The sequence below is a fragment of the Novosphingobium sp. Chol11 genome (assembly GCF_900218065.1).
GTDB classification, from domain to species: Bacteria; Pseudomonadota; Alphaproteobacteria; order Sphingomonadales; family Sphingomonadaceae; genus Sphingobium; species Sphingobium agri.
On the sequence record NZ_OBMU01000001.1, the window covers coordinates 1,994,882 to 2,052,552 of the forward strand.

Below are 57,671 nucleotides of genomic sequence, written 5' to 3' on the forward strand. Positions count from 1 at the left end.
CTTTCGCTGGGATGACAATAAGATATCAAAACGGCAGAAAAATCCGCCGTCCTAAACCTCCCGCTAACCATTCCGCATTAACCATCTGACGCAAGCGCATCTTGCGTCGCCGGACGACAGCCCGGCGGGCAGAATTTTCAGGGGTACTCATGTTCGCAATCATTGGCCTGGTCGTGCTGCTCGCCATGGTGTTCGGCGGCTTCATCTTCACGGGTGGCGACATCGGCCCGGTTCTGCATGCCCTGCCGCACGAAATGCTGATCATCGGCGGTGCCGCTGTCGGCGCGCTCATCATCGGCAACTCCGGCGCGGACCTGAAGGCGCTGGGCGGCGGCCTTGGCAAGGTGTTCAAGGGGCCCAAATACAAGAAGCAGGATTTCCTCGATTGCATCTTCCTCGTCTCGCGCCTGATGAAGACGCTGCGCGTCGAAGGCCCGGTGGCGCTGGAACCGCATATCGAAGATCCGGCGAGTTCCACCATCTTCTCCGAATATCCGCGCCTGATGGCGGACAAGACACTGATCCACCTGATCAGCGACACGCTGCGCCTGGTCGTCGTCTCCTCCGGCACGCTTGATCCCCACGCGGTCGAAGAGGTCATGGATAATGCCCTCAAGACCCATCATCATGAAGCGTTGAAGCCCGCCGATAACCTTCAGGGCCTTGCAGACGCCCTCCCCGCGCTCGGCATCGTCGCGGCGGTACTCGGCGTCGTGAAGACCATGGGCTCGATCGACCAGCCCCCCGCGATCCTCGGCGGCATGATCGGTTCAGCGCTGGTCGGCACCTTCCTCGGCGTTCTGCTCGCCTATGGCATGGTCGGCCCCTTCGCCAACCGCTGCCGCTCGGTGATCGAAGCGGACGGCTCGATGTATCATGTGGTGAAGCAGATCATCATCGCATCGCTGCACGGCCACCCGCAGCCCTTGGTGATCGAGGCCGCACGCTCCAGCCTGACGCACGCCAACCAACCGGCCTTTGCTGAAGTCTTCGACGGCATGCGGGGCAAATAAGCCATGGCGGACAAGAAGCGCGGCGCGAACGAGCCCGAACCAAGGCCGATCATCGTCAAGAAGATCATCGTCGATGGCCATGGCGGCCATCATGGCGGCGCGTGGAAAGTCGCCTATGCGGACTTTGTGACGGCGATGATGGCCTTCTTCCTGCTCATGTGGCTGCTCGGCGCGACCACCGAAAAGCAGCGCAAGGGCCTGGCCGACTATTTCACGCCGACGCTGGTCGAACTCAAAATGGCCTCGGCCGGGTCAAGCGGACTGTTCGGCGGCGATTCCATGGTCAGCAAGGAAAATTACCCGACGACCGGCGGCCAGGGCAATCTCGCCATCACCATCCCCCGCGACGCAAGCGGCACCAAGGATCAGGGCGGTAAGGCCACTCGCGCCGCCGACCGCATGAAGTTCGAAGCGGTGAAGAAGGAACTGGAAGCGCGCATGGCCCGCAAGAAGGGGCTCGACAAGCTGCGCCGCAACGTCCGCTTCACCGAAACGCGCGAGGGGCTGCGCATCGACCTGATAGACGAAGCCAATTTCGCGATGTTCGCCATGGGCACCGACCGGTTGCTGCCACAGGCGCGCGATCTGGTGAGCGAAGTGGCGGGCGTCGTGCGCGGCATGCCCAACCCGCTGATTGTGCGCGGCCATACCGACGGCCTGCCCTACAGCTCAGGGCAGAGCATGAACAACTGGATGCTTTCTTCCGCCCGTGCCGAAGCCACGCGCAAGACGCTGGCGGCGAGCGGCATCGGCAACGACCGCTTCGCCCGCATCGAAGGCGTCGCTGACCGCGAACCTTTCGCCAAGGGCAATGTCTACGACCCGCGCAATCGCCGCATGTCGATCATCCTCGGCTGGAGCCAGGGCGGCGGCGGCAGCGGCAGCGACGATCAGGGGCAGGACGAGGAAACCAAGGCCGCGATCAAGGAACGCGACGACCCCGCCCGCGTCGCTCGCGAGGAAGCGACGAAGATCGACATGGGCGGCACGGGATTGCCCGCAGGGGTGCAGGTGATGAACCCAACCGCGCCGGGCACGTCGAGCAAGCCGGGGAAACATTGATCATTTTGGGGAGTGAGCACACTGTATCCCTCTCCCCTTCAGGGGTCGACCAGAGGCACGCGACTCTGGCCGAGGTGCCGAGCGTAGCGCAGGCGGGAGAGGGGATATAGAGGCGGTCTCGGTGCCCCCCCTCTCCCCAGCCCTCTCCCCTGAAGGGGAGAGGGAGCAGGTCATTCAAAATCCCTTGAGCATTCCCACCCTCAAACCGGCAGCACCAAGCTCGCCTCCAGCCCGCCGCCTGCCCGGTTCGCAAGCTTCAGCGCCCCGCCATGCTCCGCCATGATCGCGCGCACCAGCGCAAGGCCTAGCCCAGCACCCCCGGTCTCCCGGTTCCGCGATCCCTCAAGCCGGGTGAAGGGCTCCATCATCTCATCCATCCGGTCCTCGGCAATGCCTGGCCCATCGTCCGCCACGACCAGCCGGATCGTTCCTTCCTCCCGCACCACGGACACATGGGCACGCTCGCCATAGACGATCGCATTTTCGATGAGGTTGCGCAGCGCCCGCCTGATCTGCTGCGGCCGCACGGAAGCCACCGCGCGCTCGCTCTCCGCCATCTCCGCCGGCGCGCCCAATTCTACGAAATCCTCCACCACCGCGTCGGCCAGCGCGGCGATGTCGACCTTCTGCGCCGCCTCGCTGCTCCGGCCCGCCCGCGCGAGTGAGAGAATATCCTCAAGCATCCGGTTCATCTCGTCGATCGTCTGCGACATGCGCACGCGCTCGCCTTCATCCTCCACCGACTCCGCCCGCACCCGCAGCGACGCGAGCGGCGTGCGCAGGTCATGGCCGATCGCGCCCAGCATCCGGTCCTTCTCGTCCAGCATCGCGAAGATGCGGCTGCGCATCGCGTTGAAAGCCATGGTCAACTCGCGCACGTCACCGGGCCCACGCTCCTCCACGGGATCGGCCGACCCCGTCCGCGCAAATTGCTGCGCCGACCGGGTCAATTGTCCCAAAGGCCGCGCCAGCCTGCGCCCGACCCACAGCAGCGGCGCCAGCACGATCACGTAAAGGATTAGCGTCTGCCAGGCGAGCCAGCCGCCAAAGCGCGGCGCCCGATTTCCAGCCCGCGTCTGCGTCACCACCCATTTCCCCGGCGCATATTCGGCTGCCATCGTCAGCCGGCCGCCACGCGGCTCGCCCCGCATGTCGCCCATGACGCGCATCCTGATGCTGTCCGTGCGGCGCATCGGCGGCGGGCGATCTTCTTCAAACACTTGCACCGAACGCATGGGGAAGCCGACCTCGGCGAACATGGCCAGCGCGCGCCGCTCAATCTCTGGCCGCGCCTCGCCCATCGGTATGGGAGGCGCGCGAAAGAAGCGCGCGCGGCCCGGACGAAGACGCGCAGGGGGCTCACCCCGGCTGTCGAGTGCATCGACGATGCGATAGACGCCGGGCGCCGTCTGCGCCGTCAACGTCATCCGGTTCCGTTCTCGCAGCAGCAGCCCGAAATTGATCGCCTGCGCTACGAACAACGCAATCGCGACCAGGACGATGATCTGGCCCACCAGGCTCTGCGGCCACAGGCGAAGGCGCTTCACAGCTTCCTCACATCGGCCGACAGCGTATAGCCCCCGCCCCACACGGTCTTGATCAGCGTCGGGTTTTTCGGATCAGGCTCGATTTTCTTGCGGAGCCGACTGATCTGATTGTCGATCGCCCGGTCGAAGGCATTGGCTTCACGCCCCTGGGTGATGTCGAGCAACTGGTCCCGGCTCAGCACCTGATTGGGCCGGGTGGCAAAGGCCAGCATCAGATTATATTCCGCCGTGGACAGCGGTAACGAAACGCCCTCCTGATCCACCAGCACCCGTTCCTGCGTCTTCAAAAGCCAGCCGGCAAAGGCATAGGTTGCGCCATCGGGAGCCGTAACCCGCTGGCCGCCCGTCGCCACGCGGCGAAAAATCACCTTGATCCGCGCCACCAGTTCGCGCGGGGAAAAGGGCTTCAGCACATAATCGTCCGCGCCCATCTCCAGCCCGACGATCCGGTCCGTCTCCTCCGACTTCGCCGTCAGCAGAATGACCGGGATTTCGCTCGTCTCGCGTATGTGGCGGCAAAGCGACAGCCCGTCCTCGCCCGGCATCATGATGTCCAGGATCACCAGGTCGATCGCGTTCGCGTTCAGCCGCAGCCGCGCCTCCGCCGCGTTTTCGACGGCGGTCACGCGAAATCCGTTGCGGGAAAGATATTGCGCCAGCGGCTCGCGGATCGAACGCTCGTCATCGACGAGCAGCAGATGGGGTTTTTCGTTCATGGAGGATATCTGTCACGACTATCTGCAGCTTGGAAGGGTGAAGGACACGCGCCTTCACCCTTCCTGAAGATCAGTTGCGGGGAGCGGCGTCCGCCCCGCGCTTCGCCTGCCATGCCTGTCGCATGGCCTGACGCGCTTCCTTCATCTCGTCCGCGGTCACGAAGCCGTCCTTGTTGACGTCGGCCTTGTCGAACATCGCGAGCGGCTTGGCCATGAACTCGGCGCGCGTGATGACCCCGTCCTTCATCGCCTCGCCACGGGCGCCGCCGCCATGGAACATCCTGCCGCCGCCAAAGCCATGATGGCCGCGCTTGCCCCAATGGCCCTCCCGGCCCTTGCCGTCTTCACCGCGTCCAAAACGGGCCTGATGCCCGGCCGCGAACTCCGCCCTGCTGATCTGGCCGTTGCGGTCGGTGTCCAGAGCGGCAAAACGCTGGTCGAGCCGCGCCTGACGGCGGATTTCGCGATCTTCCTTAGTCAGCTTGCCATCGCGGTTGGCGTCCATCTTCGCAAAGCGCGCGTCGAGCGCTGCGGTCAGTTCAGCCTTGCTGATCTTGCCGTCCTTGTTCGCATCGGCCTTCGCCATCATGCCGCCATGGCGGCCACCGGGCCCGCCATCGCCCGGCTGCGCGAGCGCCATCTGCGTGCCCGCGAGCCCGCCAACGAACAAGGCGCCGACAGCAGCAGTGCCCAGAAATTTGCGGATCATCTCTTCTCTTCCTTCCAAAGGGGTGCCGAACGGCCATCGCCGTCCTTGAAACCCCTTATGAGGAAGACTTGTCCCGCAAACTTGTCACGTCACGGGCTAAATTGTCGCAATATGTATCGCAGCGCCGCGCGCCGCGCCTCTAGCCCGCGATGATCGCTCGCGCGCGCCCGGTCGCTTCCTGCGTATCGATCGCCAGCTTCTTGACCTCTGCCGCGACCACGGAAAATCCCCTGCCCGCTTCCCCCGCGCGCGCGGCTTCGATGGATGCGTTCAGGGCCAGCAAATTGGTCTGGCGCGCTATGCCAGCGATCGATCCGACGATGCTGTTAACTTCGCTAAGGACCCGCTCGACATCGGCGCGGCGTTCGCTTTCCTGCAGGCGCAGCCGATGCTCGGCGTCTTCACGCGCGGCGACGGCGCGATATTGATCGCTGATGTCATGCGCGAACTTGATGACGCCGGTCTGCATGCCGTCAGGCCCGAATGTCGGGTTGTAGCTGCCCCGGATCCATACCTGCTGCCTTTGCTTGTCCAGACGGCGATAGGACCCGGTATCGAACTGCCCGGACTGGAGCCGGTCCCAGAATTCGGCATAGTCGCGCGACGCGGCATAGTCCGCTTCGCAGAACATGCGGTGATGACGACCTTCGACATCAGCAAAGCGATAGCCGAACAGGTCCAGAAAATTATCGTTGGCCCCGGTCACGCGGCACTCGCGATCGAAGGTGACGATAGCCGTCGACCGCTCGATCGCCCGCCAGATCGACGCAGGCTCGATTTCAATACCTTGCACGGCAAATCTCCATCATGGGGATATGCCGTGCAGATGGTTAATTCGACGCTAAATTATATAGCGAAGCTAAATTATATAGCGAAAGTGATATCATCAGCCGTCGCGGCGACCCAAAAGACGAAGCCGCAGCGCATTGAGCTTGATGAAGCCCGCCGCATCGCGCTGGTCATAAGCGCCCGCATCATCCTCGAACGTCACGACCTTTTCGCTGTAGAGCGAATAGGGCGACTTGCGCCCGACGACATAGACGCCGCCCTTGTACAGCTTCAGGCGAACCGTGCCCGTCACCTTTTCCTGGCTGTAGTCGATCGCGGCCTGCAACATCTCGCGCTCTGGCGAGAACCAGAAGCCGTTGTAGATGAGTTCAGCATATTTGGGCGCCAGCTCATCCTTCAGATGTGCCGCGCCGCGATCGAGCGTCAACTGTTCGATACCTCGGTGGGCGAGATAATAAATGGCGCCGCCCGGCGTTTCATACATGCCGCGCGACTTCATGCCCACGAAGCGGTTTTCGACCAGGTCGAGGCGGCCGATGCCATGCTTGCGGCCATATTCGTTCAGCGTTTCGAGCAGCGTCGCGGGGCTCATGCCCACGCCGTTGATCGCCACGCCATCGCCGCGTTCGAAATCGATGGTGATATATTCCGGCGCGTCGGGCGCATCTTCCGGGTTCACCGTGCGCGAATAGACATAGTCGGGCACTTCTTCCCACGGATCTTCCAGCACCTTGCCCTCGGACGAGGTGTGCAGCATGTTCGCGTCGGTCGAAAACGGGCTTTCGCCGCGCTTGTCCCGAGGAATCGGGATCTGGTGCTGCTCGGCGAATTCGATCAGGCGCGTGCGGCTGGTCAGGTCCCATTCCCGCCACGGCGCGATCACCTTGATATCGGGTGACAGCGCATAATAGCCCAGTTCGAAGCGGACCTGGTCATTACCCTTGCCAGTCGCGCCGTGCGAAACCGCGTCCGCGCCGACCTGCCGCGCAATCTCGATCTGCCGCTTGGCGATCAGCGGGCGGGCAATCGACGTGCCCAGCAGATAGAGTCCCTCATAAAGCGCATTGCCGCGCATCATCGGGAACACATAATCCTTCACAAATTCTTCGCGCAGGTCATCGATAAAGATATGCTCGTCGCGCACCCCCATCAGCTTGGCCTTCTGGCGCGCGGGCTCCAACTCCTCGCCCTGCCCCAGATCGGCCGTGAAGGTCACGACTTCGCATTGGTAGGTCTGCTGCAACCATTTCAGGATCACGCTTGTGTCGAGCCCTCCTGAGAAGGCAAGGACAATGCGGTTGATCTTATCGGACATGGGTGGAGCGACCTTCCTTAAAAACTTGGCCTGGTGCTGGCGCGAAATTACCGGCGCGCCGGTATCAGGGGTCGGCCCCAAGTGCAACCGAATCGACATGGATCAAGCAAGCAAAGGGGGCGGCACCTTGCGATGCCGCGCCCGTATGCTGATCGTCCGGTGGCTTTAGCGCGTTTGCGGCTTGAAGCTCATCCGGCGATTGCGATCCGCGCCCATCCGATAGACGGTCTGCATCTGCGGTTCGGCATGGATCGTCTGCGGCGGCACGGCGGCTGGCGCATTACCATAAGGCGCCTGCTCCAGCTTCTCCTGCTGGGCGAGCAGGAACCGCGCCCGCGCGAGGCGCTTGCGCTGCGTCCGGAAGGGATTGTCCGCGCTCGGCGGTGCGGCGACCATCGCCTCCAGACTGGAGCCATAAGCAGCCCCGGCAGCAAGCGGCGGGGCGGCGGGCGCGCGCGCGACAGCGGCTTCAGCTATCGGCGCGGCAGCAGCAGGCTCCTCGACGATCGGGGCCGCCGACGTGGCGAAGACCTCGTCCTCCGCTTCCACACGACTGCGGCGGCGACGAACGGCTGCCGCCCCGCCGATTCCGGCGAGCAGCAATGCGCCACCGCCCAGAGCCCAGAGCAGCGATTCGCTTGGACCAGCATCGGCAGCACTCGCTTCCCGCACCTCAGCCGTTGCAGCGGCAGCAGGTGCAGCTTCGCTCGGCGCAGGCACCGGAGCAACGGCAGCCTCACGCTGCGGAGCCGCCGCTACTGGTTGCGCCTCCGTCCGCTCCACCGATCGCGCAGATTCAGCGCGGGGAGCGGACCTTACCGGCGCAGTCGCCGTGCGCGCACGCGGCCGGTCAGCGACAGGAGCCGCCGCCGTTTCGGCTTCCGAAGCAGCCACCGCAGCATTCAGCCGCTCTTCAACCGAGCTTGTCGGCTGGACCATCGCTTGAGGAGCCGGTGCGGAAGGCGTCACAACCGGTGGCGGCACGACGACAGTTGGCGAAGCCGCGTCCGGAGCAACAGCTTCCTGCGCGAAAGAATAGGTTGAACCAAGGGCCAGAACAGCGGCAATCGCGGCGCCAGCCGGGCGAGCAGAATGAATATATCCTCTCATAGCCCAAACTAAACCAACGAGCTTTTCAATTGACCGCAGACGTGGTCACGGATTCACGACGAGTTGATTTTCACGAAGGACGAGTTGTTTTATCTCACCCTAAGATGAATATCCATTCATCTTGTGTGACCTACACCGCTCCCTCTGACTGCTTACCATCCCGACCGCTATTCAACCGGATCGACGTCGCCATCACGTCTGCTACCATCCAGCAGCCGCTCCACCCGCGCCTCTTCGGCCCGCCGCACCTCGCGCTCGGCCTTCGTCTGGCCGAACTTCGCCCGATTGGCAGAAGCCACCCGCTCCTTGTCCCTCCGCGCCTTGACCTTGCGCGCCTGCCGCAGATTGATGATGTCGGCCATTCTTCACCTCCGATCAGCCACAGCGTTCAGGTCAGAGCCCGTCCAGCGCGCGATTCCCGCTTTCTGAACGGTTTCCCGTTGAACAGGAAGGACATGAGCGGCCATGGCGCGATCAGATAGCGGTGCGCCAGATAGGGAATGACGAAACCAGCGGCGACGATAATCCCATATTCCGCGAATATGTTCATGTTGATGCCAAGGAATGCGATGCCCGCCACCATCACGATCGGATGATGCAGCAGATAAAGCGAGTAGCTGGGCTCCGACAGATGCTTCGTCAGCATATTCGGCCCCCGCAGGAACTTGTAAGCCAAGGCGATCAAGGTCTGGGAAATGCAGATGGCCGCGATCGGCAGGGAGATGTCGCGGATGGGCTTGCCCGGAAACCCGTCGGAATGCTGGAAAATCGTGACCAGAGCGTAGGTGACGAGTGCCGTGCCCATCGACCATTTGCTAAGGCGCAGAAAGGCGTCGCGAAATCCCCGGTCCCAGAACAGCTTGGCCCCCAGAAGAAACGGCACCAGGTAGAAGATGTTCTTTTGCAGATCGATCAGGCCCCACATCAGGAACAGGTCGGTCTTGAGCAGTTTGGGCAGGTTCCGGGCCAGCACGAAGAGCAGCAGGTTGGCCGCCACCAGCAACAGGATCGATCGGCGATAGGTGCCGTTCCACACAAATGGCCTGGTGCCAAACCGTGCCACGACCAATCCCAGCACCAACGACTGAAAGATCAGGCATGGAATGAACCACAGGTGGAATATGTTGATCCTGCCTCTTTCCGCCAGATAGCTTTCCCAGAACGGCCAAAAGGCGCCATTCCCTTCCAGATTGGCGGCGATGACCATCTGCCAGATCTGGACAGTCAGCAAGGATACCACGAGCGGCACCAGCAGGCGCGATATCCGGCTGCTGCTCCAGTCCCGCAGACCCCGATTTTCTATGACCAGCGCTGAAAAAAAGCCCGCCACGATGAAGAAGGCGCTCATGCAAAAGCTTCGTTGCAGCGTGATGATTAGGTCGAACAGCCAGCTATTCTGGGCTGAGTGAACCCACCAATCCTTTTCCGTCTCATAAATATGGGCGGCGTGGTACGGGATGATGAGCAACATGCACAATGTGCGGACGCTATCGAGGAAGTAGAGCCTCATAGGCTCAGGTGCGGCGGGTACATCAGCAGCTTGCATGCATTTGGTCCAACTGCTCCGGGACCAGCAGCATAGGGACGATCGCGGTCTCGCACCGTCATCCCGCTTGCTTGCCCGAGGCGTCGTGCTGCTATTGGCAAGCGCGCCGCCGATCAAGACACCATGTCATCGCTTCGTCGGAGCGATCCAACAGCTACGCCCATCTTTGACGCAGGGCTGCTTGCCCGATACTGGCGTCTTCATGCGAGCGTCACCGCCAGAGAATCGGATACCGCCCGGATCCCTGCTGTTCCTGTTCAACCATGACGCGACCCACCAGCTTGCGCATACCGCTGGCATATTGAAGGTGCTGGCGCTGAGGGACGTGGATCGGCCCATCGTCTGCGCCTACGGCACCAGCGCGATCGCGCAACGCCTACGATCGATGCTGGGGGAAGAGGCTGCGGAGCGCATCGGCTGGTTCGACCTCAGCCTGCCCCGCCCAGGCCTGTTGACCCGGTTGATCAACCGGATCGCGCCTGCCGAAAGGCTGAAGCGGCTTACCCATCATGCAGGCGAACTGCGAAACGCCGCTCTGATCGTCAGCCCGGAACGTACCTGCCTTCATCTCAAGCGCCAATGGAAAGAGGACGGCCCACAATTCATCTTCGTACCGCACGGCGCGGGCGACCGCTCCGTCACCTATCATCCCGACATGAGCGGCTTCGACGCCATGCTCGTTTCGGGGCGCAAGGTCGCGGACGAAATGATTCGCCACGGCCTGGCTTCACCTGAAACGGTCGCCATCATCGGCTACCCTAAATTCGACCTCATCGACCGCCAGGCCACCCGAAAATTCTTTGAGAACGACCGCCCGACCTTCCTCTACAACCCGCATTTCGATCCACATCTGTCCAGCTGGTATGATCATGGCCCGGCGCTGATCGACTGGTTCGCCTTTGGCCCCGGGCAGGCCTATAATCTCGTCTTCGCGCCCCACATCATGCTGTTTCGGAAGAAACTGCATATCTCGCCGGAATATCGCGTGGCGCGGCGGCGGCCAGACCTTAACCCGCAGTGGCGGCAATCGGCCAACATCCGCATCGACATCGACAGCGAAGCGCTGACCGACATGAGCTACACGCTGTCGGCGGACGCATATATCGGGGATGTCAGCAGCCAGATTTACGAATTTCTCATCCGGCCCCGCCCTGCCTTCTTCATCGACACGCATAGCCGGGCAGATGACGAAGCGCTGCCTTACCTCTCGTGGAGCGCGGGCGATGTGGTTCGCTCGGCAGCGTCCCTTTTCCCCCTGCTCCCCCATTTTGAAGAGCGGGGCCGTCTTTACGAGGCGCGGCAGGAGGAAATCTTCGACTACACCATGTCGCGCAGCACCCGCCCCTCATCAGCGCGAGGCGCAGACGCGATCCTGTCATGGTTGGCGAACGGCTATTTCGCCCCGGATGAAGCGGCCTGAGCCAGCTGTCGGAAGCAGCCTGTGAAGATCAGGACGGAATATCTGGTCTCCACAATGCGGCAGGACGCTGCACGAAGCGCGGCGAGCTGATCTGCCGACGGACGAATCCTATGCGGCGGTGCCATGGTCCGAAGATACCGGCCTGGGACCACGCCGGTCTCCAGGAACTCGCGGTCGAACACCAGCAGGTCGATCCTGTAGCGCCGGATCGCCGCAATCGCCGCAGGACTGGTCAGTTCGCCCATCTGCAATGACGCGCGCAGCCCGTCGCTGTTCTTCCAATCATATTGCCGGTGATAGGGAATGTCATGTTCCGTCGTGGCAAGCACGCCGCGCCCGGTCGCTGCCGGTACGAAGTCGAGATCGCTTTCTATTCCTGCGATGCGTGTAGATGGTGGCGTGCGGCCGATGAGGCCGATCAAGGCGGCGTTACGCGGCCGGGCCAAGGTCGTCTTTGGGGTCACATAGGCCACAAGCGCCAACATCAGGCACAATGCAGCGACCAGCTTGGGAATGATCCCGCCTGATTTTCTCAAATGCTCCCAACCCTTGCCTGCCATGATGCCGAAGGCGAGGCTACCCATGATCAGCAGCACAGGTTGGCTATACCGGGCCGGAAGGTGGACCTTGAAGGCGATGACGGCCGCAATCAGGTAGCAGATGATGGCAGACACAAGGCTGTAGGGAAAGAGGCGCCACAGCGCCGCATTCTTGCCAGTACCCATCTCCGACACACCCTTGGCCCGCGCCTGCCAGAACCATAGCAGCAGCATCGGCACGATCGTCAGGCAGAGATTGATCAACAGGCGGGGATCAGTGTTGCCTCGGCAATTCACGACACTCGGCAAGAAGCCGATACGGCGGGAACATAGCCAGGCGATGTTGCCATTGGGTCCGGTTATGCTGCTCCGGCCGTCATAGAGCATCATGCTGAAGACGCCGCGTGCTTCGCTCATCGTCAGCGTCGGACCCCATTGATCCAAACCCGATTTGAATATGAGAGCAGGCAGCACGACACAGGCCGCCGCCAAAGCAAGCAAGGCGATCTTGCCGCCAGTCACGCTGAACCGGAGCGGCGGGTTCCATTGCAATAGGTGCAGCGTGAACAGGCCCAGGCAGGTTACGGCAGGCGCGGGATAGACGACGCCGAGCATCAGCAGGCCAAGGACCGCGATGCCGTTCCTGCCCGCCGCCATGCCATGGATGGCGACCAGCATCAGCGGCAGTGCAAAGGCGCGAGGCGTGCCTGAAAAGATGGAGTCTGTGTGCAACGCCGTTGCGATGATGCACAATGCGCCGGCGAATTGGACGACCCGCTCGCGCGCGAACACGCCGCTGACCTTCCATGCCAGTACCGCGCTGATCGGCAGCAGCAGGAGCGGCAGCAGCTTGGACAGCAGGATGGGCGGCATGCCGACCGCGACGGCAGCGTAGAGCAACGCCCGATAGAAAGGCGGCGCCGTCTGCTGCCAATAATCGGCCATGAAGTTGCCGGGCATGGCTTGCGGATCGGCGATACGCGACGTCCAGGCCAGGAACTGGCGCGCGTCGTCGGCGATGACCCACTGCGCATCGGTCAGGAACGCAGCCCGGGCGTAGATCAGCATGGCCAGCGTGACCAGCAGCGCGAATATCGCTGCCAGAGGATTGATCCTGTTCGTCATTTGGTGGCCAATGATCCTTGTCGTGCCCAATAGTCGCGCACGAATGGCGCACCGGCGATAGCGGGCAGAAGGTAGCGTGACGTCGCGAGGACCCCTACCGCCGCCCCTGCCGCCGGTGAAAGCCATTGCGCATAGAAATGAATGATCGCCGCGTCCCGGCTACCGATGCCCGCCATGGTGAGCGGCAACAGCCCCGCGAGGATCGACAAGGTCGCGAACGCCAGATTGTCGAGCAACGGAACATCCGCATGCACCGCTTTCGTGAACAGCCAGAACTGACCCAGATGCCCGGCCCAGATCGCGACCGAAAACAGGACGGTGCTCCAGGCACGCGTGCGACGGGACCAGAACCAGTCCGCCATCACCGACCATTCCTGCATGAAGCCATCCAGCCGCGCCCCGATCTTGCCGGGCATGAAGCCGATCGCCCACAAGAGCGGCCGACGCGCTGTGCTGAACGGCGCCATCAGCAGCGCGAGGAGGAGAAACAGCCCCGCGACGGCCAGCGTGAACAGCCAGAGCAGCCAGTCCGAACCCGCCGTCCAGATGAGCGCGAACGTTCCCCACAGGAGCAACGCGGCCATGTCCATCATCTTCTCGAACACGACGAGCGACACCGCCCGCTCGGCCGGAAAGCCATATTTCTGCGCCAGCACCCATCCCTTCGCAATGTCGCCCATCTTGGACGGCAGCACCGCGTTCAATGTGGATGCCGACAATATCAACCGTAGGCATGCGCCGAAGGGGATCGGCGACCGGCTCAGCATCGCGAAGCGCAGCGCTGTCGCCAGGGTGAGCGGCACTGCGGCCAACAGGCTCGTTGCCAGCCAGAAGCGATCCGAATGGCGAAACACGTCGATCACCCGGCCCGCATCGACGCTGGCCCAGATCACCGCCAGGATGATGAGGCTGACGGCAACGCTCAACAGCTTGCGCATCAGCCAGTGGTCCCCTCGCGCGGGACCTGGCGCTCGATCACCAGCGGCTCGCCCGCGCCAAGGCGTCGGACCAAATGCGTCAGGTCGTGCCACGGCTGCAGATGATTCGCCTGCCAGACCCGCGCCATGATCGTGGTCGATGAGGTCTGGAAGCCGCCGATGCCGATCGAAGCGACATCCTGCCACCCCTCATCCGCCACGATCTCGTCGCGGATGACGACCCCCTCGCCGTCCCAGCGCAGGCTCCGCCGGAAGCGGAAGGGCGCGTCTTTTCGCCCGGTCACCAGGATCTTCTGGAGCAAGCGCCGCACAAGATCGGGGAAGAAGCGGCCAAGGCTCACCATCATGCAGCGCAGGATCACCGACTTGACCGGCGTCAGCAGCGTCGACTTGGCCCACGCCATCCTGCCCGCGACCTCGAACCCGTCTGCATCCCGGCGCACGTCATAATCGCCCGGCAGATGCTGCACCGCCGCCCGGCCAGCCCGGGTCGCGATCGCAATCCCGCTGTCGGCGAGGCTCAGGCGATCGCCCGCGAACAACTGAAAAGCGCCCCCCTGCCGCAACCCGGCATAAAGCGCCTGCTGCCCACGCTGCTCCACGACCAACCCTGCCCCCGGAAACCAGGCCGATGCGCGCGCATCGGGCAAAGCCTCGACCCGGTCCTCCCGCCATTCGGACCAGCAGAGCAGCCAACTCCACACATGATGCCCGATGATATGGTCGTCGGAATAGCAAGGCGGTCCGTCCCGCTCGAACAGCGCCAACGCCCGATCGGTGACCAGCGTCGCCTCCGGCATCCACGCGCCCGCGATCTCGAACCCATGCGGGAAGAAATTCTGCGTGCCCCGGCTCGTATAAGCGCCGCCCACGGTGCCGTCCGGATGCACGAAATGCGCAAAGAAGCTGATCGCCCGGCGGCAAGCCTCGCGCAGTCCAAGCTCAGGCCTGCGCCGGTCACTGTCGGCCAGCAGCCCGATGGTCAGGCTCAGATAGCCCGGATCGGCCCCGCCATATTCGTCGAACCAGCCCTCCTCATGCTGCCATGACAAAAGCCGCGCCACCCGCGCGCGCAGCGGCTCTTCCCATTCGGGCCCGTCCAGCGCCGACATGCGGATCAGGTTGGCGACGATCAGCGCCTCATGGTTGGACAGCCGACCCGATTCCTGATGGGTCGCCAGCCACCCCGCCCGCTTGCGGAAGAAAGCCATGATCTCGGCATCGCCATCGACGCCGATGATCCGGGCCGCCTCGATGCAGGCGAGAAGCGAAAAAGCCGCAGCCCCCGCCGCCCTCTCGAACGGGTAATAGTCATCGCACGACCCATCGGCATGGGCGGATCGCGCCGCGAACCTGATCCCCGCTTCCACAAAGTCGCGGATCGCAGGCGCCTGGAAATAGGCGTTGCCCGGCGCATCGAGCGACCAGGCCAGCGCCAGCGGATAGACGAATTCCTGGCTCATCCCGCACGGGAAATCGATCATCCGGTAATGCCAATACAGCCGATCGAAACAGCCATAGGTGCGGCTGACCGGCGTTCGGTCCAGGAGCGTCAGGATCTTGGGTATTTCGCCCAGGGCCTGCCGCGCAAGCAAGTCGCGCCGCGCAAGGCTCATAGCGCGCTGCCGTCCTTCAACACGTCATAGGATGAAGGCATGTCGCGCATGCGCAGTTGCAGATCGTGGATCATGCGCCGGGTGACGAGCAACTGCTCGCCCAGCAGCCCCGCGATCCACATCAGCGCCGCCAGCACCAGCAGGCATGACGCCGCCACCAGGCTGGGGACATGGGCGCGCTCCGTCCCGCCAGCGAACAGCAGCATCCAGCGGATCACCAGCGCCGCGCCGATCGCCAAGGGCGGCAGGCTCAGGTAAAAGAAGGTCATGAGCGGCTTGTAGATGAAGAAGGTCCGCGTGATCGACTTCATCGATCGCCACACATAATTGTGCATCGACCGCAACAGGCGCGACGGCCGCGTCTCGCCATTGACGCGGATCGGGACGGAGGTGATCGGAATTTTCGACAGCCCGGCCTGGATGATCGATTCCAGCGTATAGGTGTAAGTGTCGAAAACGTTGATCTCCAACGCGGCCGTACGGGCGATCGCCCGGAAACCACTGGGCGCATCATGAATGTCGGCCTGCGAAGCCAGGCGCACGACCTTGGTGCCCAGCCATTGCAGCTTGCGCTTGATCCAGGAAAAATGGGCGATAGTGGAAATCGGACGGTCACCGATCACCATCTGCGCGCGCCGCTCCAATATCGGCTGGATCAGCCGCGGAATGTCATCGGCATTATATTGATTGTCGGCGTCCGTGTTGACGATGATGTCCGCACCTTCCGCCAGGCACCGCTTCAACCCCGCCATGAAGGCATAGGCAAGGCCGCGATTGACCGGCAGGTCGACGACATGGTCCACCCCATGCGCCCGCGCGACTTCGACCGTGCGATCGGTGCTGCCGTCATTGATGATCAGCCATTCGACCTTGTCCACGCCGGGAATTTCCCGGGGCAAAGCCGCCAGTGCCTCGGGCAGGGATTCTTCTTCATTGAGGCACGGAATCTGGATAATTAACTTCATGAGCCCTGCTCTTTTGCCGATTGAACCGCGGGCGCGGGTCCGATAACGCGCAAGCGGCATTTCGCTTCATTTGTCAATCGCCGGGCGGGACCATGGGCAGCGGCCAACCTCATTCCTTGGACGGCCCCTTGCACGCGGAGGCCATGCTCGATCACAACCATCGCATCGCCATCTATCTCTATGAGCCGAGCGACGGCGGGCTGGACCGCGTGGCCATCCTGCTCGCCAACCATCTGGCGGCACAGGGAACAGGCGCGGAACTGTGGATGGCCCGGACCGACGGCCCCCTCGCCTCGCTGATTGCGCCCGATGTTACCGTGCGCGAGGTCCCTGCGGCAAAGCTTCCGCGCGGCCTTTCGATGCTCACCCAGCTGCCCGCGCTCCGCCGCATGATCCGGCGCCATCGGCCGCATATCCTCTATTCGGCCGGCAATCAGAGCAATCTGCTCGTTGCTCTCGCCGTGCTGGGCACGCCGGCCCAGGCGGTCGGCCGCATCTCCAACCCCATCGTCCGCCCCGGCAAGCGCGGCATCCTTGCGTGGCTCCGCCGCAAGCGCTTCCAACTGACCGCCTGGCTCAGCGGTCGCACCATCGTCATGGGCAGCAGCGATGCCGATCTGCTGGGCCATGGCTGCCCCTCGGTCCATGCAAAGGTCGCCTTCCTGCCGCGTCCCACCGTAACTCCGCTGCTGGAGCAAGTGGGCCGCGAACGCCGCCCGACCTCACCTAGCGCAGTGCGGGAACTTCTCGCGGTCGGCCGCCTCGTCCCACAAAAGGACCATCGCACCATGTTCGCGGCCCTCGCCCAGGTGAGGGGCCATGACTGGCGCCTGCGCATCGCCGGGCAAGGACCGTTGCTCGACGACCTCAAGCAGCAGGCCGCCGACCTCGGCATAGCCGACCGCATCGACTTTCTCGGCTTCATCTCCGACCCTCGGGCCCTGGCCGATCTCTATGGCAGCGCCGAACTGCTGTTGCAGTCCTCCCGCTGGGAAGGCCTCACCGCCACCGCGATCGAAGCGCTCGCCTGCGGGTGCCAGCTCGTCATCACCGACTGCACCCCCAATCTGCGCGACATCATCGCCGATGCCGGGCAGCATCCGATGGTGCCGGTGGGCGACGCAGCCGCTTTCGCTCGGGCGATAGACTGGACCCTCTCCCGTCCCGCCGACCCCGATCGCGCGCGGGAAGCGGTGCGCACTTACGGCGTGGAGGCCGCGCTTTCCCAATATCAGGCCCTGTTCGCGGAGATGCTGCGCTAGCGCGTCGTCACCTACCTGTCACCGTCTGCGCTGAGCTTGTCGAAGCCTGTCCTGAGCGCCTGCTGCAAGCAGGCAGCCGAAGCGGGCTTCACTTTTTTGGGGGAAGAGCAGGACGTTCTGAACGAACCACCCCTACCTCAAATGCCGCCGCACCGCCGCCGCCCGCATCACAAAACCGCCCATGGAAGCCACCAGCACCCCCAGTGCCGCCCCCTGCGCACCCAGCCGGGGCAACAACACCACCAGCAGCGCGCCCAAGATCGCGCATTCCACCAGCCGCACCATCACCGTCAGCCGCTGCCGGTCGATCGTCATCAGGATGGGATCGAAACTGACTCCCGCCATCTCGATCGCCGCCGCGCCCGCCAGCAACAACAGCAACGGATAGGCAGGCAGGTATGCCGCGCCGGACATCTTGACCAGCACCCACTCCCCGACCAGCCAGAGCATCAGGATGATGAATATGGCGCTCAAGGCCGCAGCCGCGCTGATCTGCCGCGACAGCTTGCGCAGCGCGCTCATGTCGCCTTCCTGCCCGCCGCGCATATGATGGCGCGTGGACTCGGCAAAGATCGCGCGCGACATGAGCTGCGAGAAAGTCGTCATCGCATTGCCCAGCTGCGCCGCCAGCCGGTAATATCCAGCCCCCGTGGTGCCCGCGAACATGCCCACCAGGAAAATCGGCACATTGTTGATCAGCGCCAGCAGGCTGAGGTTGATGTTGCTCGCGACCGAAAAGTTGAGGATGCCGGGAAAGTGCCGCCGCGCCTCACCTATCCCGACCGGCTTCACCGCGCCGATGTGACTGCGGCCATAGCGAAAGGCGAGTATCCAGTAGGTCGTGGACACCACCACTTCCGAACAGGCCCAGGCCATCAGGAATCCGAGCGGCGTCGGATTGAACCACCAGGCGATCAGCGCGCCTGCCATGCGCGTGATCGGCATCATGCTTTCCGCCAAAGCCGCCGCTGCAAAGCGATCCAGCAGGCGCAATATGCCGACCGCCGTAGACCGCGTGGCCAGCAGCACGACGGATGCATAGCCCAGCCCCATCCAGGCGACCTGCCGGTTCCATCCCAGCACCGGCCCCAGCAGCAGCGCAATGGCCGCAGCGAGCGCAATCCCCGCCACCGCGCTCAGCACATCGATCGTCAACGTCGCGCCCACCAGCCTCGCGAGCGAGGATTCCTGCTCATCCCGCAATGGCGCCTGCCCGAACTTGACCACCGCCTGCCAGCTGTCGAAGGTCACGATGCGCGCGATGAACTGGGCGATCGCGATGACCAGGCTGAACACGCCGAAGCCCGCCGGACCCATCGTTCTCGTCGCAATGGCGAGGTAGACAAGGCTCAGCACCGCGCCCAGCCCCTTGCCGCCGAGTAGCCAGCCCGTGTTGCGGACTATGTTCGCAAAGCCACGCTTCTCTCCCACGCCGCCTGCTATCGCCCGTCTGAACCGACTTATCATGGCGCCTGATTGCCGAACTCACCGCCGATGCCAAGCGGAATTGTCGGGGCGAAAGCTCAGGACGCAACCCAAATAGATGTCTAGCAAGTCGGCCCGTGCCAAAAATATCCCGCTTACCCCAGCCTCTCAATTGCACTATCACCCCCGCATGGCCACGCCTTCCCTGCGCCAACTCGATATCTTCGCGCAGATGGTGGCGGCGGGCAGCATGGCGCGCTGCGCCCGCGACCTTGGCGTTCCGGTGGAGGACATCGCCCGCGACATCGCCTCGCTGGAAATGCGCCTGGGCTACCGCCTTTTCGAAGGGCCCCTCGACCGTCAGCGGCTCACCCCCGCCGGACGCAAGACCGCCGAGGCGATGACCCTCCTGTCGCAGGATCAGGAAGAAACTTGGGCGTCCGGAGACGTCGCTCCGCCTCCACCTCCTGCGCCTGCCCCGGCGGAAGCAGCGCCTCCGCAGCCCTCCCGCCAAGCAGACCGGCAGTCGATCGTCCTCGCCGCGCCCGCCCCCGTTTTCGGTCATTTCCAGGAAGCGCTCGCCGCGTTCGAGGAAGCGAATGAGGATATCGCGATAACCCTCGACCTCTCCATTCACTTGGGCGAAGAGGCGCGTGCAGCACTGGAGCAGGGCCGCGTCGACATCGCCTATTTCTATGCTTTGGGGGAGGAGCCGGGGCTACCCTCTCGCTATGGCTGGTCGGAACAGATCAACCTCTATGCCGGAGCGGATCATCCCCTCGCCCGCCGCGACATCGTCACGCCCGACGATCTCATGATCAGCCCGACTCTGGCAATGGAGCCGCAGAACGGCCTCCGCCGCATCATCGACGAAGCCCTTGCCCGCGATGGCATCCGCATGGGCGCTCCGGTGCTCGAAACCGACAATATGTTCGACATCATGACGATATTGCGGGAAGGCGCGGGCTGTTTCGCCGCCTTCGGCCCCCTCGCGCGCGACCTCGGCCGCATGCAAGGCATCCGCCGCCTGCCCCTCGAACGCCCCCTCCCCTCCATAGAGGTCCGGCAAGCCCTGCACCCCCGCGCCGACCCGGATTCCCCCGCTCACGCCCTCGCGGAATTTCTCTTCCTGTAGCGAAGCGGGCCTCAAGCGCGCGCACTTTCCAAGCCCCCCCCCGGCCAGTGCCCTGACGCCTCGCCGCGATCCTTCGGTCACCTGGAGAAGTAGAACGCGCGCCTCCGCTGGAAGAACGGCGGCTCGATCCTCCGAACACCGCGCGGCCGATTTCATTGGCGACTTGCCGTCCTACCGACGATGCGGCGGAACGCGTGGCGGACTGAACCGCCCGGTCCAGGGCAGACGGTTTGGCGGCCCCTCGCGCAGCTGCTGCCACGCTTCGCCTGCTCCTTGAGCTCGGCGTCGCGCTGCTCCCGCGATGCTGGACGGCAGACATTACGCGCTTTCCCCATCAGACCCGCGCCATCTCCTTCCATGAAGCCGTCAACTCACCGGCAGGGGTGATCGGTAACACCCCAGCTTACCCTCGCGGACGCCGACGCCCATCGCCTTGCGCTCGACGCCCGGATGTCGCGATGCCCGATGCCCGATGCCCGATGCCCGATGCCCGATGCCCGATGCCCGATGCCCGATGCCCGATGCCCGATGCCCGATGCCCGATGCCCGATGCCCGATGCCCGATGCCCGATGCCCGATGCCCGATGCCCGATGCCCGATGCCCGATGCCCGATGCCCGATGCCCGATGCCCGATGCCCGATGCCCAGGGTCGAAAAAGGCGCAAGCCTCGCCGTCAACTGCCTTTGCATCAAGACGAACTGTTTTCCCCGGCAAACTTCCCCATTGATACGTTATAACATTTAAGCTAGGCGCGACCCGCAAACCGTTTTAATCGAGGCTTTCCTTCATGAATTCCCCCCTGCCGCTCCTCCGAGCCAGCTGCGCCCTCGCCCCGATCTGCCTTGCTTTCCCCGCCATCTCCCAAACCACATCCCCCCAGCAGTCCGCCTATCACGACCAGCAGGCTGATATCGTCGTCACCGCCATCATCCCCCGGCGTCAGGGCGACATATTGTCGGGAACGTCGATCCTCTCCGGCGCGGAACTGACCCGCGACCTGCGGCCGACAATCGGCGAGACGTTGGCGCGCCAGCCCGGCGTGTCCGCGACATCCTTCGGCCCCAACGCCTCCCGCCCCGTCCTCCGCGGCTTTCAGGGCGAACGCGTGCGCATCCTGACCGACGGCATCGGCAGTTTCGACGTGTCGAACACCTCGGTCGATCACGCCGTCGCGATCAATCCGCTGACCGCCGACCGAATCGAAATCCTGCGCGGTCCTTCGGCTCTGCTTTACGGCTCGTCCGCGATTGGCGGCGTGGTCAATGTGATCGACAGTCGCATTCCCCGCCGCGTCCCCGACGAACCGGTGCATGTGGACGGCATCGCCACCTATGGCAGCGCAGCCGACGAGCGGACTGTCGCTGGCGAGATCGAAGTGCCGATCGGCGGAGGCCTGGTCGCGCATGCCGATGGCAGCTACACCAAGACCGGCGACTTGCGGACCGGCGGCTATATCCTCTCCGCTCCGCTGCGCGCGATCGCCGCCGCGTCTGACGAGGAGGACATCCGGGAGGATGGCCGGCTGCGTGGCAAGCTGCCGAATACGGCGGCGGAAACGTGGGAAGTGGCAGGCGGCATCGCCTATGTCGGGGACCGGGGCAATCTGGGCTTCTCCGTTTCCCACAGCGAAAATCGATATGGCGTCCCATCGCGTATCGACGTGACGGAGGCGCACGACCATGACCATGATCATGGCGATGAGGATGATCATGATCATGATCACGGCCATTCCCACGAGGATGTGACGCTCGCTCTGCGGCAGACTCGCGCCGACCTGCGCGGCGAAGTCGCGGTGAACGGCTCCTTCCTCGACAGCATCCGCCTGCGCGCGGGCTGGGCAACCTATCGGCATGATGAAATCGAGCCGACAGGCGAAATCGGCACGACCTTCCGCAACCAATCGATGGAAAGCCGACTGGAATTCATCCAGTCCCGCCGTGGCGTCTGGGATGGTGCGACCGGCGTGCAATATTTCACCCGCCGCTTTTCAGCGGATGGCGAGGAAAAGTTCCTGCCCCGGAACCAGACAGAGCAGCTGGGCTTCTTCACGCTCCAGTCGATCGATCTGGGTGATACCCGGCTCGAGGCTGGGGCACGCTACGAGAAGACGCGCCTGCGCTCGGACCCTGACGCCGACCTGTTCATCGCAGGGCAGCGCCGCAGCTTCGACGCGGTGTCCGCATCCATCGGCGCAAGCCAGCAGGTGGTGCCCGGCTGGCGGCTGGGCCTGAACCTCGCCCGCACCGAACGCGCCCCATCCGCCGAAGAACTGTTCGCGCGGGGCAATCACGCCGGCACGCAGGCATTCGAGCTTGGCAATCCCGACTTCGGCCTGGAAAAGAGCTGGGGCGTGGAAGGATCGCTGCGCGGTCAGGGCAACGGTTACACCCTCTCCCTGTCCGCCTATCACAACTGGTTCGACGGCTATATCTACGACGCGATCATCGACGACAGCGTGTGCCAGGCGGCCAATGGAGGCGCAGAGCTGGAATTTCCCTGTTTCCAATATGCCCAGGCTGACGCGCGCTATTGGGGCATCGAAGTGGAGGGGTCGGTGAAGCTGGCGCAGCTGGGCCGCTACGCCCTCAACCTCGATGGCGTGGCCGATTATGTCCATGCAACCATCACCGGATCGGGGCCCGCGCCGCGCATCCCGCCGTTCCGCCTTCTGGGCGGGCTGCAGTTGCAGGATGACCGGCTGACACTGCGCGGCGAGGTGGAGCATAGTTTCGCGCAGGATCGCATCGCCTCTTGGGAAACGCGCACAGGCGATTTCACGCTGGTCAACGCATCACTGTCGTTCAAGCCGTTCAGCGGCAACGACCGCACCAGCATCACGGTTAGCGCCAACAATATCTTTGATGTGGAAGCGCGGCGCCACGCCAGCGTGCTCAAGGACTTCGCGCCGCTCGCCGGGCGCGACATCCGCGTGACGGCGCGCCTGTCTATCTGACCAACCTGGTTGATTGCGCAATGTGACGATTTCGTTACAAGGCGCGCATGAACCGGGAGCGGCCAGAAGCGCGGCGGGCGTTGGGAGGGGGTGACTGATGCGTCAGATCGCCGCCCTTCCCTACGCCACCGCCGATGACGGCTCCATGCGTATCCTGCTGATCACGTCGCGCGAAACCCGCCGGTGGGTTATCCCCAAGGGCAATCGTATCAAGGGCATGGCCTCGCACCGGGCCGCGGAGCTCGAAGCCTATGAAGAGGCGGGCATCCATGGCATTGCCTGCCCCGCCCCCCTGGGCCGCTACCGCTATGACAAACGCCGCCGCAAAGGTGGCTCGCGCGAAGCCACGGTGGAGGTTTTTCCGCTTGCGGTGACGGGCCAGTTGTCGCAATGGCCCGAACAGGGGCAGAGGGAACTGCGCTGGTTTCCGGTCGCCGAGGCCGCGAAGGCAGTCGATGAACCCGATCTCCGAACCATTATCGCGGCCTTTCGCGAACCGCCGCGTGATCCCGGCTTGTTCATCCGAATGCTGCTGCGGGTCAAGGAATGGCAAAGCGAAAGGACTGGAATGCTGCGGTGGTTTCACGCGCTGATGCCCAAGCAGGGGCGCTTCTTCGAACAGTTCGAAGATCATGCGGCAACCCTGGTTGCGGGGGCTGACGCGCTCGCCAAGCTGCTGAAGGGCGGCCCGGACATGGACGCGCATATTCAGGAGATTTCGGCGCGGGAACATGAAGCGGACGATATCATCCGCGAGGTGTTGCAGGACGTCCGCCGAATCTTTGTCACCCCGTTCGACCGCAGCGCCATCACTGGCCTGATCGGCGTGATGGACGACGCCATCGACCAGATGAACCAGACCGCCAAGGCGATCGCCCTGTTCGAGGTCAAGGATTTCGCGCCGCAGATGCAGGATATGAGCGCGCTGATCGTCGAATGCGCCCGCATCACCGCCGAAGCAATGCCGCTGTTGCGCTCGCTCAGCCTCAACTCAGTGCGGCTCCACGATCTGACGGAGAGGCTGGTCAAGCTGGAAGGCCACGCAGACATATTGCACGAGGCGGGACTGAAGGCGCTCTACAATCAAGCGCGCCAAGGCAATCCCATGGACTTTGTCGTCGGCAATGAAATCTACGCCCATCTGGAAAAGGTGACTGATCGGTTTGAGGATGTCGCCAATGAAATCTCCGGCCTCGTGATCGATCACGCCTGACGCCTCTCGCTCCCTCCGCTTGAGCAGAGCCCGGAAAAGAGGCAGCACGCATATGCCGTTTCTCGATCACGCTCGAAGCGAACCGAAGTAGGACGCCTCCATCCATGCAGGACAAAGCATAACCCGCCATGGAAGCCCATCTCGCCTTTCCGCTGCTTGTCGCCCTTATCGGGGTGGCGCTTGCATTCGACTTCCTGAACGGCCTGCATGACGCGGCGAACTCGATCGCCACGATCGTATCGACGCGCGTGTTGAAGCCTCAATATGCCGTGGCCTGGGCGGCCTTTTTCAATTTCATCGCCTTCCTTTTCTTCGGCCTTCATGTCGCGGAGACGGTCGGCAAGGGCATTGTCGATGCGAGCATCATCGATCCGCAGGTGATCTTCGGGGCTTTGATGGGCGCGATCGCGTGGAACCTCATCACCTGGGGGCTGGGCATCCCCTCCTCAAGCAGCCACGCCCTGATCGGAGGCCTGCTGGGTGCGGGCACGGCCAAGGCGGGTTTGAGCGCAGTGGTCTGGAGCGGCGTGTTCAAGACCAGCGCCGCTATTGTGATGTCTCCCGCCATCGGCCTGCTGCTCGCGCTGCTACTGGTGCTGATCGTCAGTTGGATCTTCCGCCGCTTCACTCCGCAGGGAGCGGACCGCGTCTTCCGCAAGCTGCAACTCGTCTCCGCCTCGCTCTACTCGCTCGGTCATGGCGGCAACGACGCGCAAAAGACGATGGGGATCATCGCTGTCCTTCTTTATTCGCAGGGCATGCTTGAAGGCGGCTTCCACGTTCCTTTCTGGGTCGTGATTTCCTGTCAGGCCGCCATGGGCATCGGCACGCTGCTGGGCGGATGGAAAATCGTCCACACCATGGGATCGAAGATCACGCGCCTCACTCCCGCCCAGGGCTTCTGCGCGGAAACCGGCGGCGCGATCACGCTGTTCATGGCGACGCATCTTGGCGTCCCGGTATCGACGACCCACACCATCACTGGTGCGATCGTCGGCGTTGGCGCTTCCCGCCGCCTGTCCGCAGTCCGCTGGAACGTCGCCTCAAGCATTGTCATCGCCTGGGTGGTGACTCTCCCGGCGGCGGCGCTGATCGGTGCGGGTTTTTACGAACTGACCAGGCTGTTCTGACGTTCACCCCTTCACAAGCGGCGGCCTTATCTCTATATGGCGTTTTGAAAATCCGGTCCTTGCAAGCTTTCCGGCAAGCGTGGACCGTCCCCTGGATCGCCCGGGGACCGGCTTCGAATAGCGCGCGAAACCGGCGGGATTGGGCGACATTAGTGGGTCACAAGGTGCTGACAGTGCGGATCGGACAGTCCCGGCCCGCACTTTTTTGCGTGGCGGCATAGGCGCGAATCAGCGCTTGGACTCGTCTCGTCAGGCTGAATTTTCGCTGTGATGCGAATAAATGCGACGAACTACAGGCAGGAAACGCAATGGCGACCAAAGCTCTCCCCCCGATCAGCAATACCGGCGCGAAGAAGCGCATCAGAAAGGTATTCGGCGACATCCACGAAGTGGTGCAGATGCCGAACCTGATCGAGGTCCAGCGGGAGAGCTATGAGCAGTTCCTCCGCTCCGACCCGAAGACTGGCTATGTCTCCGGCCTGGAAAAGACCCTGCGCTCGGTCTTCCCGATCCGCGATTTTGCGGGCACGGCCGAAATGGACTTCGTTCATTATGAGCTGGAAGATCCGAAGTACGACGTCGAAGAATGCCGTCAGCGCGGCATCACTTACGCCGCCCCGATGCGCGTCACGCTGCGCCTGATCGTGTTCGAAGTCGACCAGGACACCGAAACCCGCTCCGTGCTCGATATCAAGGAGCAGGACGTCTACATGGGCGATATGCCGCTCATGACGCAGAACGGCACCTTTATCGTTAATGGTACAGAGCGCGTCATTGTGTCGCAGATGCACCGCTCGCCGGGCGTCCTGTTCGACCATGACCGTGGCAAGACCCACTCGTCGGGCAAATATCTGTTCGCTGCTCGCGTGATTCCGTATCGCGGTTCGTGGCTCGACTTCGAATTCGACGCCAAGGACATCGTCAACGTCCGTATCGACCGCAAGCGCAAGCTGCCGGTGACGGCGCTGCTCTATGCGCTCGGCCTCAATGCCGAAGACATTCTTGGCTATTTCTATAACAAAGTGACCTTCCTGCGCGGCGAAGGCGGCTGGCAGATCCCCTATACCGCCGAAGCATGGCGCGGTCAGAAGCCGGCGTTCGACATTGTCGACGCAAAGTCGGGCGAAGTCGTGTTCGCTGCCGGTCACAAGATCTCGCCCCGCGCCGCCAACAAGGCAGAAAAGGACGGCTTGGAAACCCTGCTGATCCCGACCGAGGAAGTCTATGGCCGCTACAGCGCCTACGACCTGATCAACGAGAGCACCGGCGAAATCTACATTGAGGCTGGCGACGAAGTGTCGCCGGAAAATCTTGAAAAGCTCGACAAGGCGGGCATCGACCGCCTTGAACTGCTCGACATTGATCATGTCACCACCGGTCCCTGGATCCGCAACACGCTGAAGGCCGACAAGGCCGAGGAACGCGATCAGGCCCTGTCGGACATCTATCGCGTTATGCGCCCCGGCGAACCGCCGACGAAGGAAACCGCCGAAGCGCTGTTCGCCGGCCTCTTCTTCGATCCGGAACGCTATGACCTCTCGGCCGTCGGCCGCGTGAAGCTCAACATGCGCCTCGACCTCGACGCGGAAGATACGGTCACCACGCTCCGCACCGAGGACATCCTCGCCGTGGTCAAGGAACTGGTGAACCTGAAGGACGGCAAGGGCGAGATCGACGATATCGACAATCTCGGCAATCGCCGCGTCCGTTCGGTGGGCGAGCTTCTGGAAAACCAGTATCGCGTCGGCCTTCTCCGCATGGAGCGCGCCGTCAAGGAGCGCATGTCGAGCGTCGATGTATCGACCGTGATGCCGAACGATCTCATCAACGCGAAGCCCGCCGTGGCTGCCGTGCGTGAATTCTTCGGCTCCTCACAGCTCTCGCAGTTCATGGACCAGACCAACCCGCTGTCGGAAGTCACCCACAAGCGCCGCGTGTCGGCACTTGGACCGGGCGGTCTGACGCGTGAGCGCGCAGGCTTCGAAGTCCGCGACGTTCACCCGACCCATTATGGCCGTATCTGCCCGATCGAAACGCCAGAAGGCCCGAACATCGGTCTGATCAACAGCCTTGCGACCTTCAGCCGCGTCAACAAGTACGGCTTCATCGAGACACCCTATCGCAAGGTGATCGACGGCAAGGTGACCAACGAGGTCGTCTATCTCTCTGCGATGGAAGAAGCCAAGCACACGATCGCGCAGGCCAACGCTGAGCTGAACGACGATGGCACGCTGGCGGAAGACCTGATCTCGGCGCGTGAAGCGGGCGAGTTCCTGATGGCGCCCAAGGATCACATCACCCTGATGGACGTCAGCCCCAAGCAGCTGGTGTCGGTCGCGGCCTCGCTCATCCCGTTCCTGGAGAACGACGACGCGAACCGCGCGCTCATGGGATCGAATATGCAGCGTCAGGCCGTGCCGCTCGTCAATGCCGAGGCGCCGTTCGTCGGCACCGGCATGGAAGGTACGGTTGCGCGTGACTCCGGCGCAGCCATCGCGGCCAAGCGTCCGGGCATCGTTGACCAGGTTGACGCGACCCGTATCGTTATCCGCGCGACCGGCGATATCGAACCCGGCCAGTCGGGCGTCGACATCTACACGCTCCAGAAGTTCCAGCGTTCGAACCAGGACACCTGCATCAACCAGCGTCCGCTGGTGAAGGTGGGCGACCTGATCGAGGGCGGCGACGTGATCGCCGACGGCCCGTCGACCGAGTTCGGCGAACTGGCGCTGGGCCGGAACACGCTGGTCGCGTTCATGCCCTGGAACGGCTACAACTACGAAGACTCCATCCTGATCTCCGAGCGGATCGTGAAGGATGACGTCTTCACCTCGATCCATATCGAGGAGTTCGAGGTCATGGCCCGCGATACCAAGCTCGGGCCGGAAGACATCACCCGCGACATTCCGAACGTCGGTGAAGAAGCGCTGCGCAACCTCGACGAAGCGGGCATCGTCTACATCGGCGCCGAAGTGGAGCCGGGCGACATTCTGGTCGGCAAGATCACCCCCAAGGGTGAATCGCCGATGACCCCGGAAGAAAAGCTGCTCCGTGCGATCTTCGGTGAAAAGGCGAGCGACGTGCGCGACACCTCGCTGCGTCTGCCCCCGGGTGTTGCCGGTACGGTCGTGGAAGTCCGCGTCTTCAACCGCCACGGCATCGACAAGGACGAGCGCGCCATGGCGATCGAGCGGGAGGAAATCGACCGCCTCGCCAAGGACCGGGAAGACGAACGCGCCATCCTCAATCGCGCGACCTTCAACCGCCTCCAGGAAATGCTGCTCGGCCAGACGGCCACGGCTGCTCCCAAGGGTGTCAAGAAGGGCGTCGAGATCGACGAGGCCCTGCTCTCTGAAGTCGAGCGTCATGAATGGTGGAAGTTCGCGGTGGCGGACGACGCCCGCCAGGCCGGCATTGAAGCCGTCAAGGCGCAGTATGACGAAGCGGTGAAGCTGATCGTCGAGAAGTTCGAGGATCGCGTCGACAAGCTGCAGCGCGGCGACGAACTGCCCCCGGGCGTGCTGAAGATGGTCAAGGTCTTCGTCGCGGTGAAGCGCAAGCTGCAGCCAGGCGACAAGATGGCCGGCCGTCACGGCAACAAGGGTGTCATCTCTCGCATCCTGCCCATCGAGGACATGCCGTTCCTCGAGGACGGCACCCATGTCGACATCGTGCTCAACCCGCTGGGCGTGCCATCGCGCATGAACGTCGGGCAGATCTTCGAAACGCATCTGGGCTGGGCCGCGCGCGGCCTTGGCCAGCAGCTCAAGCATGCGCTGGAGGAATGGCGTGACGCCAATCCAGATGCGCAGGGCGGCGAGATGCCGGACGCGGTGAAGACCCGTCTGCTCGAAACCTATGGGCCGCAATATGCGGACCAGATCGAAGGCCGCACGGCCGAGCAGATCGTTGACTTGGCTCAACATCTTACACGCGGCGTGCCGATGGCGACCCCGGTGTTCGACGGTGCCCGCGAAGCCGACGTTTCGGCGATGCTGGAACTGGCGGGCCTGCACTCGTCGGGTCAGTCGGACCTGTACGACGGCCGGACTGGCGATCGGTTCGACCGCAAGGTGACCGTCGGCATCATCTACATGCTGAAGCTGCACCACCTGGTCGACGACAAGATCCACGCACGTTCCATCGGCCCCTACTCGCTCGTTACCCAGCAGCCGCTGGGCGGTAAGGCGCAGTTTGGTGGCCAGCGCTTCGGTGAAATGGAGGTGTGGGCGCTCCAGGCCTATGGTGCCGCCTACACGCTGCAGGAAATGCTGACGGTGAAGTCCGACGACGTGGTCGGCCGTACCAAGGTCTATGAAGCGATCGTCAAGGGTGACGACACTTTCGAGGCCGGTATTCCCGAAAGCTTCAACGTGCTGGTCAAGGAAATGCGCTCGCTGGGCCTCAACGTCGAACTCGCGTCGATGGACGAGATCGAGGAAGACGGCGACGGCTTCGCGCAGGCGGCGGAATAAGGGAACCTCGGAGCGCTGTCTCCCGAAGGCAGCGCTCTCTCCCCTCTCCTCGCCCCGAAAATTTACCCTCTAGAGGGAATGAGAAATGAACGAACTGACGAACTTCGCGAACCCGGTCCAGAAGCCGGAAACCTTCGACCAGATCCAGATCGGCCTCGCCTCTCCCGAACGCATCCGCAGCTGGTCGTTCGGCGAGATCAAGAAGCCGGAAACCATCAACTATCGTACGTTCAAGCCCGAGCGTGACGGCCTGTTCTGCGCGCGCATCTTTGGTCCGATCAAGGACTATGAGTGCCTGTGCGGCAAGTATAAGCGCATGAAGTACAAGGGCATCGTCTGCGAAAAGTGCGGTGTCGAAGTCACGGTGTCGAAGGTCCGCCGCGAGCGGATGGGTCATATCGAACTGGCAGCGCCCGTCGCGCACATCTGGTTCCTGAAGTCGCTGCCCTCGCGCATCGGTCTGCTCCTCGACATGCAGCTCAAGCAGCTTGAGCGCGTGCTGTATTTCGAGAGCTACATCGTCACCGAGCCGGGTCTGACACCGCTCGAAAAGTTCCAGCTTCTGACTGAAGACGAGCTGCTCGACGCGCAGGACGAATATGGCGAGGACGCCTTCTCCGCAGGGATTGGTGCCGAGGCCGTCAAGCAGATGCTGATGGACCTCGACCTTGAAGGTGAAAAGGTCGCGCTGCTGGACGAACTGGCGACCACCAAGTCGGAGCTGAAGCCCAAGAAGATCATCAAGCGCCTGAAGGTGGTTGAGAGCTTCCTGGAATCGGGCAACCGCCCAGAGTGGATGATCCTGGACGTGGTGCCGGTCATCCCGCCGGAACTGCGCCCGCTGGTGCCGCTGGACGGCGGCCGCTTCGCCACGTCGGACCTCAACGACCTCTATCGCCGCGTCATCAACCGTAACAACCGGTTGAAGCGCCTGATGGAACTGCGCGCACCGGACATCATCGTCCGCAACGAAAAGCGCATGTTGCAGGAGGCCGTCGACGCCCTGTTCGACAATGGCCGCCGCGGCCGTGTCATCACCGGCGCCAACAAGCGTCCGCTCAAGTCGCTGTCTGACATGCTCAAGGGTAAACAGGGCCGCTTCCGTCAGAACCTGCTCGGCAAGCGCGTCGACTATTCGGGCCGTTCGGTGATCGTGACCGGTCCGGAACTCAAGCTGCACCAGTGCGGCTTGCCCAAGAAGATGGCGCTCGAACTGTTCAAGCCCTTCATCTACGCCCGCCTCGACGCCAAGGGTCTGTCCATGACCCTGAAGCAGGCCAAGAAGTGGGTCGAGAAGGAGCGCAAGGAAGTCTGGGACATTCTCGACGAAGTCATTCGCGAGCACCCGGTCATGCTGAACCGCGCGCCGACGCTTCACCGCCTCGGCATCCAGGCGTTCGAACCCGTGCTGATCGAAGGCAAGGCGATCCAGCTGCACCCGCTCGTCTGCTCGGCCTTCAACGCCGACTTCGACGGTGACCAGATGGCCGTCCACGTGCCTCTCTCGCTGGAAGCCCAGCTCGAAGCGCGCGTGCTGATGATGTCGACCAACAACATCCTCTCGCCCGCGAACGGCAAGCCGATCATCGTTCCTTCGCAGGACATGGTTCTGGGTATCTATTACCTGTCCATGGAGCGCGAAGGCGAGCCGGGCGAAGGCATGCTGCTGGCCGACATGCAGGAGGTCCACCAGGCTCTCTATGCCAAGGCCGTGACGCTTCACTCGAAGATCATCAGCCGCGTGCCGCAGACAGACGAAGCCGGTCAGCAGTATATGAAGCGCTTCGAGACGACCCCGGGCCGCATGCTGCTCGGCGAATGTCTGCCCAAGTCGCACAAGGTGCCGTTCGACGTGGTCAACCGCCTTCTCACCAAGAAGGAAATCGGTGACGTCATCGACCAGGTCTATCGTCACACCGGTCAGAAGGACACGGTGCTGTTCGCCGACGCCATCATGGCGCTGGGCTTCCGCCACGCGTTCCAGGCCGGTATCTCGTTCGGCAAGGACGACATGGTGATCCCGGATTCGAAGACCGCGATGGTCGACGAAACCAAGGCGCTGGTGGCCGACTATGAGCAGCAATATCAGGACGGCCTGATCACCCAGCAGGAAAAGTACAACAAGGTGATCGACGCCTGGAGCCGTTGCGGCGACCAGGTGGCAAACGCCATGATGGACGAAATCCGCGCCCAGCCCAAGGACCCGCAGACCGGCCGCATGGCCCAGATCAACTCGATCTACATGATGGCGCACTCCGGTGCCCGTGGTTCGCAGGCCCAGATGAAGCAGCTTGCCGGTATGCGCGGCCTGATGGCCAAGCCGAGCGGCGAGATCATCGAAACGCCGATCATCTCGAACTTCAAGGAAGGTCTGACCGTCCTTGAGTACTTCAACTCAACCCACGGCGCGCGTAAGGGTCTGGCCGACACCGCGCTCAAGACGGCGAACTCGGGTTACCTGACCCGCCGTCTGGTCGATGTGTCGCAGGATTGCACGGTCGTCGAAGAGGATTGCGGCACCGAAAAGGCGCTGGAGATGAAGGCCATCGTTCAGGGTGGTTCGGTCATCGCCTCGCTTGGCGAGCGTATCCTGGGCCGCACCACGGCGCAGGACATCGTCGACAGCAAGGACGGTTCGGTCATCGTTCCGATCGGCACGCTGCTCGACGAAGCGCTGGTGGCGCAGATCGAGGCGATCGGCACGCAGGCCGTGAAGATCCGCTCACCCCTCATCTGCGAAAGCAAAATGGGTGTCTGCGGCAAGTGCTACGGCCGTGACCTCGCCCGTGGTACGCCGGTGAATATCGGTGAAGCGGTCGGCGTCATCGCGGCACAGTCCATCGGTGAACCGGGTACGCAGCTCACCATGCGTACCTTCCACATCGGCGGCGCGGCGAACTTCAACGAAACGTCGAACCTGGAAGCCCTGTCGGACGGCACGATCGAGCTGCGCGACATGCCAACCATCACCGACAAGAATGGCCGCCGCCTCAGCCTCGCCCGCAACGGCGAAATCGCGATCATCGACTCCGAAGGCCGCGAGCGCGAAACGCACCGCCTGCCTTACGGCGCCACCATCCTGTTCGCAGATGGCGATGCCGTGAAGAAGGGCGATCGCTTCGCTGAGTGGGATCCGTTCACCATGCCGGTGATCACGGAAAAGCCGGGCATCGTGAAGTATCAGGACCTGATCGACGGCAAGACGCTAACCGAGCAGACCGACGAAGCCACGGGCATCGCCCAGCGCGTCGTCACGGAACATCGCGGTTCCGCCCGTACCAAGGAGGATCTGCGTCCCCGCCTCACCTTGCTCGACGATCAGTCGGGCGAAGCTGCCCGCTACATGCTGGCGGTAGGTGCGACCCTGTCGGTCGATGATGGTGCGCAGGTGCAGGCTGGTGACGTGCTGGCGCGTGTCTCTCGCGAAGCCGCGAAGACCCGCGACATCACCGGTGGTCTGCCCCGCGTTGCCGAGCTGTTCGAAGCCCGCAAGCCCAAGGACAATGCGATCATTGCCAAGGTGTCGGGCCGCGTCCAGTTCCTCAAGGATTACAAGGCGAAGCGCAAGATCGCCATCAATCCCGAGGATGGCGGCGAGCCGGTCGAATATCTGATCCCCAAGAGCAAGGTGATCGACGTTCAGGAAGGCGACTTCGTGAAGCGCGGCGATAATCTGATCGGCGGTTCGCCTGATCCGCACGACATTCTGGAGGTGCTCGGCATCGAGCCGCTGGCCGAATATCTGGTCGCGGAAATCCAGGAAGTCTATCGCTTGCAGGGCGTGAAGATCAACGACAAGCACATCGAAACGATCGTTCGTCAGATGCTGCAAAAAGTCGAGATCACCGTGTCCGGCGACACCACTTTGCTGGTGGGCGAGCAGGTCGACCGCGAGGAAATGGACGAGATCAACGCCAAGCTTCCGGCCGGCTATCAGCCTGCCGAAGGCAAGCCGGTGCTGCTCGGCATCACCAAGGCCTCGCTCCAGACGCGTTCCTTCATCTCGGCGGCCTCCTTCCAGGAAACCACCCGCGTCCTCACGGAAGCGGCGGTTCAGGGCAAGAAGGACACGCTGGTTGGCCTCAAGGAAAACGTCATTGTCGGCCGCCTCATTCCGGCGGGCACCGGCGCTGGCATGAACCGCATGCGCGTTGCCGCCTCGTCGCGTGACGCGGCGATGCGGGCTGCTCTGCGGGCGTCGAGCCAGGTTGACCTGATCGCGCCCAAGACGGCCGCTGAAGAGCATGCCGCCGAACTGGCGCAGGGTCCGGAAGCCGCGATCGGAGACGATCCGTTGGCAGCTGTCCAGGGTGAAGACTTCACCACCCAGGACCTCGACTGACCTTTTGAAATGAAAGGAGCCGCTTCCTACATTGGAAGCGGCTCCCAAGCCCATCAACCCCACAAGGGGTGATGAAAAGAGCCCGCCGGACCTGACAGCGTGTCCGGCGGGCTTTTTCATGGCCGAAGTGCGCGGCATTTTTCCGGCGCAAGCCCCTTGACCAGCCGATCCAACCAGCCTATTTGCGCGCTTCCAATGCGGGCGACCCCCGCCTTGGTGCCCGATCCTCTAATGGTAAGAGAGCGGACTCTGACTCCGTCAATCAAGGTTCGAATCCTTGTCGGGCATCCAATAAACAAGATGCTGCCAGTTTCTTGCATTAGCCTATCGGAACGCTAACACTCCGGCAAACTTACGGCGCGGCGCGCTCCCCTGCGCTCAAGGTCGAGCACTCCTCCAGCGCTGTCAGCCGCGCAAGCTGGCTGCCCTGACCGTATCTTTTGAAGACAGGCGTAGCGGGACGCTAGATGATCATGCTGCGGGACGGAGCCCATTCACCTCTTCAGGGGTGATCGTCTTGGCGAGATGGACAAGGGATTTGACTGTAAAGGCCTTGAGCTGCGGCATCATGGCCTCCCACGGTCTGCCATAGCCTGCCAATATCGTTGATCCTTCGATCGACGTGTTGATAAACAGGGCCACGATGCTCACCTCCGCAGGCGACAGCGCGGGGTTCAGTTCGGCGATATAGGACGCCGTGAGGTCGTGCATATATTGATAGACCATCTCGATCCGTTCGGCGACGAACTGATTATGGTTCGCCATCGCCCACAATTCCGTGAACAGATGGGTCATCTTCTTGGTCTTGGTTTCATCGAGAGTGCCGCCGATGACGAGAGCCAGCGCTTCTTCGGCGGGTATGCCGCGGCGGTTAAGGCTACTCCTCGCCTCCCCCACCGTCGGGGTGAGCAATTCTTCCAGCAGCACCTGGACCAGCATTTCCTTGCGGGGAAAGTGCCGGCTGACATTTCCAACCTTCATGCCGCATTGAGCCGCGATGCGGCGTAGCGTGAAGGCTGATGCACCCTCTTCAACCAGGACGTGCAGCGCAGCCTTCAATATCGCGTCAACCGTGTCGGAGCCGCGCGAATATACGCCGGGACGCGGAGGAGCAACGAGCTTCGCCTTTTTCACCTTTTGATCAATCATACCCCTCCCGTAGCGCTGATTTTGAATGTTGAAAAGTTCAGGCAACATATCATCGGATCATGAAGCGTTGACATCCTCCAATTTGCGCTTGCCTAAGGTTGGAAGCAAAGGCTCAGATCACAACTCATCTCCTGACGCCCCAGCCTGGCTCGTACGAGATCAAAGCTTTACGAAGTTGACATACGACAACAATTAGTCAAGCCTTTTGGCGGCGAAACGGGAAGCCCGTCTGTGCACAAACTCTAGAAAAGGAACAAAAAAGACATGACGACCGATCGGCAGACTGACACGGCTTTGGACCCGATGTTCCTGCACCGCTGGTCACCGCGCGCTTTCGATGGCTCTGTCATGTCTGCCGAAGATTTGCGCACGATCCTGGATGCTGGACGCTGGGCTCCTTCCTCCTTCAACTATCAGCCGTGGCGCTTTCTTTACACGACGCGCGACGACGCGGCGAATTGGGATCGTTTCCTTGACCTTCTCATCCCTTTCAACGCGGTTTGGGCCAAGGACGCATCCGCGCTGCTGTTCATCCTGAGCGAGATGACGATGGGAGCGCCCGACAAGCCTAGCCACTCGCATAGCTTCGACGCGGGCGCCGCCTGGGCGGCGATAGCACTGCAGGCGCATCTGCTCGGCTATCATGCCCACGGGATGGTCGGGATAGACATGGAAAAGACGCGGACGGAACTCGCCATCCCCGATGGCTTCCGCATTGAAGCAGCGGTGGCGATCGGGCGGATGGGCGATCCTGCAAATCTCCCTGAAAAACTTCAGGCGCGCGAACAGCCAAGCGACCGCAAACCCCTGGAAGAGCTGGCCTATCCCGGGAATTTCCGGAACTGATCCAGACTGAGGCGCCTGTCAGTTATCGAAGGCGCCGCTCTGGGGAGGCGCAATGCACCTCCCCTTTCGCTTGGCCCAGAAGCCGTCAGGCACTGGAACTGACTGGACGGCCGTTCCACGCATGACGGCCAGGCGGCTCACATAAGCTGGACCACCTCGATGAGATTGCCTTCGACGTCCTTGACAAAGGCAACATGGACACCATGTTCAGGATCAGCTTGAACGGCCATCACCACAACGCCACCCGCAGCGACAGCATCTTTCACGAAGCGATGGATGTCGTCCGCGATGAACCCGAGGATAAGCGACTCTGTGGGCGATTTATCCACATCAAGGAACTTGGTCAGCGTGAAGTTCCCAGTACCCGGCGGATTTGACTTGAAGTACAATTCCCGGATGGGACGGCCCGCAATATCCGCATCGGCCTGCGCCTCCTCCACCAACCCGCAGACTGCCCCGTAAAATGCCCCGACCTTGTCAAGGTCCTGCACGATAAGCTTAGTGAAGCCCAAGGGAATTACCTTATTCACATCATCCGACATATTTAACACTTTCCGGTTTCAACTTAGACATTCCCTCGGGCAAATTAATATTACCTCCCGAATGAATAGCGTAGACGAACCCCGTACATTCTGGGTTCTCCATATAGAGTCGCGGTGAACAGCTGACTATTGTAGGTATTGCTATTGCTCACCCGATACAGCTTGTTGGTCAGGTTGGTGGCGTAGAAGCCCACGTCCATACGGCTGCCCGCAACATTCCGCCAGTCGAGCGACAGGTTCAGCGTTCCGAAGGGTTCAAGCCGCTCACCCGGCTGATTTCCAGGAATGCTTGTCCCCGCCGTATGCTGCGCCGAGGTGTGCGAATAGTTGACGAACATTGCCAACGTGCCGAGATCGCCGCCAAGCGGCTGTTCGGCAGAGACATGGAAGCTGTAGATGTACGGCGACACATATTGGAACGGAATGCAGGCAAGGTTCACAGTCGCCGGAGCGCTGATGACATTGCCGGTGCAGTCCTGGGTCGGGCTGCTCGGCACAAACTCATATTTTTTATACTTCGCATCGGTGTAGCTGAACGTACCGCCGATCTCGACACCGGGGATCGGTCGCAGCGATGCTTCCGCTTCCACGCCCTGAATACGTGCATCGGCCGACAGGACCCTGGCGCCAGATGCGAAGGTGTCGGGGTTGAAGTCGCCTGTAGCGCGCTGAATACCCTTGTAGGTCAGATAATAATAGGTGCCGTTGAGGCGAAGCGGCATACCTGCCAATCGCACATCCGACTTGAACCCGGCTTCGTAGGAGGTGACAAACTCCGGTGGAAATGTCCGGGTACTCGTGAATACGGCGTTTGCGTTTATTCCCCCGGCCTTGTAGCCGCGGCTGATCTTCCCGTAAACCAGCAGCTCGGGTGAGAATCTGTAGTCTACACCGATATTCCAGGTTGGCTCTTTGGTTTTCAGATTTGCTTCAAATTGGCAGCCAGTAGCTTCTGTCGCTATCGAATTGTCGCTGAAACAGAAGAATGCCCCTGGGGCGAGTACCTGATACAGGGCAGCCGAGCCACGAACCCTATCCCAAGTATATCGAATGCCGCCTGTGACCTTGAGGTTCTGCAGTGCAGGCGAAACCAACCCTAAATCCAGTGTCGACTGCGCGTATAGCGCTTTCGAAGTGTTGGTGATCGCGTATCTGATATCATACACGCCGCAAACCAATGGATTGCCGGTGAACAAGGCTGGACAGAAGCCCGTCGCCCCCGCTCCCTGAGCCCCGGCTGGACGCTGATCATAATAGAACGCGCCTGCGGTAAAGGTGAGTTGCTTGTCGAACAAGTCGCCCTGGAGCTGCAGTTCCTCAGTGAACACCTTGATATCGTCGCGCGGCAGCCGCGTGGGCGAGGCGTTTTCATAAACCACCGGGGTGCCGTCACCAGGAAGCGTCACAACGCCAGGAGCCGGATAACTCCTCGGGTCACCATCATCGAACTGGAAGATGGTGCCGTCACTATCGACGGCATATGTCGTCTTGAAACGTTGATAGCTGATGATGTTACGCAGCGTCAGTTCTTCATTCAGATTGAGCGTCGAAGTATTGGAGACACCCCAGGTTTTTGTCCTCTGGAACGAATTGGTGCCGTGCGCCGTCTCCCTTGGACCACGCGCGGCTGCTTCGGCGCTAGCTGCTCTGTATACGTCGCACGATGCACTGAAGCCAGGGATTGTAGGCCCTTCGACGCAGAAAGGAAGGCCGACCAGACTGGTGGCCGCGAGTCCCGGAACGTTGAGATAGGTGTTGACCGTACCAGTGCCATGCGTCCGGGAATTCGCCCCGTAGGCCATGGTGTAGTTTTCGAAATTCTCGGTCGGCCGCAGCGTCAATCCAACGCGGCCGGAATACCAATGCAAGTTGTCACGATCGGTGTTCCAGACCACATCCCGCGTGTAGCCATCTCGATCCTGATAGGCTCCGGCGACCCGTAGCAGGACTTTGTCATCCACGATCGGGATGTTGATCGCGCCTTCCAGTTCCTTGTTGTCATAGTTACCGAACTTGCCTTGAACATAGCCTTCAAAGTCGTTCGTCGGCTTCTTCGGTACAAGCAGAACCGCGCCGCCAGTCGTATTACGTCCGAATAATGTCCCTTGCGGCCCGTTTAGAACCTGGACATTTTCCAGATCTACGAAATTACCGGCGCCGCCCTGTTGAGGGATAGAAATCGGCGCAGGCAGCGGCACTTCGTTCAAATAGACAACAACGCCCGGAGACGCCTGGAAAGTCGCACCCTGCCCCCGGATCGTAAAGCTTTGCGCTTCACGTGACGGATTGCCATTGTTGCCGACGACAAGCGAGGGGACGGTCGCCTGCAAATTCTGCGGCTGCGTGATGCCCTGCTGCTGAAGGCGCTCTGGCGAAAATGCCGTAATCGCGATGGGCACGTCCTGTGCACGCTCGTCGCGGCGTTGCGCGGTGACCACGATATCGGGCGAAGACTCCAGGTTCTCGTTCGAACCTGCGGACGATTGGGCCTGCGCATGCGCGGCTCCGGCGACCCACAACGCCGTCATCCCCGCTCCGCACAGAAGCTTCAAGCTGTTTTTCACTGTTCGCATCATTGCTACTCCCCATATGTAGCAATGCCCCCTCCATATGGGACATCGCGGCCCCCGGCAAAGTTGCCGGTTCCGATCGGCGACTGGGCATTTATATTCGTTCAGTCAGAAACTTAACCGACTGCGCACCGCTACATTCGCCACCTTCAATAGTTGACGTATTTCAACCGTTGTCAAGCTGAATTTATTTGCACAGCTCGTTGTTCTACAAGTCTCCGCCGGTCCGGAAATGCTGTAATGTTATTATCGTCGCCAACTCACATTTTCGGACAGACCGAAACGCAAATGGCGGGCCGCAAGGCCCGCCATTCACTCGATCTTGCAATGTACCGTTTGCCGTAATCAGGCGGCGAGCGGCGCTTCGTCCATGTCGGCCGGAATGTTCGTCGGGCCATTCACAGCGAAAACCTGGGAAAGCATGCCGATGAACGCGCGATCGGTCAACGGATCGGTCGGCGTTTCGAACTGGGCGCCGCGCTTGCGGGCTTCGTCCATCAGCATGTTCAAGGCCTTGTCGTGCGTGATGTCGTCGGTGTGATCGAACGTCCGCTTCAGGTCGGCCATATCCATGAACACTCGTGCACCCCAATGGACGAGCAGGCGCACTTCGTCTGCCGGCAACTGCTGATTGACCACGCCGTTGGTCTCGATCCGCCAGCCGCCTTCGACCGTCGGATCAGGTGCCATCACGCTGCTGATATCGAGGCCTTCGGAACGACGCATCGCAAGCGGACCGGTCGCCTGAGCATGATGGAACATCATCTCGTTTTCGGCAACGACAGCGCGGCCCCACATAGGCGCGGTGATCTGCTTGGGTTCGCCGCGCGGACCGTCCGGCCAATAGTTGAAACCGCCACCGATATTGCCCTTATAATACCAGCCGGTAACCTGCATCTTCTTGCTGCGCCAGTGTTCGAACAGGCGAGACTTCGCCATCGTCAGGAGAAGCCAGATCGGCGTGTTTTCCATGGTCATGCCACGGAACACCGTGCCGTCGAGATGCGGCGGTCCACCGATGATGGTCGGCCCCTGAATGTTGATCAGGAACGTCTCCGGCTCCGCATATTGGGCGCCCCAATAGTTGCGCGCCATTTCGAGGAACTTGGAATTATAATAGCAGTCGTTCAGTTCAGGATAGAAGCAGACACCCTGCCGGGCGATATACCCGCGAAACGTCCCGCTACCCTGCAGGATCATGTCCCAGGTAAGGGTCATACCTTCAGGAATGGTGCCGCCGACCGCAGCAATGACTTCTTCCGGCGACTTGAAGTTCTCGGCGAGAATAAGCGGCCAGGGGCCATTCTCCCGCACGACCTTGAATATCCGCTGACGCTGATCTTCCGTATACGCGTTTTCGATCACATAAGGCGGCGCAAACGGGCGAAACTGGTCGGCAATGTCGGTGGTCATCAGGCACTCCATTGATTAAGCACGTTTCGCTCAAATCGTCCGCGCAAAGCGGCTCGGCCCGTCGCGATTCGAGCGGATGCGGACGGAATTTTGGACCATAAGTTGACGGTCGTCAACTGTAGCCAAAATGGGAGAATTTTCATGGTTTCGGCCTTGTTCCGAGTGAACGGAACTCTCGCAAAATCGTTGACGATGGTCAACTTTAATCCCACCGTGGTCGGATGAGGATGGCCGAGCGCCACTAGCAATCGGAGCGAAGACAAGAGCTATGGGGCTGCAGATATTGGATCCTGACTGCACCGTGGAGGAGATCGTCGCCGCCATGGACCGTGACGGCGCGTGCATCATAAGGGACATATTGTCGCCTGACCGGCTGAAGACTCTTCAGGAGGATGTCGCGCCGTGGATCGCCCAGACTCCGGACGGGCTGGATGATTGGTCCGGTCGTAAGACCAAGCGCACGGGTGGATTGATCGCCCGATGCGCGAGCGTGCGCGAGATCGCGGTCGAACCGCTGATCCTGGGCACGGCAAATGCGACGCTTGGGCGTTTCTGCTCGAAGATTCAACTCAACATCACGCAACTGATCACCATCATGCCCGGGCAAGGCGTGCAGCCGCTGCATCGCGACAGGTTCGTATGGGGCGGCGACGATAGCGGCGGCGTCATTCCCGAAGGCATTGAGCCTCAGTGCAACGGCATCTGGGCCGTGGAAGATTTCACGGAGGATAATGGTGCGACGCATATCGTGCCGGGCAGCCATAAATGGCCGTTCAGCCGCCAGGCGCGCAGGGACGAAAGCATTCAGGCCGTCATGAAAGCTGGCTCCGTCCTGCTCTACAATGGCAGCGTCATTCATGGCGGCGGGGAAAATCGGAGCGACAAGCCCCGCAAGGCCCTCAACGTCACATATACTCTGGGCTGGTTGCGGCAGGAGGAAAATCAGTATCTGTCCTGCCCGCCCGAGATCGCGCGGAATTTCGACCAGGAGTTGACCGACCTGATCGGCTACAGTTTCGGCAACTATTCGCTGGGTTTCTACACCGATCCGCTGAAAGCACCCGAGCGTAGCGACATCGTACCGCCTGAGGCGGCGCTTGGCCGCTTCCCTCGAGAAATTCCCAAGATGGCGACAACGGACGCCGTGGCGGAGCCAAGCTAATCAACTCCTGAAGCAGTTTTCAACGGCTCCGGGGTCCGGTGGAACGCGGGCTGAGGGCGTCGCGCATCGCGACGCTCGAGTTGATCCGAGCGACGCCAGGCATACGCGACAAAACCTCGCTGTGAATGATCTCATAAGCGGCAACACTTTCCGTTTCGACACGCAACCAATAATCGGTGCCGCCCGTCATCAGGAAACATTCGCGGATTTCCGGACATTGCCGCACAGCATGTTCGAAGCGCGCGAGATAATCCTCCGTCTGCCTGTCCAAGGTCACTTGAACCAGAATGTTCACGCTGGTCTCACCGACCCGCAAAGGGCTGGTCAGCACGGTATAGCCGCGGATGACGCCTGCATCTTCCAGCAATTTGATCCTGCGGTGGCAACTTGACGGCGACAGGCCCACCTCTTCGGCAATCTCCGAATTCGGACGCCTCGCGTTCAGCCTCAGCAAACGCAGGATCGCACGGTCAATCTGATCCAAGCCAATGGCCATTCTATTCAAAAACCTCGAACATCCTTCCTCAATCGGCATCATCTTAGAACAAATCACGGCAGTTTGGTGAAAAAAGCTGCGCCGCCCCGGTTACAAAAACAGATGAAGGGGTATCGGCATGACACCGGTGGATTGCGCAGGCGCACTGTTAAGCATCGATTTGAACGCGCTGGTGGAAAATTACCGGCTGATCGCCCGCCGGGTTGCCCCTGCCGAGGTCGCCGGGGTGGTCAAGGCGGACGCCTATGGCACCGGCGCTTCCGCCGTGACAGCCGCCCTGCTGGAAGCTGGCTGCCGCCGCTTCTTCGTGGCGCAGCTGGAAGAAGCCATCGCGCTCAAGCCGGAACTGCCCGACTCCGTCCAGCTCTTTGTCCTGAACGGCCTTCAACCGGGGGCGGAGCGGCACTGCCGGGATGCGGGCGCCATCCCGGTTCTCAATTCGCTCGACCAGATCAGGCGCTGGTCCCAGCTGGCGCAGGCTTCAGGCCGCACCCTGCCCGCCGCGCTTCAGGTGGACAGCGGCATGGCGCGGCTCGGCCTATCGCCGGACGAGGTCCGGGCACTCCTAGCCGACCGGTCGCTTTTGGACGGCATCGAACTGGTGCTTATCCTAAGCCACCTCGCCTGCGCCGATGATCCTTCGTCCGCGTTCAATGACAAGCAGGTTGCTGCCTTCAACGATTTTACGCGCCATTTCCCTGGCGTCTCGCGCTCTCTCGATAACAGCGGCGGCAGTTTCCTCAACCACCCGCATTATGAGGTCGTGCGCGCCGGGATCGCCCTTTATGGCGGCGCGCCGCAGGACAGCGCCAACCCCATGCATCCCGTCGTCTCGCTTGAGGCGCGGATTGCGCAGCTCCGCACGGTCGGTCCTGGCACGGGCGTTGGATATGGCCTCAGCCACCTGGCGGAGGAGACCTCTCACATCGCGACGATCCCGGTCGGCTACGCGGACGGATGGCCGCGGCACCTCAGCAATCGCGGCTCCGCTTTCATCGGCGGCATCCGGGTGCCGATCGTTGGCCGGGTGTCGATGGACAGCATGACCCTCGACGTGACGCATGTCCCCGACATGCTGCTCTATCCCGGCGCGCCTGTCGAACTGCTCGGCCCGCATCAGTCGATCGACGATGTCGCGGCTGATGCGGGGACCATTTCCTACGAAATCCTCACCCAGCTCGGCCACCGGTATCGTCGTGAGTACCGCCTTGCCGAGCCTGCAGAGCAAAAGCGGAGTATGACAGCATGAAGGTCGCGATTCTCGGCAGCGGGGTCATCGGCGTGACGTCGGCCTGGTATCTGGCAAAGGCTGGGCATGAGGTGGTTGTGATCGATCGCCAGTCGGGCCCGGCCCTGGAAACCAGCTTCGCGAACGCGGGAGAGATTTCCCCGGGTTATGCCTCGCCCTGGGCAGCGCCAGGCATTCCGATGAAGGCGATGCGCTGGCTGTTCATGCAGCATGCGCCGCTCATCCTCCGCCCCACCTTCGACGCTGCCATGTTGCGCTGGATCGTGGCCATGCTCGGCAATTGCACGGAAAAGGCCTATGCGGTGAACAAGAGCCGCATGGTTCGCCTGGCCGAGTTCAGCCGCGATCAGCTTATCGCCCTGCGACAGGAAACCGGCATCACCTATGACGAGCGCAGCCAGGGCACGCTCCAGCTGTTCCGCGAGCAGAAGCAGCTCGACGGCATCGGCAAGGACGTCGCCGTGCTGCAGGCTGACGGCGTGCCGTTCGAGATACTCGACAAGGCCGGCTGCATCGCCGCCGAGCCGGGCCTCGCCAACAGCCAGTCGCCGATCGTCGGCGGCCTGCGCCTGCCCAATGACGAGACTGGGGATTGCTTCAAATTCACCAACGCGCTCGCCGATATGGCGCAGGCCGCCGGTGTCACCTTCCTCCACGATCACGAGATCAAGCGCCTCGTCCAGGGCAAGGGCGGCATCGATCATGTCGAGACGGACAAGGGGCCGGTCGACGCGGACGCCTTCATCGTTGCCCTCGGCAGCTATTCGCCCCTGCTGGTGGCGCCGCTGGGGATCAAGCTGCCCGTCTACCCGGTAAAGGGCTATTCGATCACCGTCCCCATCACCGCCGCAGAGCGCGCCCCAGTGTCCACGCTGCTTGATGAAAGCTTCAAGGTTGCGATCACCCGCCTGGGCGACCGCATCCGCGTAGGGGGCATGGCGGAACTCTCGGGCTTCTCGACCAACCTGCCCGGCAAACGGCGCGACACGCTGGAATATTCGGTAGGCTCGCTGTTCCCGGCGGCCGGAGACCTTGGCAAGGCGAGCTTCTGGTCCGGCCTGCGCCCCATGACGCCCGACAGCACGCCTGTCATCGGTTCCACGCACATCCCGAACCTCTACCTCAACACAGGTCATGGCACGCTTGGCTGGACCATGGCCTGTGGCTCGGGCCATGTGATCGCCGACATCGTCTCCAGCCGGAAACCGGCGATTGAAACGGGCGATCTATCGATTGCGCGCTATCGTTAAACAGGACTGCCGTTAGCGGACATTGATCCGGCGGACGGTCCGTCAGCCCCCACGGCACCATTTGCCATGTCGGTCGTTCGACTGCGATGGCCACCATCCCCCAACATGCTGCGGCGCCTAACCTCCCCGCTCTGGAGAGTGCCGGACCGGCGCAGAGGCGGAGAGCCGCAAATAGATTGCTGGAAACAGCCTGGTCGAAAGGATGGCTCGATCGCCCCACGCTCGATCCTGACGAACTGATCGCGGAAGCCTGCAAAGCAAGCAAGACGGGAAATCTGCACGATGGCTGCTGGCGCGACCGGCTGAACATCCTGGCGTCGGCTTTGGAGAGAGAGGCATCGCTCAACAATCTGGGCCGCGTGATCGCGCATGGTCAGATCACCGCCGCGTTGCTTAACAGGGCACGGATGCAAGCCTTATGGGCCCGCCATCCGGAAATCGGCGAAATCAAATTGCAGCCGCCAATCCTGATTGTCGGCCAGATGAGATCCGGCAGCACGCGCATCCAGCGCCTCCTCGCCTGCGACCCCCGGCTCACCTTCACACGATTTTACGAAAGCTGGAATCCGCTTCCCCGCTTTTGGGGGTTGGCGCATGCCGATCGCGTGATCCGCGCGGCAGTGGCGCTCTCCTGCGCCCATTTCTTCAATCCCGCGTTCCGCCATATCCATCCGACCGGCGTTCATCATGCGGAGGAGGAGATGGGCCTTCAGAACATCTCCATGTTCGGCTCTGCCTTTGAAGCGCAATGGCGCGTCCCAAGCTTCACCGCCGCCGTCGAAGATGCCGATCCGGCGGCTGCCTATGCGGAGTTCAAGCGGCTTCTGCAGACCATCGCCTGGTTCCGGCGGCGCGCCCCTTCCCGGCCGTGGCTGCTCAAACTGCCGCAATTCGCGCAGGATATGGACGCAGTGCTGGCCACATTCCCCGGAGCGCGCGTCATCCGCTTGCATCGCGACCCCGAGCCCCTCATCGCCTCATCCGCGTCCCTGGTGCACAACCAGATGAGTCTGCAATCGGATGATGCTGACGCTCGATGGATTGGCCAGGAATGGCTCCGCAAGACCGCCCTGCGGGAACGCCGCCTCAACGCAGCCCTTCGCCGCTCAGCCGTGCTGAGTGTGGACGTACATTATGATGTCGTGAACCAGGATTGGCGCGGGCAGATTGCACGAATCTACAAGTTTCTCGACATGCCTCTTCGGCCGAGCATAGAGCAAGGCATGAGCCGCTTCATAAAAGGGAAGCGTCACAAAGAGCTTCGTTGCCACAATTATGATCTCGGCCAGTTCGGTCTCAGCCGCATGGACATCCACCAAGCCATGACCGAAGGAGGTTAGGCCGGTCGGCTGCTCCATAGCGATCAGATCAGCCATACCCGCTAATCGAACGTCCCACTAAAATATGAAGGGGTCGCCGCACAGATTGAACATGTGAAGGAATCCGATCATCAGACTGGCGGAAAGAACCGACACTACCACCTCAACATCTATATCGAGGAGGAAGGCGACGCTGTGATCGCTCATTATTCCTTCCTGAACATCAATGCAGGCGGAACGCGATGGCGCCCAAACTGGTGGTTACCGGACGGATGCGCGATACCGTGGTGAAGAGACCGGATGGTTGGAAATTCGCACACCGCCACGTTTTGTACGACCAGTCCTTCGACCTGGATTTTTGAGTCATCACGAGCCAGGCGTTGAGCGCGTCGGTCAGAATTTGTGTCTTAGACGTGCCCGGGCTGGCGGTCAGCGCATTCAGCTTCACCGACAGGTCGTCGGGAAGATAGAATTGATGGCGGGGTTTGAAGGTCTTCATGACCCGCAGGATCGACCATGCCGGGGTTTGGCGCCAGTGCCTCCATGGCGCCACCAGGTGCCGGTCCGGGGGCAGTGGATCAGCCGATGCCCAGCCCTCTACTCCGGCCGCCAATGGTCCAGTTGATCGGACCCTCGCGCATGAGACCCGATACAGGCTTGCCCACGGCGCGGCGAGAATCGGCCGCAGGGCACAAGGCTAAACTCATGCGCCTTCTCGATCACGGCATAGCGCTGGTCCCCGACATGACGGCGCGACGGTAGACGCCCTCGACCATCTCGCCGCGTTGCGGCGTGACATGCCTCAGCCCGGTTTCCTGTTCGATCTGCTGGCAAGTCCGGCTGAGTTCGCGCTGCTGGAGAACCACAAGCAAGTCGCGGCGGAGGCGGACAGCCTGTCCCTCCTGCTCTACCAGCCCTTGTTCGACGGGCCATGCCTGGCGTTGGACCAGACCCTTCCTGACGCCCGCCCCGAACGCACCGGACATTCGCATCATCCGATTCAGAGAACACTGGATGACGGCAATGCGCCAGTATCGACTCTACCGTATCTCACTGCGAAGTTCCGTCGAGGTCTCAATCGCAACGCAGCGCCCGAAATTATTCGAGCGCTGCGGCGTCATCAATTAAAAGCGGTAGTTCATCGTTATGCCGAATTCGCGCGGCGGATTGACGGACAAGTTCGTATAGCCCGACCGGAACGGTGTGGGATTGCCCGCTGGCCCCGGAACCAGGAAGCGCGTTGCAATCTGCAATTCCGCGGTGGTGGCATTGGTAATCTGTGTCGAATTGAACAGATTTTTGACGAACGCCGTCAATTCCCATCCGGCGTCGGCTGACCGAATGCCAGCGAACAGATTGACGTTGGTGATGGCATTGTACCTATAGTTTGCGGTCTGTGCATAGAAGCCTGGCCGATAGGTCAGTAACCCACGAATGAAGGGTTCCACTGATCCAGCCGAAAAGCGCAGTTCACTGTTGGCGCTCAACGCGAATCGGGGGATGTTGGCCAAACGGTCGTTGGTGGTGCAGAACGCCACCTGCTGGCCCACAGGGACCGCAGGCTGTCCTGCAGTATCCGGCACGCCGTCGCCGTTGGAATCCCGGCAGGGAACCGTCGCATTGTCATAATGTGAGTTGGCGTAGGACGCGTTAACCGAAATATCCCATTCATCGATCGGACGTGCATCCAGCTGCATTTCCACACCTTTGGAAATAGCGTCGCCATTAAAGCTGATTGAGGCGTTCGATCCATCGATGACGCCGTTTCTAGCTGATGCAGTCGGCGCAGTCACCAGCCCGATGAAGCCATCGAACTTCTGGTAGAAGGCCGCGAGATTTAACGACACGCGCCTGTCGAACATCTGCGCTTTCAAGCCAACCTCGATCGCATCCGACCGTTCTGGGTCGAGCACCAGCAGGTCGGAATCCAGCGGAGAATTGACGCCGAGCTGTGCCGATCCACGGCGGTAAGAACGGCCATAGGTGGCGTAGGTGGTGATGTCGGGCGTCCAATCATAGCTGATACTGGCCGTGCCTGTCAGCGGATGATTGACCTGCCGCACGAAATCGGGATCGACCGTTGCCACGCGGGGCACGACAACGCCTGCGGGTACGGGTATCCCGACGCCGCCCGTGGTCGTCACCTCAAGGAAGCTCTGCGCCGTAGCCACGGTGCGCGTGTAACGCGCGCCCAGTTCTACCCTTAGCTTGTCGGTCAGCTTCAAGCGCGTCTGGCCGAAGAAGGCGAGGTCGCTGGTCTTGTTGGTGATGTCGACTTCCGCCAGCAGCGGCAGGGCAAACATGCTCGCCGGGAAGGGCGTGTTTGGCACTCGGTTGGCAAAGAAGCTGTCGACGCGAATGGAAGACAGGCCGCCCGCCTTGGTCTCATTGTAGAACACGCCAAGCGTATAGTTGAAAATTCCCTCGAACGCGGAGGCTATGCGGGCTTCGGCCGTGTATACTCGAGTTGGATCCGCCACAGTCAGCACCTGATCGTACCCCTGCACCGCATTGCCCACATCCTGATCGGTGCGTGAATGGAGCGACGTGTCCTGGAAGCCGCCCAGCACTGAGATCAGATGACTGCCCAGGTCATAGGAGGCGTCCGCCGTCACCAGATGTGTGCGATTGGTGTAAAATGACAATCCTTCATGTACCGCCAGCCGGTCGGACGCGCTGATTGCAGGCCCGCTGACGAAGGGTGAGAACAGACTGGGGCGGTTGCCCGGGCCTTGAACCGCCCTATTCTGTAGCAGGTCGCTTTCCAAATATTGGTACACGATGTTTCCCCGCAGCTGCTCCGTCGGCGCGAAGGAGAGAGTGGCGCGAACGCTTTCGGTTTCCTGGTTGGACCATTCGTCACGATTGATGTTGTAGACATGGTTGGCTCGGTTCCGATCGAGAACCGCTGCGATGCGGATCGCCAACTTGTCTTGGATCAGCGGTGTGGACGCCGCGATCTGAAAGTTTCGCGCATGTTTGTTGGTGACGGTTGCCTGCAAATAGCCCTCGGGCTCGCTCAAGTCGGCGCGCCGTGTCGTCACCGTGATCGCTCCCGCAGGCGCGGTGCGTCCGCGCAGCGTGCCCTGCGGCCCACGCAGCACTTCCACCTGACGAATATCGTAAATCGCGGTGGTTACGGTCTGTATATCGACCGGCACTTCGTTATAATAGACCGCAACGGCAGCTGGTCCGCCGATGTCGGGGTTGAACGAAATGCCACGCAGCGTGGCGACGCTGACCCGCCCTGACGTGTTGGCGATCTGAAGCCCCGGCGCAAGTGCGGGAACGTCCTTGAAATCGAACAAGTTGAACTTTTCGATCTGTTCGCCCGTGGCGACATCGACCGCCATCGGAACGTCCTTCAACCGTTCCTCTCGCTTGCCTGCCGTGACGATGATGTCGGCTGGCCTCGCTTCACTTTCGCCGGACGGCGCCGTTTGGGCCCATGCACCGCTCCCTGAGCAAAGGGCCGTACCCGCCATCAACATGCCGATCATTTTACCGGAACAAAGTCCCCGCATCCCTACCCCCTAATTTCAGACATTCTCATCTTTGCGGATTGTCGGACGAGGAGAACGTTGGTCAACGCCGGAACGATCTACGCGCTTTCAATCCCGCACCATTGTGGATGTTCATTTCAAGGAGACAAAGACGCGGCCGATTATTTTCACGATGCGGAACAATTGGATTCCATCGCGTCACCCGTCGACCAGATCCTTACATGCTCTCGAAGATCAAGAACCGAATATCCCCCGCGCCAGTCGAGCATCACACTGGAACGGGTGCGCACTTCTCAACGGAATCGACGAGCCGCTCGTGTTCAGCTAAGTATCGTTTTTAGAATTCCTTGTGCGTTGCTTCGACCAGACTATTCGCAGATCTTCCGTCAAAACCTTTTCCCATGGCAGCAAAGAGATTGGCGGCGAGGAGAGAACGGGCTTTCGAAGGGCACATCTTGCTGCGAGCTTGACTCTCGGATTAGTCAGCCTGGCTCAGTCGGGAAATTCCGCCGCCGCCAGTGCGCCAAAACGCCCGGTCAGCACTCAAAATTCTCTGAGCCGAGCATTCCATATGGCGAACCGCTGCAGCGCGAGCCTGATCGGGATCGCCAGCGGCGATCGCATCCCGAATAGCGCTATGCTCTTCGTCCACGGCGCGAACGAGATCGCCGCTGAGCGCCTCGTTCGACCGTGTTACTCCGATCGCTACCTCGATGGGCCGTGCAAGGGCCTGGACGACCTTCCGCCAATAATCATTGCCGCACGCGTCGGCGATGCTGGCATGGAACGCGCGGTCTTCGATGACGCCGAGTTCCCCGGCCTGCTGGACTCGCCGCAGTCGATCCAACGCCCGGTCAATTGCCGCCATGGCCTCGCGCGTTCTTTCCACTGCCGCGATCGCTGCAATCTCGCTCTCGACCACACGTCGCACGCCGATAAGATCGATCAACGACTTCACAGAAGACTGCGTCAGCGTGTCCAGTTCGGGCCCTCCGGCATCAGGAAGACGGACGAAGGCACCGCTGCCCTGAACCGTCTCCACGCGCCCTTCAGCGCGGAGCATGGCGATCGCCTCCCGAATGACCGAACGGCTCACGCTGAAACGCTGCGCGAGGGCATTTTCCGACGGCAACTTGGCACCGGGAACGAGATCGTGGCTCTCGACATGCTCGATTATAAGGCGCGCTATCCACTGCGAACGGCGTCCGCTGTGATGATCAGAACCCGCAAAGGGGAGAGCGGGACCGCGATCCGATTTACGCATCATGGGTCGACCAAAGGCGATCTTCCATCACGCCAACTGCTGGAAACGAACAATCGGGCTTTCCTATCATCGCGAAGCGAACGCAGCTTTGGCCGGGGATCGCGATCCGGCGAATACGGCGATGGCGGCGACGATCAATATAAGTGCGAGTACCGCCGTCGCGGTTGCCCGGCTGCCCGTCGTTCCGCTGATCCATCCGATCAGCAGCGGACTGGCAAAGCCTGCCAGGTTGCCAACCGAATTGATCGCGGCGATCCCCACAGCAGCGGCGCTGCCGCGCAGGAACGCCGTTGGGAGGTTCCAGAAAAGTGGACTGGCGGTGAGCGTCGATGCCGCCGCAAGGCACAGGAGGGCGATCGCTGGTACGGGGTTTTGCGCCATTGGCGTCACGATAAGCGCGGCCGCGCACACCAGCAAGGGCAGAATAAGGTGCCAACGACGTTCGCCGGTGCGATCCGAACTGCGTCCAACCAGCAGCATCACGACGGCTGCACAAGCATATGGGAGCACCGAAAACAACCCGACAACCAACGGCGAACCGCCCGAAATGTCATCGATCATCGTCGGTAGCCAGAAGGTGAAGCCATATTGGCCCATGATGCAGCCGAAGTAGATCAGGGCCAGTCGCATGATCTGCGGGTCGCCGAACACATCGCGGATGCGCGCGTGATGGCGCACGCCTTCGGGTTCATCGGCGGCAAGATCCCGTTCGATCCATGCGCATTCGCTGTCATCGAGCCATTCCGCCTCGGCAGGCCGCGAAGGCAGCATCCGCGGTACGAGACAGCCCAGAACGACAGCGGGCAGAGCCTCGATCACGAACATCCAGCGCCAGCCGCCCCAGCCGCCAATTCCGTCCATCCCTTCCATGATCAAACCGGATAACGGCCCGCCTACGATGCCGGCTAGCGGAATAGAGACCATGAAGAGCGCGATGACTTCACCCCGGCGGGATGACGGAAACCAATAGCTCAGATAGAGGATGATGCCGGGGAAGAAACCGGCTTCGGCCACGCCCAGCAGGAAGCGCAGGATATAGAAGGACATTTCGCCTTCTATAAAGGCGCAGCCAGCCGATACGACGGCCCAGCTGATCATGATCCTGGCGATCCAGCGCCGCGCGCCGAACCGGTGGAGCGCCATGTTGCTCGGAATTTCAAACAGGAAATAGCCGATGAAGAAGATGCCCGCGCCAAGTCCGTATGCAGCTTCGCTGATGCCGAGCTCGCCCGACATTCCCAGCTTTGCAAATCCGACATTCACCCGGTCGAGATAAGCGACGACGTAGCAGGCCATGAGGAACGGAACGAGCCGCCACTTGACCTTGCGATAGACAGCATCTGCCTGCGCCTGAGCAGCGCCCTCCCCTACGATACCATTCGTATTTTCCATGCCTGTCTGGTTGTCAGACAAGTTTGTATGTGTCAATGCGGCCGCTGAAGGAGCCGCCATGCGACTGGGATGTATCGCCGACGACTTTACCGGGGCAACCGACTTGGCCAACGAGCTGGCGAGCCGGGGATTAAGGACGTCGCTGCTGTTCGGAATACCCGCTGATCTTGACCTTGCAGAGATTGACGCCGTCGTGATTGCGCTCAAGTCGCGCTCGATAGCGCCGGATGCGGCGGCCGAACAATCGGTTGCAGCCCTGCGCTGGCTGAAACAGGCTGGGTGTGAGCGCTTCTACTTCAAATATTGTTCGACCTTCGATTCGACCGATGCTGGCAATATCGGACCCGTGCTGGAAGCCATGGCGGCGGACCTGGGTGTTGAAGCAGTGATCGCCTGCCCGGCCTTCCCAGCGACAGGCCGGACCGTTTATCAGGGACATCTGTTTGTCGGCGATCGGCTGCTGAATGAATCGACCATGCGCGATCATCCGCTCAATCCGATGCTGGATGCCGATCTGGTTCGGGTTTTGCAACGCCAGACGCGCGGTGCAGTCGGCCTTCTGCCGCGTGAAATCCTTGCCGCAGGAGCGGCCGCCGAAGCGATGGCGGAACACCGTGGCGCGGGCATGATTGCCGTCATCGCGGATGCCATCTGCGACCAGGACCTCGCGCTGCTTGGACAATATTGCGCAGGAGTGCCGCTGGCATCCGGCGCTTCTGGCCTTGCTTCGGGCATCGCCCGCGCGCTGGCGCCGCCTGACGCTTGCCGCGCATCGGCGCCGTTGCCCGAAGCTGGAGCGTCCCGGCGCGCAATCCTTGCCGGCAGTTGCTCCGCTGCCACGCGACGCCAGGTCGAACTGGCTGCCGAGCGATATCCATCCCTTCGGCTGTCGCTGCGTGCAGGAGAGACACCGCAACAAGTCGTCGCCGGTGCGAAGGACTGGATCGACAAGCAGGCGCTCGATCGGCCGCTGCTGATCTATTCGACCGTAACGCCCGACATGGTGGAAGCGCAGCGCCGCGCGTGGCCCGATGGGGCCAGCGCCGCATTCGAAGCTATCCTTGCGGAAATGGCCGCCTATCTGTTTGAGGATGGCGGTGGCGCGCTGATCGTCGCGGGCGGCGAAACATCGGGGGCTGTGGTCAGTCGGCTGGGGCTCGGCCGGATTGACATCGGACCAGAAATCGATCCCGGCGTGCCGTGGACCATTGCAGCGCGCGGCGAGGGTCCGCCACTGTTGCTGACGCTGAAATCAGGAAATTTCGGCAGCGACGACTTCTTCCTGAAGGCCTGGGAGCACTTATGATGACTGATGATCCTGCGCTTGCCATCCTTACGGATATCGTGCGCCTGGGGCACCGCCTGTGCGACCTCGGCCTGGCGCCGGGCAGCAGCGGCAACATCAGCGCGAGGCTGGCGGACGGACGCATCATCATGACGCCTACCAATTCGCGTCTGGGTGACCTGGACGTCGAGCGTCTTTCAGTGCTCGCACCAGATGGCGGCAGGATAGCGGGCGATCCGCCATCAAAGGAGGAATTTCTGCATCGGGCGGTCTACGACGCTCGACCGGGCGCTCATGCGATAGTCCATCTTCACGCCACACATTCGGCAGCCGTGTCGTGTATGGACGGCCTCGATCCGTCCGATTGCCTGCCACCGCTGACCGCCTATCATGTGATGAAGGTCGGTCGATTGCCGCTGATCCCCTATCATCGCCCCGGGGACCCGGCGCTTGCGGACCAGATCGGCAGCATGGCATCGGCCAACGCTGCCATATTGCTGGCCAATCATGGTCCCATCGTCGCGGGCAAATCGCTGGCCGAAGCGGCTAACGCGATCGAGGAGCTGGAGGAGACGGCCAAGCTGTTCCTGTTGCTGCGCGGTACGCCAACCCGGCCGTTGAATGCCACGCAGATCGAAGAACTTCATCGCGTGTTCGGCGCGCCAGGCGGTGCGCAATGAACATCGTCATCACCGGCGGCTCCGGTTTCCTGGGTCAGAAGCTGGCCCACGCGCTGCTGGCGCAGGACGGCTTCACAAAGGGCCGCTCACATCTTCTGCTGGCTGACCGCGTGGCGGGCCCGGATCTTGGCGACGCGAGGGTCCACTATGCTGTCGGGGACGCGTGCGACCGTACCTTCGTCGCGCGCCTCGTAGCTGAGGCTGACGTCATCTACCATCTCGCCGCCGTGGTCAGCAGCGAAGCCGAGGCCAATTTCAACCTTGGCATGCGTGTCAACATCGACGCTGCGCGGCTGTTGCTGGATGAATGCCGCGCAGTCGGCCGGTGTCCGCGGGTGATCTTCACCAGCTCGGTCGCGGTCTTCGGGCCATCCGATCGCACCGCGCCCATCAATGACGAGAGCGCGGTCGATCCGCGCTCATCCTACGGGATGGAGAAAGCGGTCGTGGAACTGCTGGTAGCCGAATACAGCCGACGCGGCTTTATCGAAGGGTTGACCCTGCGCCTGCCCACGATCAGCGTTCGTCCCGGCCTGCCCAACAGGGCTGCATCTTCTTTCGCCAGCAGCATCATTCGCGAACCGATGTCCGGACAGGCGGCGATCTGCCCAGTACCGCACGATACCGCTCTATGGCTGCTGTCGCCGCGGAGAGCGATCGCCGCGCTGGTGCACGCCGGTGCCTTGGACACCTCCAGTTTGGGCGCGCGGCGGATCGTCAACTTGCCCGGATTGTCCGTCACCGTGGGTGAGATACTAGACGCGTTGGAGATCATCGGAGGCCAGACGGCACGGCAGATGGTGAGCGACGTACCGGATGCCGCGATCGAGAAGATTGTCGCGAGTTGGCCAGCGGCCTGGGATGACGCGACGGCCCGGGCGCTGGGGTTCGAGGGTGACACAACAATCGCGCAGATCATCGACGCATTTGTGTCAGACGATCTCCCATCGCAACGAATATTGCGGCGGGAGCTTGCGGGATCGGACTGAAAGACGGCGGCCATGGCCCAATATTTGACGCGGTCGGTGAGCCGCTTGTCGCTCACGATGATGAGAAGATCATAGTCGGACTTGTAGCCCTTGGCGGTATGCGGCTCATCCACCCAGGTGCCGCGCGCATAGCTGCCATAGAGGATCACCTTGAGGATCATCGCATCGAGCCGGACAGCAAGGAAGATGTCGCGCTGGATACGGGGCAATCGAAGCACCGCATCCTCCAGCCGCGCGAGTAGCGCGGGATCGTCATTGTCGGTCATCGAAAATCTCCCGAAAGGGATAGCGGCGGTATCGCTGCCGCCGCTATCGATCAGGCCGCCTGTGCCAGCGGGGATGGCTGCGACGTCAGGCTTGCGATCAGATCGGCGATGAGGGCGCTCCGCTCGACCATGGGAACGCCGCCGCGCTGCGTGTAAGTGCCGCGTACTGCATTGCTGTGGCCGTGCGCTAAAGCTCGCTCGATCGCGTCGGGATGCCAAAGACCGCTCTCGTTCAAAAGCGTGCTGGCCGTCGCCCTAAAACCATGAGCTGTAGCTGTGTTCCGATCGAAGCCCATCCGGCGCAAAGCTGTGTTGATGGCGTTCTCACACATCGGCTTTTTGTGGCTACGCTCCCCCGGAAACATCCAGTCCATCCAACCGGTATGAAGGCGAAGATCTCTGAACAGTGCAAGAGATTGACGGGATAACGGAACGCTGTGCGGCCGGCGCAGCTTCGTTCTCTCAGCCGGAACACGCCACACCGCCTCTTCCCAGTCGATTTCGTCCCATGTAGCCAGCCGCAACTCTCCTGGCCGGACAAAGACATGCGGCAAGACTTGCATCGCGACCTTGACGACCGCTCCGCCGCCATATTCGTCGATGGCCTTGAGCAGTTCTCCCAATTGTACAGGATCGAGAATAGCAGCATGATGCTTGACGATCGGCGACATCAATGCGTCACCAAGCAACGCTGCAGGGTCCGACTTACATAGCGCCATGGCCACGCCGTGTCGAAAAACGCGGCTGGCGAAGGCGCGCGTCCTTACCGCCGTTTCCCTCTTCCCTGCCCTTTCCAGCTTCTTCAACACCGCGAGCAGTTCGGATGGCTCTATCTCGGCGACAGGTCGGCCACCGATCGGCTTTGTAAGCTGCGAGAGATACCAGCGCGCCTTCTCGATGGTCGCCGCCGCTCTTTGGTTGCCAACGAATTTCACGGCTATAAAATCCTCTGCAACGGACTGGAAGCTATTGCCCGCGCTCAGTCGCGCCATGATTTTCTTTTTCTTTCGGTCGTGGAGCGGATCTCCACCCTCCTTAACCTCTCGCCTGGCCTGGTCACGCAGATCGCGTGCTTCAGCCAAGCTGACCTCTGGCCAGTCTCCGAGGGTCAGGCGTTTCTCACTTCCCAGCACTCGATATTTGAAGAACCAGCGCTTCGCGCCGTTCGGGCGAATCTCTAGATAGAGGCCTTTTGCATCTGTCTTTCGATAGGCGCTATCAAGTGCTGGAAAGGCGCGGATTTCTGCGGCTTTCAGGGCCATTTGGGGGCATTCCTCTTCTTCCTATCACTCTGCCCCCAAAAATGCCCCCATTTTCATGAGATCTGGCGACATTTCTTGGAACAAAGCGAGATCACCGAGAAGAGCAGAATCTCTCGGAACCCGCAGAAAATCAACGTTTTTGGATGTTTTGAGAAGAGGCTCTGGTGCCGCTTACGTGACTCGAACACGTGACCCCATCATTACGAAGGCGACTCACGGTTTGAGCGAAAACCCAGGCTTTCTGCCAATTTTGCGATGAAAGCGGGAGGCAATCTCGCCCTCTCCCACGCCCTACCCAAACACGGCGCAGAGCCGGTCAAGGCGTCTTCCTATTGAAGACACTTTGGTAGGAAGCGATCCTGAAATTCGACCTGCACTATACCTGCGAAACCAAATCGGCAGCACAGATCTTATGTCAGCCTACCCCGCGCAAATGAGCGCGAACTGACTATGGCGACATTTCGCTGCGCAGGCGTCTGACACGCTCAGTCATCCGCTCAAGCTCATTCTCGATCTCCTGCAGGTCAAGCGCAACCATTAGCTGATCATGACCCAGCAGCTTTAGCAATGCCGTCATTACGCGCCGTGAGTGCGCGGCCAGCACCAGCAAATTCCGTCCGCTTGGGCAACTCTGCCCATGCAGCCAGGCGCGGGCTGACCGGTCGCTCACGTCAGCCCACCTCATCAC

46 protein-coding genes, 1 tRNA gene and 2 pseudogenes are annotated in these 57,671 nt (G+C 61.8%); 20 read left to right on the top strand and 29 right to left on the bottom strand.

Features of this window, described 5'->3' with window-relative positions; translation table 11 throughout:
- Positions 1-149 precede the first annotated feature (149 nt).
- Together motA and NCHOL11_RS10030 are read left to right on the top strand one after the other, a co-directional pair.
- Positions 150-1,013: a flagellar motor stator protein MotA gene (gene motA / locus NCHOL11_RS10025; protein WP_097092177.1), complete on the top strand. Its 864-nt coding sequence runs from the start codon at positions 150-152 to the stop codon at positions 1,011-1,013.
- A gap of 3 nt (positions 1,014-1,016) precedes the next feature.
- Entirely contained in the window at positions 1,017-2,075 is a 1,059-nt protein-coding gene (locus tag NCHOL11_RS10030) for a flagellar motor protein MotB (protein ID WP_097092178.1), read from the top strand.
- Between the two features lie 200 nt (positions 2,076-2,275).
- Here the strand turns inward: NCHOL11_RS10030 and NCHOL11_RS10035 are convergent, their stop codons facing one another.
- The 8 genes from NCHOL11_RS10035 to NCHOL11_RS10070 form a co-directional block, all read right to left on the bottom strand.
- Positions 2,276-3,622: a sensor histidine kinase gene (locus NCHOL11_RS10035; RefSeq protein WP_097092179.1), complete on the bottom strand. Its 1,347-nt coding sequence runs from the start codon at positions 3,620-3,622 to the stop codon at positions 2,276-2,278.
- Positions 3,619-4,338, bottom strand: a complete 720-nt coding sequence (locus NCHOL11_RS10040) for a response regulator (RefSeq protein WP_097092180.1) — start codon at positions 4,336-4,338, stop codon at positions 3,619-3,621. Before NCHOL11_RS10040 ends, NCHOL11_RS10035 begins: the two co-directional genes overlap by 4 nt.
- A gap of 70 nt (positions 4,339-4,408) precedes the next feature.
- Positions 4,409-5,047 (bottom strand): EF-hand domain-containing protein, encoded by a 639-nt coding sequence (locus NCHOL11_RS10045; RefSeq protein ID WP_097092181.1) that lies wholly within the window; start codon positions 5,045-5,047, stop codon positions 4,409-4,411.
- A 139-nt stretch (positions 5,048-5,186) separates the two neighbouring features.
- Positions 5,187-5,840: a methyl-accepting chemotaxis protein gene (locus NCHOL11_RS18745; RefSeq protein ID WP_303621673.1), complete on the bottom strand. Its 654-nt coding sequence runs from the start codon at positions 5,838-5,840 to the stop codon at positions 5,187-5,189.
- Positions 5,841-5,933: 93 nt separating this feature from the next.
- Positions 5,934-7,151: an argininosuccinate synthase gene (locus NCHOL11_RS10055; protein ID WP_097092182.1), complete on the bottom strand. Its 1,218-nt coding sequence runs from the start codon at positions 7,149-7,151 to the stop codon at positions 5,934-5,936.
- 165 nt (positions 7,152-7,316) lie between these two features.
- Positions 7,317-8,261 (bottom strand): hypothetical protein, encoded by a 945-nt coding sequence (locus NCHOL11_RS10060; protein WP_141397837.1) that lies wholly within the window; start codon positions 8,259-8,261, stop codon positions 7,317-7,319.
- A gap of 167 nt (positions 8,262-8,428) precedes the next feature.
- Positions 8,429-8,623 (bottom strand): DUF4169 family protein, encoded by a 195-nt coding sequence (locus NCHOL11_RS10065; RefSeq protein ID WP_097092184.1) that lies wholly within the window; start codon positions 8,621-8,623, stop codon positions 8,429-8,431.
- A 26-nt stretch (positions 8,624-8,649) separates the two neighbouring features.
- On the bottom strand, positions 8,650-9,771 hold the full coding sequence (locus tag NCHOL11_RS10070; RefSeq protein ID WP_217991059.1) for an acyltransferase family protein: 1,122 nt from the start codon (positions 9,769-9,771) through the stop codon (positions 8,650-8,652).
- A gap of 238 nt (positions 9,772-10,009) precedes the next feature.
- Between NCHOL11_RS10070 and NCHOL11_RS10075 the strand changes: the two genes are divergently transcribed.
- The gene (locus NCHOL11_RS10075) at positions 10,010-11,227 is read left to right on the top strand and encodes a hypothetical protein (RefSeq protein WP_141397838.1); all 1,218 of its coding nucleotides are present in this window, start codon (positions 10,010-10,012) and stop codon (positions 11,225-11,227) included.
- Here the strand turns inward: NCHOL11_RS10075 and NCHOL11_RS10080 are convergent.
- From NCHOL11_RS10080 to NCHOL11_RS10095, 4 genes are read right to left on the bottom strand one after another with little or no spacing between them, the layout of a single operon-like run.
- Positions 11,200-12,891, bottom strand: coding sequence for a hypothetical protein (locus tag NCHOL11_RS10080; RefSeq protein WP_097092187.1), 1,692 nt, complete (start codon positions 12,889-12,891; stop codon positions 11,200-11,202). The genes NCHOL11_RS10075 and NCHOL11_RS10080 overlap by 28 nt on opposite strands.
- Complete coding sequence (locus NCHOL11_RS10085) at positions 12,888-13,829, bottom strand: lysylphosphatidylglycerol synthase transmembrane domain-containing protein (RefSeq protein WP_097092188.1); 942 nt, start codon at positions 13,827-13,829, stop codon at positions 12,888-12,890. Before NCHOL11_RS10085 ends, NCHOL11_RS10080 begins: the two co-directional genes overlap by 4 nt.
- On the bottom strand, positions 13,829-15,445 hold the full coding sequence (locus NCHOL11_RS10090) for a hypothetical protein (protein WP_097092189.1): 1,617 nt from the start codon (positions 15,443-15,445) through the stop codon (positions 13,829-13,831). The genes NCHOL11_RS10085 and NCHOL11_RS10090 overlap by 1 nt, the downstream gene beginning before the upstream one ends.
- Positions 15,442-16,410, bottom strand: coding sequence for a glycosyltransferase family 2 protein (locus NCHOL11_RS10095; RefSeq protein ID WP_097092878.1), 969 nt, complete (start codon positions 16,408-16,410; stop codon positions 15,442-15,444). Before NCHOL11_RS10095 ends, NCHOL11_RS10090 begins: the two co-directional genes overlap by 4 nt.
- 143 nt (positions 16,411-16,553) lie before the next feature.
- Between NCHOL11_RS10095 and NCHOL11_RS10100 the strand changes: the two genes are divergently transcribed.
- On the top strand, positions 16,554-17,672 hold the full coding sequence (locus NCHOL11_RS10100; protein ID WP_097092879.1) for a glycosyltransferase: 1,119 nt from the start codon (positions 16,554-16,556) through the stop codon (positions 17,670-17,672).
- 132 nt (positions 17,673-17,804) lie between these two features.
- Here the strand turns inward: NCHOL11_RS10100 and NCHOL11_RS10105 are convergent, their stop codons facing one another.
- Entirely contained in the window at positions 17,805-19,103 is a 1,299-nt protein-coding gene (locus NCHOL11_RS10105) for a lipopolysaccharide biosynthesis protein (protein WP_176502216.1), read from the bottom strand.
- Between the two features lie 184 nt (positions 19,104-19,287).
- Between NCHOL11_RS10105 and NCHOL11_RS10110 the strand changes: the two genes are divergently transcribed.
- The gene (locus NCHOL11_RS10110; protein ID WP_097092191.1) at positions 19,288-20,232 is read left to right on the top strand and encodes a LysR family transcriptional regulator; all 945 of its coding nucleotides are present in this window, start codon (positions 19,288-19,290) and stop codon (positions 20,230-20,232) included.
- A gap of 100 nt (positions 20,233-20,332) precedes the next feature.
- Here NCHOL11_RS10110 and NCHOL11_RS18795 read toward each other — a convergent pair.
- Positions 20,333-20,525 (bottom strand): annotated as a pseudogene (locus NCHOL11_RS18795) (ATP-binding protein); the annotation flags it as partial.
- Between the two features lie 73 nt (positions 20,526-20,598).
- Positions 20,599-20,910, bottom strand: a complete 312-nt coding sequence (locus tag NCHOL11_RS10120) for a hypothetical protein (protein ID WP_176502217.1) — start codon at positions 20,908-20,910, stop codon at positions 20,599-20,601.
- Between the two features lie 110 nt (positions 20,911-21,020).
- Here NCHOL11_RS10120 and NCHOL11_RS10125 point away from each other — a divergent pair, with 110 nt between their 5' ends.
- The 6 genes from NCHOL11_RS10125 (at position 21,021) to NCHOL11_RS10150 (ending at position 34,637) form a co-directional block, all read left to right on the top strand.
- Complete coding sequence (locus NCHOL11_RS10125; protein WP_097092192.1) at positions 21,021-23,186, top strand: TonB-dependent receptor domain-containing protein; 2,166 nt, start codon at positions 21,021-21,023, stop codon at positions 23,184-23,186.
- 97 nt (positions 23,187-23,283) lie between these two features.
- The gene (locus NCHOL11_RS10130) at positions 23,284-24,399 is read left to right on the top strand and encodes a DUF47 family protein (protein ID WP_097092193.1); all 1,116 of its coding nucleotides are present in this window, start codon (positions 23,284-23,286) and stop codon (positions 24,397-24,399) included.
- Positions 24,400-24,527: 128 nt separating this feature from the next.
- Positions 24,528-25,529: an inorganic phosphate transporter gene (locus NCHOL11_RS10135; protein ID WP_097092194.1), complete on the top strand. Its 1,002-nt coding sequence runs from the start codon at positions 24,528-24,530 to the stop codon at positions 25,527-25,529.
- A 308-nt stretch (positions 25,530-25,837) separates the two neighbouring features.
- Positions 25,838-30,004: a DNA-directed RNA polymerase subunit beta gene (gene rpoB / locus NCHOL11_RS10140; protein ID WP_097092195.1), complete on the top strand. Its 4,167-nt coding sequence runs from the start codon at positions 25,838-25,840 to the stop codon at positions 30,002-30,004.
- Positions 30,005-30,089: 85 nt separating this feature from the next.
- Positions 30,090-34,346 (top strand): DNA-directed RNA polymerase subunit beta', encoded by a 4,257-nt coding sequence (rpoC, locus tag NCHOL11_RS10145; RefSeq protein ID WP_097092196.1) that lies wholly within the window; start codon positions 30,090-30,092, stop codon positions 34,344-34,346.
- A 217-nt stretch (positions 34,347-34,563) separates the two neighbouring features.
- Positions 34,564-34,637, top strand: a tRNA-Gln gene (locus NCHOL11_RS10150).
- A 180-nt stretch (positions 34,638-34,817) separates the two neighbouring features.
- Here the strand turns inward: NCHOL11_RS10150 and NCHOL11_RS10155 are convergent.
- Positions 34,818-35,480, bottom strand: coding sequence for a TetR/AcrR family transcriptional regulator (locus NCHOL11_RS10155; protein WP_255254760.1), 663 nt, complete (start codon positions 35,478-35,480; stop codon positions 34,818-34,820).
- Between the two features lie 279 nt (positions 35,481-35,759).
- Between NCHOL11_RS10155 and NCHOL11_RS10160 the strand changes: the two genes are divergently transcribed.
- Positions 35,760-36,341 carry a nitroreductase family protein gene (locus NCHOL11_RS10160; protein WP_097092198.1) on the top strand — a complete coding sequence of 194 codons (582 nt, stop codon included), beginning with the start codon at positions 35,760-35,762 and terminating at the stop codon, positions 36,339-36,341.
- Positions 36,342-36,478: 137 nt separating this feature from the next.
- On the opposite strand, the gene NCHOL11_RS10165 is transcribed toward NCHOL11_RS10160, so the two are convergent.
- The 3 genes from NCHOL11_RS10165 to NCHOL11_RS10175 form a co-directional block, all read right to left on the bottom strand.
- Positions 36,479-36,883 (bottom strand): VOC family protein, encoded by a 405-nt coding sequence (locus NCHOL11_RS10165; RefSeq protein WP_097092199.1) that lies wholly within the window; start codon positions 36,881-36,883, stop codon positions 36,479-36,481.
- 50 nt (positions 36,884-36,933) lie between these two features.
- Complete coding sequence (locus NCHOL11_RS10170; RefSeq protein ID WP_097092200.1) at positions 36,934-39,459, bottom strand: TonB-dependent receptor; 2,526 nt, start codon at positions 39,457-39,459, stop codon at positions 36,934-36,936.
- Positions 39,460-39,798: 339 nt separating this feature from the next.
- Positions 39,799-40,866 (bottom strand): hypothetical protein, encoded by a 1,068-nt coding sequence (locus tag NCHOL11_RS10175; protein WP_097092880.1) that lies wholly within the window; start codon positions 40,864-40,866, stop codon positions 39,799-39,801.
- Between the two features lie 268 nt (positions 40,867-41,134).
- On the opposite strand from NCHOL11_RS10175, the gene NCHOL11_RS10180 reads away from it, so the two are divergent.
- On the top strand, positions 41,135-42,028 hold the full coding sequence (locus NCHOL11_RS10180) for a phytanoyl-CoA dioxygenase family protein (RefSeq protein WP_097092201.1): 894 nt from the start codon (positions 41,135-41,137) through the stop codon (positions 42,026-42,028).
- Between the two features lie 19 nt (positions 42,029-42,047).
- Here NCHOL11_RS10180 and NCHOL11_RS10185 read toward each other — a convergent pair whose 3' ends face one another.
- A complete protein-coding gene (locus tag NCHOL11_RS10185; RefSeq protein WP_097092202.1) occupies positions 42,048-42,524 on the bottom strand; it encodes an Lrp/AsnC family transcriptional regulator in 477 nt (158 codons plus the stop codon).
- Between the two features lie 118 nt (positions 42,525-42,642).
- Between NCHOL11_RS10185 and alr the strand changes: the two genes are divergently transcribed.
- From alr to NCHOL11_RS10200, 3 genes are all read left to right on the top strand, one after another.
- Positions 42,643-43,773: an alanine racemase gene (gene alr, locus NCHOL11_RS10190; RefSeq protein ID WP_097092203.1), complete on the top strand. Its 1,131-nt coding sequence runs from the start codon at positions 42,643-42,645 to the stop codon at positions 43,771-43,773.
- A complete protein-coding gene (locus NCHOL11_RS10195; protein ID WP_097092204.1) occupies positions 43,770-45,023 on the top strand; it encodes a D-amino acid dehydrogenase in 1,254 nt (417 codons plus the stop codon). The genes alr and NCHOL11_RS10195 overlap by 4 nt, the downstream gene beginning before the upstream one ends.
- 86 nt (positions 45,024-45,109) lie before the next feature.
- Positions 45,110-46,363 (top strand): sulfotransferase family protein, encoded by a 1,254-nt coding sequence (locus tag NCHOL11_RS10200; RefSeq protein WP_097092205.1) that lies wholly within the window; start codon positions 45,110-45,112, stop codon positions 46,361-46,363.
- Positions 46,364-46,420: 57 nt separating this feature from the next.
- Here NCHOL11_RS10200 and NCHOL11_RS18555 read toward each other — a convergent pair whose 3' ends face one another.
- The 7 genes from NCHOL11_RS18555 to NCHOL11_RS10225 form a co-directional block, all read right to left on the bottom strand.
- Positions 46,421-46,549, bottom strand: coding sequence for a hypothetical protein (locus NCHOL11_RS18555; RefSeq protein ID WP_255254761.1), 129 nt, complete (start codon positions 46,547-46,549; stop codon positions 46,421-46,423).
- A gap of 16 nt (positions 46,550-46,565) precedes the next feature.
- A complete protein-coding gene (locus NCHOL11_RS18560) occupies positions 46,566-46,841 on the bottom strand; it encodes a hypothetical protein (RefSeq protein WP_255254762.1) in 276 nt (91 codons plus the stop codon).
- 79 nt (positions 46,842-46,920) lie between these two features.
- On the bottom strand, positions 46,921-47,049 hold the full coding sequence (locus tag NCHOL11_RS18565) for a hypothetical protein (RefSeq protein WP_255254763.1): 129 nt from the start codon (positions 47,047-47,049) through the stop codon (positions 46,921-46,923).
- A 12-nt stretch (positions 47,050-47,061) separates the two neighbouring features.
- A complete protein-coding gene (locus NCHOL11_RS10210) occupies positions 47,062-47,328 on the bottom strand; it encodes a DUF3363 domain-containing protein (RefSeq protein WP_176502219.1) in 267 nt (88 codons plus the stop codon).
- 138 nt (positions 47,329-47,466) lie between these two features.
- Entirely contained in the window at positions 47,467-49,827 is a 2,361-nt protein-coding gene (locus NCHOL11_RS10215; protein ID WP_217991060.1) for a TonB-dependent receptor, read from the bottom strand.
- Positions 49,828-50,323: 496 nt separating this feature from the next.
- Positions 50,324-51,109, bottom strand: a complete 786-nt coding sequence (locus NCHOL11_RS10220; protein ID WP_217991061.1) for a FadR/GntR family transcriptional regulator — start codon at positions 51,107-51,109, stop codon at positions 50,324-50,326.
- 66 nt (positions 51,110-51,175) lie between these two features.
- Positions 51,176-52,501 carry an MFS transporter gene (locus NCHOL11_RS10225; RefSeq protein ID WP_097092209.1) on the bottom strand — a complete coding sequence of 442 codons (1,326 nt, stop codon included), beginning with the start codon at positions 52,499-52,501 and terminating at the stop codon, positions 51,176-51,178.
- 58 nt (positions 52,502-52,559) lie between these two features.
- Here NCHOL11_RS10225 and otnK point away from each other — a divergent pair, with 58 nt between their 5' ends.
- Genes otnK through denD form a run of 3 tightly spaced genes read left to right on the top strand, consistent with a single transcriptional unit; the run spans position 52,560 to position 55,455 of the window.
- Positions 52,560-53,807 carry a 3-oxo-tetronate kinase gene (otnK, locus tag NCHOL11_RS10230; protein ID WP_097092881.1) on the top strand — a complete coding sequence of 416 codons (1,248 nt, stop codon included), beginning with the start codon at positions 52,560-52,562 and terminating at the stop codon, positions 53,805-53,807.
- Positions 53,807-54,466, top strand: a complete 660-nt coding sequence (gene otnC / locus NCHOL11_RS10235; RefSeq protein ID WP_097092882.1) for a 3-oxo-tetronate 4-phosphate decarboxylase — start codon at positions 53,807-53,809, stop codon at positions 54,464-54,466. Before otnK ends, otnC begins: the two co-directional genes overlap by 1 nt.
- A complete protein-coding gene (denD, locus tag NCHOL11_RS10240) occupies positions 54,463-55,455 on the top strand; it encodes a D-erythronate dehydrogenase (RefSeq protein WP_097092210.1) in 993 nt (330 codons plus the stop codon). Before otnC ends, denD begins: the two co-directional genes overlap by 4 nt.
- A gap of 14 nt (positions 55,456-55,469) precedes the next feature.
- Here the strand turns inward: denD and NCHOL11_RS18570 are convergent.
- Positions 55,470-55,613 (bottom strand): annotated as a pseudogene (locus NCHOL11_RS18570) (nucleotidyltransferase domain-containing protein); the annotation flags it as partial.
- Here NCHOL11_RS18570 and NCHOL11_RS18185 point away from each other — a divergent pair.
- The gene (locus NCHOL11_RS18185) at positions 55,554-55,697 is read left to right on the top strand and encodes a hypothetical protein (protein ID WP_176502220.1); all 144 of its coding nucleotides are present in this window, start codon (positions 55,554-55,556) and stop codon (positions 55,695-55,697) included. The pseudogene NCHOL11_RS18570 and the gene NCHOL11_RS18185 overlap by 60 nt on opposite strands.
- 74 nt (positions 55,698-55,771) lie before the next feature.
- On the opposite strand, the gene NCHOL11_RS10250 is transcribed toward NCHOL11_RS18185, so the two are convergent.
- On the bottom strand, positions 55,772-56,983 hold the full coding sequence (locus NCHOL11_RS10250; RefSeq protein ID WP_097092211.1) for a tyrosine-type recombinase/integrase: 1,212 nt from the start codon (positions 56,981-56,983) through the stop codon (positions 55,772-55,774).
- Positions 56,984-57,671: the final 688 nt, after the last annotated feature.

What these genes read in the sequence shown, in the direction of transcription:
- NCHOL11_RS10225 (WP_097092209.1), bottom strand. Translation starts at nt 52,501, where the DNA reads ATGGAAAATACGAATGGTATCGTAGGGGAGGGCGCTGCTCAGGCGCAG.
- NCHOL11_RS10220 (WP_217991061.1), bottom strand. Translation starts at nt 51,109, where the DNA reads ATGCGTAAATCGGATCGCGGTCCCGCTCTCCCCTTTGCGGGTTCTGAT.
- NCHOL11_RS10075 (WP_141397838.1), top strand. Translation starts at nt 10,010, where the DNA reads ATGCGAGCGTCACCGCCAGAGAATCGGATACCGCCCGGATCCCTGCTG.
- NCHOL11_RS10210 (WP_176502219.1), bottom strand. Translation starts at nt 47,328, where the DNA reads ATGTCCGGTGCGTTCGGGGCGGGCGTCAGGAAGGGTCTGGTCCAACGC.
- NCHOL11_RS10130 (WP_097092193.1), top strand. Translation starts at nt 23,284, where the DNA reads ATGCGTCAGATCGCCGCCCTTCCCTACGCCACCGCCGATGACGGCTCC.
- NCHOL11_RS10185 (WP_097092202.1), bottom strand. Translation starts at nt 42,524, where the DNA reads ATGGCCATTGGCTTGGATCAGATTGACCGTGCGATCCTGCGTTTGCTG.
- NCHOL11_RS10100 (WP_097092879.1), top strand. Translation starts at nt 16,554, where the DNA reads ATGCTCGATCACAACCATCGCATCGCCATCTATCTCTATGAGCCGAGC.
- NCHOL11_RS10055 (WP_097092182.1), bottom strand. Translation starts at nt 7,151, where the DNA reads ATGTCCGATAAGATCAACCGCATTGTCCTTGCCTTCTCAGGAGGGCTC.
- NCHOL11_RS18560 (WP_255254762.1), bottom strand. Translation starts at nt 46,841, where the DNA reads ATGAAGACCTTCAAACCCCGCCATCAATTCTATCTTCCCGACGACCTG.
- rpoB (WP_097092195.1), top strand. Translation starts at nt 25,838, where the DNA reads ATGGCGACCAAAGCTCTCCCCCCGATCAGCAATACCGGCGCGAAGAAG.
- NCHOL11_RS10180 (WP_097092201.1), top strand. Translation starts at nt 41,135, where the DNA reads ATGGGGCTGCAGATATTGGATCCTGACTGCACCGTGGAGGAGATCGTC.
- NCHOL11_RS10170 (WP_097092200.1), bottom strand. Translation starts at nt 39,459, where the DNA reads ATGATGCGAACAGTGAAAAACAGCTTGAAGCTTCTGTGCGGAGCGGGG.
- NCHOL11_RS10030 (WP_097092178.1), top strand. Translation starts at nt 1,017, where the DNA reads ATGGCGGACAAGAAGCGCGGCGCGAACGAGCCCGAACCAAGGCCGATC.
- NCHOL11_RS18555 (WP_255254761.1), bottom strand. Translation starts at nt 46,549, where the DNA reads ATGAGCGATCACAGCGTCGCCTTCCTCCTCGATATAGATGTTGAGGTG.
- NCHOL11_RS10160 (WP_097092198.1), top strand. Translation starts at nt 35,760, where the DNA reads ATGACGACCGATCGGCAGACTGACACGGCTTTGGACCCGATGTTCCTG.
- otnC (WP_097092882.1), top strand. Translation starts at nt 53,807, where the DNA reads ATGACTGATGATCCTGCGCTTGCCATCCTTACGGATATCGTGCGCCTG.
- NCHOL11_RS10060 (WP_141397837.1), bottom strand. Translation starts at nt 8,261, where the DNA reads ATGAGAGGATATATTCATTCTGCTCGCCCGGCTGGCGCCGCGATTGCC.
- NCHOL11_RS10175 (WP_097092880.1), bottom strand. Translation starts at nt 40,866, where the DNA reads ATGACCACCGACATTGCCGACCAGTTTCGCCCGTTTGCGCCGCCTTAT.
- NCHOL11_RS10045 (WP_097092181.1), bottom strand. Translation starts at nt 5,047, where the DNA reads ATGATCCGCAAATTTCTGGGCACTGCTGCTGTCGGCGCCTTGTTCGTT.
- NCHOL11_RS10040 (WP_097092180.1), bottom strand. Translation starts at nt 4,338, where the DNA reads ATGAACGAAAAACCCCATCTGCTGCTCGTCGATGACGAGCGTTCGATC.
- NCHOL11_RS10215 (WP_217991060.1), bottom strand. Translation starts at nt 49,827, where the DNA reads ATGGCGGGTACGGCCCTTTGCTCAGGGAGCGGTGCATGGGCCCAAACG.
- NCHOL11_RS10200 (WP_097092205.1), top strand. Translation starts at nt 45,110, where the DNA reads ATGGCCACCATCCCCCAACATGCTGCGGCGCCTAACCTCCCCGCTCTG.
- NCHOL11_RS10250 (WP_097092211.1), bottom strand. Translation starts at nt 56,983, where the DNA reads ATGGCCCTGAAAGCCGCAGAAATCCGCGCCTTTCCAGCACTTGATAGC.
- NCHOL11_RS10110 (WP_097092191.1), top strand. Translation starts at nt 19,288, where the DNA reads ATGGCCACGCCTTCCCTGCGCCAACTCGATATCTTCGCGCAGATGGTG.
- alr (WP_097092203.1), top strand. Translation starts at nt 42,643, where the DNA reads ATGACACCGGTGGATTGCGCAGGCGCACTGTTAAGCATCGATTTGAAC.
- NCHOL11_RS10090 (WP_097092189.1), bottom strand. Translation starts at nt 15,445, where the DNA reads ATGAGCCTTGCGCGGCGCGACTTGCTTGCGCGGCAGGCCCTGGGCGAA.
- motA (WP_097092177.1), top strand. Translation starts at nt 150, where the DNA reads ATGTTCGCAATCATTGGCCTGGTCGTGCTGCTCGCCATGGTGTTCGGC.
- NCHOL11_RS10080 (WP_097092187.1), bottom strand. Translation starts at nt 12,891, where the DNA reads ATGACGAACAGGATCAATCCTCTGGCAGCGATATTCGCGCTGCTGGTC.
- NCHOL11_RS10195 (WP_097092204.1), top strand. Translation starts at nt 43,770, where the DNA reads ATGAAGGTCGCGATTCTCGGCAGCGGGGTCATCGGCGTGACGTCGGCC.
- NCHOL11_RS18565 (WP_255254763.1), bottom strand. Translation starts at nt 47,049, where the DNA reads ATGAGTTTAGCCTTGTGCCCTGCGGCCGATTCTCGCCGCGCCGTGGGC.
- NCHOL11_RS10095 (WP_097092878.1), bottom strand. Translation starts at nt 16,410, where the DNA reads ATGAAGTTAATTATCCAGATTCCGTGCCTCAATGAAGAAGAATCCCTG.
- NCHOL11_RS10065 (WP_097092184.1), bottom strand. Translation starts at nt 8,623, where the DNA reads ATGGCCGACATCATCAATCTGCGGCAGGCGCGCAAGGTCAAGGCGCGG.
- NCHOL11_RS18185 (WP_176502220.1), top strand. Translation starts at nt 55,554, where the DNA reads ATGCGGCTCATCCACCCAGGTGCCGCGCGCATAGCTGCCATAGAGGAT.
- NCHOL11_RS10070 (WP_217991059.1), bottom strand. Translation starts at nt 9,771, where the DNA reads ATGAGGCTCTACTTCCTCGATAGCGTCCGCACATTGTGCATGTTGCTC.
- denD (WP_097092210.1), top strand. Translation starts at nt 54,463, where the DNA reads ATGAACATCGTCATCACCGGCGGCTCCGGTTTCCTGGGTCAGAAGCTG.
- otnK (WP_097092881.1), top strand. Translation starts at nt 52,560, where the DNA reads ATGCGACTGGGATGTATCGCCGACGACTTTACCGGGGCAACCGACTTG.
- NCHOL11_RS10135 (WP_097092194.1), top strand. Translation starts at nt 24,528, where the DNA reads ATGGAAGCCCATCTCGCCTTTCCGCTGCTTGTCGCCCTTATCGGGGTG.
- rpoC (WP_097092196.1), top strand. Translation starts at nt 30,090, where the DNA reads ATGAACGAACTGACGAACTTCGCGAACCCGGTCCAGAAGCCGGAAACC.
- NCHOL11_RS10165 (WP_097092199.1), bottom strand. Translation starts at nt 36,883, where the DNA reads ATGTCGGATGATGTGAATAAGGTAATTCCCTTGGGCTTCACTAAGCTT.
- NCHOL11_RS10085 (WP_097092188.1), bottom strand. Translation starts at nt 13,829, where the DNA reads ATGCGCAAGCTGTTGAGCGTTGCCGTCAGCCTCATCATCCTGGCGGTG.
- NCHOL11_RS10125 (WP_097092192.1), top strand. Translation starts at nt 21,021, where the DNA reads ATGAATTCCCCCCTGCCGCTCCTCCGAGCCAGCTGCGCCCTCGCCCCG.